We start from the raw sequence: 57,314 nt of genomic DNA, 5'->3' as shown, positions 1-57,314 counted from the left end.
CACCGGCAGGGGAGCCCCCCCCGAGATCCTGGAGGCGGCCGACCTCGTGACGGAGATGCGCGAGATCAAGCATTACTACAAGGCGGGAGTCGACGCGCGCGTCGGCATAGAGAGGTAGGGGAGGAACGACCCATGTACGACAGGAAGAGACTCGCGGATACCGCCTCGAACCGGAAGAAATGGCAGGACGAATGCCTGGCCCCGGCGATCCGCAGGTCCCCGGAACGGCTCGGGCGCTTTTCCACGGTGTCCGACGAGGAGATCGGCGTCCTCTACACCCCCGACGCGCTCTCCAACCTCGATTACGAGGAGGATCTGGGATTCCCGGGCCGCTTCCCGTACACCCGCGGCGTCCAGCCGTCGATGTACCGGGGACGGCTCTGGACCATGCGCCAGTTCGCGGGATACGGTTCCGCGGAGAACACCAACGAGCGGTTCAAATTCCTGCTCTCGCAGGGGCAGACCGGCCTCTCCACCGCGTTCCACTTCCCGACGCTCATGGGGTACGACTCCGACTCTCCCCGGGCGCGGGGGGAGGTGGGGATGTGCGGCGTGGCGGTGGATTCGCTGAAGGACATGGAGATCCTGTTCGACGGGATACCGCTCGACAAGGTCACGACCTCCATGACCATCAACGGCCCCGCCGCGATGGTCTTCGCGATGTACCTGGCGGTCGCCGAGAAGCAGGGAGTCCCGTTCGCGAAGCTCGGCGGAACGATCCAGAACGACATCCTGAAGGAGTACATCGCGCAGCACTCCTGGATCTTCCCCCCCGAGCCGTCCATGCGGATCATCACGGACATCCTCGCCTACTGCGCGGACAACGTGCCCAAGTGGAACACGATCAGCATCAGCGGCTACCACATCCGGGAAGCGGGATCCACCGCGGTCCAGGAGCTCGCGTTCACCATCGCCGACGGGATCGCGTACGTCCAGGCGGGAATCGAGGCCGGAATCCCGGTGGACAAGTTCGCCCCGCGGCTTTCCTACTTCTTCAACGCGCACATGGACTTCTTCGAGGAGATCGCCAAGTACCGCGCGGCGCGGCGGATGTGGGCGCGCATCCTGCGGGACCGGTTCCACGCGAAGGACGAGAACTCCTGGAAGCTGCGGTTCCACACGCAGACGGCCGGCTGCACGCTCACCGCCCAGCAGCCGATGAACAACGTCGTGCGGGTCGCCCTCCAGGCGCTGTCCGGCGTCCTCGGAGGAACCCAGTCGCTGCACACCAACTCGATGGACGAGACACTGGCCCTCCCCACGGAGCAGTCGGTGATGGTCGCCCTGCGGACCCAGCAGATCATCGCCGAGGAGTCCGGCGCGGCGAACACCATCGACCCGCTGGGCGGCTCGTTCTTCGTCGAGCGGCTGACCGACGAGATGGAGGCGAAGGCGATGGAGTACATCCGCCGGATCGACGACATGGGCGGCATGGTGGCGGCGGTCAAGCGGGGATACCCGCAGCGGGAGATCGCGGACGCCGCGTTCCACCACCAACGGCTGGTCGACTCGGGCGAGAAGCGGATCGTCGGGGTCAACGCGTACAAGATCGACGAGGAGCCTCCGATCCCCCTGCTCAAGATCGATCCGGACGTCGAGAGGCGGCAGGTGGCGAGGACACGGGACGTCCGCCGGAAACGGAACCGGAAGCGGGTCGAGTCGCGGCTCTCGGCGCTTTCGGAAGCCTCCCTCGACCCGAAGGTGAACCTGATGCCGCTCCTGGTCGACGCCGCGAGGGAGTACGTGACGCTGGGCGAGATGTGCGATACCCTCCGTGAGACGATGGGGGTCTACACCGACCCCGCGATGTTCTAGGAAGACATTTTCCAGGAGGAAAGGACATGGCGACGGCAAAGGGAAAGTCGGCGAAGGCGGCCCCCCCGCAGGGGAAAAGTTCCCGTAAGGTCCGCATCCTGGTCGGGAAGCCGGGGCTCGACGGCCACGACCGGGGCGCCAAGATCATCGCGCGGGCGCTGCGGGACGCCGGCATCGAGGTCATCTACACCGGGCTGCACCAGACGCCGGAGATGATCGTGAACGCGGCGGCCCAGGAAGACGTCGACGGGATCGGCCTCTCCATCCTCTCCGGTGCGCACAACTACCTCTTCCCGAAGGTGATGGAGCTCCTGAAGGAGAAGAAGATGGGGAACGTGGTCGTCTTCGGAGGCGGGATCATCCCCGACGGGGACATCCCCAAGCTGATGAAGAAGGGAGTGGACCGGGTGTTCACGCCGGGGACCACGATCCAGGAGATCGTCGAATACGTGAACGGCCGGATCCAGCCGCGCCGTTAGGACGGGAAGAGATCACGGGAGGGGATCGGGAATGACGGCTGGCGCGTGCCCGAAAAACGGGGAAGTCGACTTTTCGCTCACGTCCGAGCAGCAGGCGCTGCGGGACATGCTGCGCTCGTTCGTCGCGAAGGAGGTGCGCGCGCACGCGCACGACTGGGACGTCACCGGGAAATTCCCGTCGGAGACGGTCGCGAAGCTCGGAGAGCTCGGGATCCTGGGGGCGATGGTCCCGGAGGAGTACGGCGGCGCCGGGATGGACACGGTGAGCTACGCGATCGCCGTCTCCGAGATCGCCCGGGGGGACGGCTCCCTGGGGCTCACCGTAGCCTCCCACAACTCCCTTTGCACCGCCCACATCCTCGGGTTCGGTTCCGAGGAGATCAAGCGGAGATACCTCCCCGGCCTCACATCCGGTTCGACGCTCGGAGCCTGGGGGCTCACCGAGCCCGGGTCCGGCTCGGATTCCGTCGCGATGCGCACGAGGGCCGAACGGGCGGGCGACCGATGGATCATCAACGGGAACAAGATGTTCATCACGCAGGGGAGCGTCGGCGGGGTGTACGTGATCCTGGCCGTGACGGACAAGGAGAAGGGGAAGGACGGGATCACGGCCTTCGTGGTCCCCGCGGGGACGAAGGGACTCTCGGTCGGCCGGAAGCTCGACAAGCTGGGTATGCGCTCCTCCGACACGGCGGAGCTGGTGTTCGAGGACATGGAGGTCGGGGACGACGCGATCGTGGGAACGGTGAACTCCGGCTTCCGGGACACGATGCGGAACCTCGCCGGGGGAAGGATCTCGATCGCGGCCCTCGCCACGGGGATCGGCATGGGGGCGATGCAGGAGGCGCTGTCGTACGCCCGCGAGAGGACCCAGTTCGGCCAGCCCATCGCGGAGTTCCAGGCGATCCAGTGGATGCTCGCCGACATGGCGACCGAACTCGAGGCCGCGGAGCTCCTGACGTTCCGCGCCGCGTACCTGAAGGACCGGGGGCTCCCGTACGCGCAGGAAGCGGCGATGGCGAAGCTGTTCGCCTCCGAGGCGGCGATGCGGGGGACCATCAAGGCGGTGCAGATCTTCGGCGGGTACGGGTACACGCAGGAGTACCCGGCGGAGCGGTTCATGCGCGACGCCAAGCTCTGCGAGATCGGCGAGGGGACCTCCGAGGTGCAGAGGATCATCATCGCCCGCAAGCTGATCCGGGGGTACTAAGTGCTCCCTTTCATAAATACGCTCACATTCGAGCGCCGCTGCATCCGCCCCGGCTTCGTTACCCTCCCTCGGCGTATTCACGATACGCCTTCGAGGGAGCACTGAATGTCCGTCGCCCCCAGAGAGATCCTCTCAGGGGACGTCCGGGCCGCCGCGCGGCTGATGCGCGACCTGGACGACGAGCTCCCTTCCGCCATCCGGACCCTCAAGACGCTGTACCGCCACACCGGGCGCGCCTACATCGTCGGCATCACCGGGGCTCCGGGCTCCGGGAAATCGACCCTGGTCAACCGGATGACCGCGATGCTGCGGAGCGGCGGCAGGACGGTCGGCATCGTCGCGATCGACCCCACCAGTCCGTTCACCGGCGGCGCCATCCTCGGCGACCGGATCCGGATGCAGTCCCACGCCCTCGACGAGGGGGTCTTCATCAAGAGCCTGGCCACCCGCGGTCACCTCGGGGGGCTGTCCCGCTCCACCATCGACATCGTGAACGTCATGGACGCCATGGGGAAGGACGTCATCCTCATCGAGACGGTGGGAGTGGGGCAGGACGAGGTCGAAATCGTCAAGGTCGCCCACACGAACCTGGTGGTCGTGGTGCCGGGACTGGGCGACGACATCCAGGCGATCAAGGCCGGCATACTGGAGATCGCCGACATCTTCGTCGTGAACAAGTCCGACCGCGACGGGGCGGACAAGACCCGCCGGGAGATCGAGACGATGGTCTCGATGGGGACGTACGCCGACGGGGAGTGGAGACCCCCGGTCGTCTCCACGGTGGCCGCCACCGACACGGGGACCGCCGCCCTGATGGAAGAGGTCGAACGGCACAGCGGGTACGTCCACCAGGACCCGGTCCTGTCGAAATACCTCCGGGAAAAGGCCCGCGTCGAGCTCCTCGAGATCCTGAAGACGCGCCTGATCGAGAAGGCGGTCTCCGATCTCGACCGCCATGGGCTTCTCGAGCCGCTCCTCTCCCGGATGGCGATGAAGCGGACCGACCCGTACACCATCTCGGAAAAGGTCGTGGACCACAGCTTCGCGTTCCACTTCCTGAACGGCAAACCGTCCCCCGCGGGAAGGAAGGCGAAGAAACGGAGCCGGTGACGGACGCCTCCCCCGGGGTATAATGTGGGGTCATGCGGCGCACCGTCTACATCAAGACGTTCGGCTGCCAGATGAACGCGGTGGACTCCGCGAGGATGCTATCGCTCCTGTCCGGAGCCGGCTACGCTCCCGCCTCCTCGCTCGAGGAGGCCGACCTCGTTCTTCTCAACACCTGCAGCATCCGCGACAAGGCCGACCGGAAGATCTACAGCGAGCTCGGCACGCTCCGCCGCTGGAAGAGGGGCCGCTCGGGGCGGCTCGTCGGTGTCGGAGGGTGCCTGGCGCAGCAGGCCGGCGAAACGTTGCGCGGAAAGGCGCCCCACGTCGACCTCGTCTTCGGGACGCACAACATCTCCCGGCTCCCGGAGATGGTTCGGCGGGCGGAGGACCGCCTCCCGTCCGTCATGCTCTCGATGGACGGGGACGTCGGGCATTGGGACGTCTCGCCGTACCTTGCGGACGGCGCCGTTTCCGCCATGGTGGCCATCATGCAGGGGTGCGAAAACTTCTGCGCCTACTGCATCGTCCCGGTCGTCCGCGGTCCGGAAGTCAGCCGCGCCTCCTCCTCCATCCTCTCCGAGATCCGCGCGCTCGCCGAAAAAGGCGTCCGGGAGATCGTTCTTCTCGGGCAGAACGTGAACTCGTACGGAAAGAAGGAAGGGGAGATCCCTTTTTTCGAACTGTTGCGCCGGATCGCGCGGGTGGAGGGGATCCTCCGCGTCCGTTTCATCACTTCCCATCCCCGGGACCTCGACGACCGGACCATCGGGCTCATCGGGGAGACCGAAACCGTCTGCCCGCATATCCACCTTCCGCTCCAGTCGGGGTCCGACCGCATTCTTTCCGCGATGGGACGGGGATACACCCGGGGAGAGTACCTCCGGAAGATCGCCGCGCTGCGCACCGCGCGACCCGGCATGGCGTACTCCTCGGACTTCATCGTCGGATTCCCGGGGGAGACGGAAGCGGATTTCCGGGACACCTTGTCCGTCATGGAGGAGGTCCGGTACGACTCGTCGTTCTCCTTCCGCTTCTCCCCCAGACCCGGCACAAGGGCCGCCGAAATGACGGGAGGGGTGGATCCGTCCGAAAGCGCAGAGAGGCTTCGGATCCTCCAGGCCCTGCAGGACGGGCACACGCGGGACCGCCTCGCGGATGCGGTCGGACGGACGTATCCCGTCCTCGTCGAAGGAGAGAGCGCGAGGGATCCCGGGCGGCTGTGCGGCCGGACCCCGTGCCACAAGATGGTGAATTTCACCCCGGGAACCGGGAACGGTCCGATCCGCGAGGTGTTCGTTTCCGCCTCCGCGGCGCACACCCTTTCCGGAGAGGAGAGGTAGCGGGATGCCGAAGGAGATGACGGTGGCCGGCGTGACGGTCGATCCCGTGACGAAATCGCCCGTCGTCGTATTGCGGGACCGGCAGAACCAGCGGGTCCTTCCGATCTGGATCGGGCTCCTGGAGGCGAATGCGATCGTCCTGGTCCTCGAGGGGGTTGACCTTCCGCGTCCGATGACGCACGACCTCCTCAAGTCGATCCTCGAAAACACGGGCACGAAGCTCCGGAAGGTCGAGATCACCGACATCCGGGACAACACCTACTTCGCGGCCCTCCACCTCGAGAGGGGTGGAGGAGCCTTCGTGCTGGACTCCCGTCCCAGCGACGCGATCGCCCTCGCGCTGCGGTGCGAGGTACCGATCGTCGTCTCGGAAGAGGTGTTCTCGAAGGCGCTGTCGATGGACGAAGGGGAGGCGGCGGAGGGAGAGAAGGACAAGTGGACGGAACTGCTCGAGAAGATGGACCCCGAGCAGTTCAGCAAGTACAAGATGTAGGACGGCGGGACGGATGAAGTCATCCCGGATCCTGGTCCTGCAGGAGGACGCCGCCCCCGATCGGGAGCTCCGCTTTTCCGTTCTCGACCACGAGGTGCGTTTCGAGTACCGTCCCCCGGCGTGGCTGGTCGAAGGGAAGTTCGATCACGCCCCGTACGCGGCGGTCGCCGCGCCGGCCGACGGCGCGCGTCCCGGACGGATCGGGGGGCTGACCGACCCGCGCCTGACCGGCGGTCCGGTCTTCCTGTACCGGGGAGACCCCCCCATCCACGAAATCGCGCGGTGGGTCATCTGGGGATCCCCCTCCCACGAGGGCCCGGAAGGTTCGGTGGCGGACCGTCTGCTTTCCGAGAGCCTCGAATACTACTCGATGGCGTCGATGTACCAGCAATGCCTCCGCATGATGTCTTCCCAGGACGAGGAGAAGCTTCTGGCGCACATCACGGACACCTTCGCGGGGGAGCTCGGCGCGGAGAACTGCGTCATCTGGCTGACCGCCGCCGAGGATCCGGACGAGATGATGATCGCCTCGGTGCGGGGAGTCATCGGGATCGACCGGGAAGGTTCCCGCTTCTTCCTGTCCCAGTCGGAAATCGCCGAATCGGTCTGGAAAGGATCTCCCTTCGTGGTCCAGGTCGGGGCACCCGAAGGGAAGGGAACCGCTTCCGGCCGCGCAGGCTCCCACCTGTACGTGCCGCTCGTCCACCAGGAGAAGCCGATCGGCCTCGTGAAACTGGGGGACCGGAAGGATCGGAGGGAGTACGGCGAGCGGGAGATCCACATGGCGCGGATCATCGCGGATTACGCGGCGGGCGCCCTGAACACCATCGACCGGCTCGAGCGGATGGAGAAGATCTCCCTGCGCGACCCGGAGACGGGCGCGTACTCGGCGGTGTTCCTGGAGGACTACTTCGAGAAGGAGCGGTACAAGGCGAGCCGGTTCCGCCGCCCCCTCTCGGTCGTGTTTCTCGTGGTCGAGAACTACTCCTTCCTCATGGAACAGACCCGGGAGAGCATCGTGGCCGGAGCCTTGTCGGCGATGGTCGAAGCGGTGCGGAAGGCGGTTCGCGACTCCGATCTCGTCGCCCGCCAGGATGCGAACCGCTTTTGCATCGTCCTGCCGGAGACCGATGCGTTCGGCTCGATGCTCGCCGTTCGCCGTCTGCGCAAGGCCGTCCGGGAAAAGAGCCGGATCCATTTTCTCGGAGCGGAGTTCTCCCTCCAGACCTTCTTCATGTCGGCGACCTGTCCGCGGGACGGAAAGGAATTCCACGAGCTGCTGCGGGTCGCGGAGGAGAAGTTCGCCCGCCAGCAGAAGAGCCCGCTGCACCGGATGCGGCTGTCCGACCGCTCCTTCTGGGAGGCGTTCGAAATCCTGGTCGGGAAACCGGAATATTACGAGACGCTCCGGAAAGGAGAGGATGTCCCGTACTTCCTGCGGATGCGCAGGGACCTGGGGCGGAACGCCCACTTCAGCTTCCCGCGGGACAATTTCCTGCGGATCCTCGAATCGGTGGCGCAGGACGCCGCGACCAGCCCGGAGGACCGGGGGATCGTGATCGCCGCCGGTCCCACCCCCGAGATCTACAAGCAGATCTTCCTCTCCTTCGACTCCGCGGGGTCCGCCAGGCGGAACATCTACATCGTCGGCCAGTCGGGGGCCACCCGCTTCGACGCGAAGAATCTCCTGTACGTTTCCGCCGACGACGAACTCCTGAAGAACCGGGAGGTCATCCTGTATCTGAAGGAGGGCGGCGCGTACGGACTTTTCGGAACCGACCGGCGCGGGGAAGTGGAAGGCTTCAACACCGCGGACGAGTGGCTCGTCGAGTCGATGCTGGAAAAGGTGCAGGAAATGTACCTGCTGCAGGGGAATTTCTAGATGACGCTGGCGACCGCCGCCAAGCGGATCCTGATCGCGGACCCTTCCGACAAGTCCCGCCAGGGGCTGGCGCTGTTCCTGCGGGAAAAGGGACTGGAGGTCGTCGAGGCGGCCGACGGCAGCAAGGCGCTGGCGGAAACCCTCCTGCGCAGGCCGGACGTGATCCTGCTGGACCTCGCGGTCCCGATCCTCGCCCCGGACCGCCTCGTGCAGATCCTCCGGAGCAATCCGAACACGAAGAACCTGCCGGTGTTCTTCCTGAGCGACCGCGAGCAGAGCGTTTCGGGGTTCCGCCCCGGAGTGGACGAATTCCTGCGGAAGCCGTACCACGAGGAGGAGATCCTCCTGCGGATCCAGCGCACCCTCTTCCAGGACCCCCTCTCCGAAGCGCTGACCGGGGACTCCGAGATCAGCGGGAACTTGAGCCAGATCTTCATCCCCGACCTGTGGCAGATGCTCTCCTTGAACCGGAAGAGCGGCATCCTGCAGGTGGAGGGAGAACGCCTGGCGGGATCGATCTACATCGAACGGGGGGAAATCGTCTCCGCCGCCACCCAGAACATCATCGGCGAGAAGGCGCTCTTCCGGATGATCCCGCTCCGGGAGGGGAAGTTCCGCTTTCTTCCGGGGAAGGTCGGCGTCCGCCGCTCCATCTACACGCCGAGCCAGCACGCGATCCTCGAGGGGCTCCGCCACGAGGACGAACTGCAGAAGATCCGGCACACGCTTCCGCAGCCGACCGACGCCGTCGCGGTGGTAAAGGACGCGAAGGAGATCGCCGCCGCGGGAGGAGCGGTCCGCGAGGTGCTCCTGCTGTCCGAATTCTGCTCGCGGGTGGAGGACATCGTCAACAATTGCAACTTCCCCGATCTCGCGGTCTACGAGGCGATCCTGTCGCTCAAGAGCCGCGGGGTCCTCCAGGTGGGGGTCTTCGACGCGCTCCCCTCGAAGAGCGAGTTTCTCCCGACGGAGGACCTGGCGCGTCTCCGCGCGAGGCTCGAAGAACGCGGATCGGCCGCGGGAGGAGGGATCGGGAGGGTCGTCTTCTTCCTGCCCGACCCGGGACTGCTCGAATCGCTGGTGATGGCGCTCGGGAAATACCGGGATTTCGAGATCGACAACGTCTTCTTCTCCCTTCGCCGGAAGGAAGGGTTCCCGCTCGGGATCTTCGGGAAACTGAAGGTCGGGGAGAAGTGCCCGGTCCTCCTGTACGCCTTCCCGTACCGGCGCTCCGTATCCCCCCTCTGGTACACGCTGGCCCCCGCGCCGCTCGGGATCGTGGTGTTCCTCAAGGACGAGATGACCGGCTCCCTCGAGAGCCTGATGTCGGTGTCCGACTTCATTCGGGGGACCTCCTCCAAGGTAGCGCTCGCCGTCATGGGGAAGGCGTTTTCCGATTTCGGCCTGGGGGAGAACACGCTGCGCCTGTTCCGGAACCGCGTCGAGCGGCTCGGCTGTTCGCTGAAGGTCCGCGAGATGGAGCAGGTGACCGCCGGAGAGATTCGCGATTCGCTCGCCTCGGTCATCCGGCAATTCCTCGAAGGAGAACCCGCTTGATCGACCTGCACATGCACTCCACGTTCAGCGACGGGGAGCTGATCCCCGCCGAGGTCGTTTCCCGCGCGGTGGCCGCCGGATACCGGTCGCTCGCGATCACGGACCACGCCGACCCGTCCAACCTCGAGCTCATCCTCGAAAACATGGTCCGCGTGTGTCGTGAGCTCCGCGGCGCGACGCGCGCCGCGGCGTACCCGGGCGTCGAGATCACGCACGTACCCCCCCGACTCGTGGCGTCCATGGTGGCCCGCGCGCGGAAGCTGGGCGCGAAGGTGGTGATCGTTCATGGAGAGACGATCGTCGAGCCGGTGCCGAAGGGGACCAACCTCGCCGCCATCGAGGCGAAAGCGGATATCCTCGCGCATCCCGGCCTGCTGACGGAAGAGGAGGCCCGGCTCGCCCGGAAGAACGGCGTGTGCCTCGAGATCACCGCCCGCCGGGGCCACTGTCTGACCAACGGCCACGTCGCAAGGATCGCGGTGAAAACGGGGGCCCGGATGGTATACAATACCGACGCGCACGCTCCCGGCGATTTCACCCGTTGGGATGCGGCGCTTCGGATCATCCGGGGGGCGGGGCTTCCCGAGCCGGAAGCTCTCCGGATGCAGGATAACGCACGAGAAATCCTCGCCCGGTAGCAGGAACCCAAGGAGCGGAAGAACCATGGCGGAGAAGATCCGGTATACCCGAAAGGACCTGAAGGGTCCCGACGAATTCATCAGCACGTTCGGACGTGTGGTCGAGTGGTGCAAGGAGAACCGCGCGAAGGTCACCGCCGCGGTCCTCGGGATCGCGGCGGTCGTGGCGCTCGGACTCGGCACGAAGGCGTACCTCCAGTGGGAGGAGAACAAGTCCAGCCGCGAACTCTGGCCGCACCTGAACCGTGCCCGGGAGTTCCTGCTTTCCCCCGCGGAGGCGGACCCGGAGAAGATGGCGGCGCTGGAGCAGTTCCTGGCGGCGCACGTCAACGTGCACCCTTCCACACGCGCGGCGGTCTACGCGCGGTACTATCTCGGAAGCATCGCATTCCACCGCGGAAATTACGGGCTTGCCGCGTCGCAGTTCCGGGCAGGTTCGGAATCCGGGAAGGACGAGGGGATCATGAAGTACCTCCTGCGGGAGGGAGTCGCGCGCTCCCTCGAAGCGAAAGGCGACTACGCGGCCGCCGCGGCGGCGTATCGCGCCGCGCAAGGATTCGCCGACGCGGAGATGAAGGCGCAATCGCAGGTAGGGGAGGCCCGCACGCTGGCGCTCTCGGGCAGGAAGTCCGACGCGATCGCGCTGTACCGCCAATTGCTGAAGGATTCGCCCGAGACCAGGGTCCGCGACCTGGTCGAGCTCAGGCTGGCGCAATTGGAATAGCCTGCCGCCCGATCGGGGAGGGTGGGGGGCGAGATGAAGCTCAGACTCTGTTTTCTCTGGCACATGCACCAGCCGTACTACAAGGACCCGGAAACCGGGACCTACACCCTCCCATGGGTGCGCCTCCACGCGGTCAAGGATTACGTCTCCCTCCCGCGGATCTTCCGCGAGTTCCGGGGCGTGCGGCACACGTTCAACCTGGTCCCCTCCCTGCTGATCCAGGTCCGGGACTACGTCGAAAACGGAGCGGAAGACATCTTCCTCGCCGTTTCCCGGAAAAACGCCCTGGACCTTTCGAGGGACGAGGAGGAATTCATCCTCCGGAACTTCTTTTCCGCGTTCGCGCCGACGATGATCCTCCCCCAGCCCCGGTACGCGGAGCTGTTCCGTGGACATGAAAACGCGATCCGCTCCCTCCGGGGAAACGGCCGCTCGGGGACCTTCGGCGCTTCGGAGTACACCGACCTCGTCACCCTGTTCAACCTGGCCTGGTACCACCCGCTCCATCTCGAGGAGGACCCAGAGCTATCCCGGCTCTGGCGAAAGGGCGGTCGGTACACGGAGAGAGAGAAGCAGTACGTCCTCGACCGCCAGATCGACGTGATGGGCGCCATGTTCGACGAGTACCGGAAACTCGAGAAGGAGGACGGCGGGGAGCTTTCGTCGTCCCCGATGTACCATCCCATCCTCCCCCTGCTGATCGACAACCGGTCCGCGCAGGACGCGTGGCCGGGCGCGTCGCTCCCCTCGATGCCGTTCTCCTTCCCGCGAGACGCCCGAAGGCAGCTGGAGCGGGGGAGGGACGTCTTCCGCGACCTGTTCGGGGCGAATCCGAAAGGTTTATGGCCGTCGGAAGGGTCCATCAGCCCCGCGACCCTCGATCTCGCCTCCGAGGCGGGTTTTCGCTGGATCGCAACGGACGAGGCGCTCCTTTCCAAGGCGCTCGGCAAACCGATCCATCGGAATTCCGACGGTATTCCCATGGAGCCCCGATGGCTGTACCGGCCGTACTCCGTGAAAACCCCTTCGGGCGATATCCGGATCCTCTTCCGCGACCATCGTCTTTCGGACCTCATCGGCTTCGAGTATTCCCGGTGGAACGCGGACGATGCCGCAAATAATTTTGTACATAATATCAAGTGCATATACGATTCATTATCAAGTAACAATTCAACATATTACGGAGACGATCCGATCGTCCCCGTGATCCTGGACGGCGAAAACGCCTGGGAATATTTTCCGGATTCCGGAGTCTACTTCCTGAGGACGCTCATGTCGAAACTCGAGCAGCTCCGTCCCGTGGTCGAATGCGTGCCCGTTTCCGAGGCGCTTGAACAGACCCGGACGTTCGAGGAGCTGCCGTCGGTTCCTACCGGCTCCTGGATCGACGGGACATTCCATATATGGATCGGGCACCCCGAGGACCACGCCGCCTGGGACATGTTGTCGCGGGTTCGATCCCTCTGGGAATCGAAGGCGGGGAACTTCGAAAAATCGGGAGAGGCGGTGCCGGAAAAACTGAAGGAGGCCGAGGAGTACATATTCGCGGCGGAAGGGTCCGACTGGTGCTGGTGGTACGGGGACGACCATTTCACTCCGCACGGTCCCGAATTCGACCGCCTGTTTCGCCACAACATTAAAGCCGCATATAATTCGATGGGCATTAATCCACCGGATATGCTGGATGTTCCGATCATCAAAGCCGAAAGGATTCCGTCCAGGAAAAACGCCATACCGGCGCCAATGTCCTACATCCATCCGAACATCGACGGGATCGTAACTTCCTATTTCGAATGGAGTTCTGCCTTCCATTACATCCCGAACCCCGAATTCGGCACGATGCACCGGGCCGCTCGCCTTATCCTTTCCTCGTTCTTCTACGGCTTCAGCAAGACCGAACTGTTCTTTCGGTTCGACATCGACCCGGTGGCGACGGAGAACACGACCGAGGTCACCCTGGAGCTTCTTTTCCCCGAAAAGAACCGGAAGATGCGAATCGACCTGAATCTTCCGGAGGGAACATCTTCGTGCACGTTTTCCGGTTTCGGCGGATCCCACCACGCGGACCCGGGTCCATCCGTCCTGGAGGCCGAACACGAATTCGGTGTGCGGATGGCGTATTCGAAAGTCGTGGAGATCGGGTTTCCGTTCGAGCTGATCGACTGCGTGAAGGACGAACGGCTGGAGTTCTTCATCACGATCCAGCCGAAGGGGACGCTTGGGGAGCGGTGGCCCATGTACGGGACGTTTTCCGCTGAACTGCCGGGATCGGACTTCTCGGAGCGGATGTGGGGGGCTTGAATCCCCGGGGATTATCGATTCCTGCTGCGTCTGGTAATGTATATTAACCTTCCGTCCTTAAAGGAGAAAATACTCCTTGACGGGGCGGCGGAATTCGATAGAATACCCCCAAGAACCACAGGGCTGTGTTGATGCTACCGGGCACGGACACAGTCGAACTGAACTTCGTGGTTGTAAGAAACATGCGTATCCGCCGGAAAATCCCTTGTTGGATGATGGGGGCCGGTCGGATATGCTTAGCAACTCTCAAGTCAATTCTGATTTCAAACTCATCGAAGTTCGGCAGCATGGCGACCGCTACCGGATCGTCATGGAAACCGATCAGGTTGCGGTAAAAGAAATTCTCCGTTTTCTCTCTCTCGTTCATCAATTCACACAACCGTTTTTCTATAAGGTCAGGGCGAACGCTGTTTCCGACGAAAAGGAACAGGCGCGCCTTGAATCTCTTGTCCTGTACAAGGAATGGTGCGTCAAAACGGTTCTTCCTGTGTTCCGCTTGCTGGAAGGAACGGACACGGAAAGATTCCGGAAAATGAGGGAGTGGTTGAACAATCGAAAGGAAGCGGCAGAGCATTTGGGGCCACGGGAAAAGGGCTACTTGCGGCAGGAGGTCGAAGCCCTGATTTCTTCTGCTCGGAAGTTCGAACGTGAGCGATGTTGCTGGCGGGGATGCTTCATAAATAAGTGAAAGGGGGCTGCTGGCTTATATCCTGGGGCTTCGGGAATAACGTTAAATTGAATTCCGAGAATCGAGGCCGACGCTCACCAACCGGGAGATAGGGTACATCTGACGTCCGCAAGGAAATATAGCGTACGTCGCCGAGAAGCCGGTCAAGGGGGCATGTGGATGATGCCAGAATGCTCTGGGCTCGCGCCAAGGATAACGGGTGTGCCGTTTTGGACAGGCGGGACACTTTGGCGGAGCTGCTGTCCTGCTGGACTCGGTGACGCTCTAAGGTGTAGATCGTACGGCTTCTCGGTCGAGAGCGAGTCACAGCGTCGCAGGCACACCCGGACTTGATACGTATCGAGGAAGCACGGGGAATTTTTGGAAGATCCCCGGTGCTTGATGGGATCATCATAACCAAATCCAAGAATCACTTTTACGATTGGATACAAGGACGGGCAAAGCCCGGAGGGCTTGGCCGTCCTTCTTCATGGCCACCGCGGGTTGGATTTTCTAGGCGGAACCGGAAGTCCGTTAGAACTAACAGCACCCTGATATTTCGATTCACTTGATGGTGCATTCCGAACAATCATCTTCAAAAAAGATTAATTCTTTCTTCAACTTTTCGCTCCTTCTTGACATAGAAACACAGTTATGCAACCGTGTGTTATCGAAACAGAAGGGTGGATAGGTGGCATTTTTGAAATTCGAGGTTTTATAAACCATAATGATTAACAATATTGCTGATTGGTTATTGATAAATTGGGGGAACATAGCGAGCTTATTTGGTCTTATTTTTACTCTTTATGTTTTGAAAGTGTCTAAGCGGGCAGAGGAAGCCGCAGTTGAGGCAAGAAATCTTATAGAGAGAAAATCTGTCGCTCAAGAGTTAAGGGAATGCGGAGATGATATTAATTTAATTAAAATTAACTCTGAAAATAGTATTTGGCCAGTTGCATCATTTATTTGTAATAGGCTAATTCTTAGGCTAACGTTTATAATAAACAGATGGTCTGATCATTTTTGTGATGATACGAAATCAAATCTTAGTTTGACAATAACTCAATTAGATACATTGAATTCACAATTCAGGAAATTTATAATTAGAACCCCTAATCAATCAGAAATGTCAGGAATACTCTCTGTAGCTGTTAGGCTAAGTACTATTCTGGCAGCAGAATATGGAAAGTACGAATCAACAATCAACAAAAAGTAGAGAGGGGATCATATGGCCGACTTTCCAATAAATGCAGAAGTTATAGCTTTATTCACAAAGATATTTAAAGGTACCTTAAAAGGTGTAATTCAATGGGAAAAAACCGCTGACACAAGCATGCTTGTTGCTCCATTAGAAGGAGAATATGGGCTATCATTAAAAGAGATACCTGATTTGGATGAAAGAGACGCACCTCCCGATCATGCGCTATCATTATCTAAAGGGAGGCAAATCATATTTATTCTTAACCGAAAAGACTTTGAGGGTATTGATTTTCAGAGATTACTTGGGGAGAAATATGAACACGTTTACACTGTATTTAGAGAATTATGGATAAATGCATATTTAAAAGCACATAAAATAACAGAAGAAATTAATATTATAAGTTCAATACTTGATAAAAAATTGAAATAACAATTTTCAAAGATAGATGTTGATTCGTTCCAAATACAGTCCGGACTCAGCCCGTATGTCGCCACAAAGCGCAGCGCGTGTGTAACTATTACCCGCAAAGCAAACCAACCACTTATAGACGAATGCGCCCCGCGAGGTACTTTGTCGCATTGGCGGGGCGCAGCAACAGGCGTCCTGGTACGAAAAAGCGTAGCTCCCGTGGAGCGCGTCGCACCCGCAAGATTATTGTCTGATGTTTTACCCAACAGGCAAACGATAAAGGACCAGGTGAGCGACGCGAAGCGGAGGACCGATTATGAAGGGGAAAAATTGGTCTTGACACCAATTCAGAGAAGGATCAAAATGCGATCCATGGGGCGGTTACGTCTGGTAATGTATATTATGTCAAATAACGTCGAATGGCGGCAACGCTCACTTCCGGGCGATCAGCACCTTCCACCCCATGTAGATCGGCCCGGCCTTCGCTTCCAGCACCGCGCACAGATCCCGGACCATCGGAATGCGTTCCAGGTACGGAACCTTTGGAAACAGTCCCGCCGACTGCGCCGGAATGGACAGGAAATCGAACAGGAACTCCCTTGTCGCCTCGAAACGCAGGTCGACCTTCGTCGTCCGGTATTCGTGTAGCGATTCGAGGCACGCCAGGAGTTCGTGGATGGGAAATGCCCCGTACTGGTACCTCAACTCCGGGAATGTCTTCCGGATGGCATCCTCCCCTTCCGACGTGAATAATCCGGAATAGTAGCTGATGGAAAGAACCCCTCCCGGAAGAAGCAGCCGGCTCGCCTGTCGGATCGAATCGGCGAATCTCGGGAGAAGGAAAACGGAGGCGGTGTAGAAGATCGCGTCGAACGCCTCGTGGAAATACGCCTCCAGATTTTCCGCGTCCCCGCGTACGAAATACACCCCCCTCGCCTTGCGGCATCGCTCCTTCGCCTGGTGGAGCATCGCCTCGCTGATGTCGATCGCGTAAATGTGGGGAGATCGGCCCGCGAGCGACTTGTGGAGCGCAAGGGTCGATATCCCGGTCCCGCATCCCACGTCCAGGATCCGTTCCGGGCGCGACGGCTCGATCAGTTCCAGCTGCTTTTGCGTAAGCGTCTCGAAGAGATGGTGTTTCCCTTCGAACAGGTCGTACGCCTGCGCGCTCTGGTCGAAGTTCCTTTCGACGGCGGCCTTGAACCGGCTGTCGAAAGGCTCGCGTCCATTCGGATCCATCTTATGTGGCCGCCTTCACCACGACCCGGTTCTTCCCCTGCTGCTTTGCGGTGTATGCCGCCTCGTCCGCAAGGGAAACCATCTGGTCTTCCGAGACCCCGCCGTCTTCCGATGAAAATACACCAACGCTTACGGTTAGATGTACCGGTTTGCTCGCGTTCGGGATGAAGTTGTGATATGAGATCTCCGTCTTGATCCTCTCCGCTACCATCAAGGCGCCGACCGGCTGGGATTCCGGCAGGATGAGGGCGAACTCCTCCCCTCCGTATCTCGCGATGATGTCCGTGGTGCGGGCGCATCCGCGTATCAGGTCGGCGATTTTCCTCAGCGCGATGTCCCCTGCGGGGTGGCCGAATCGATCGTTGAACTGCTTGAAGTCGTCCACATCGATCATGAGAAGGGACATGTTGTGCTTGTACCGACGAGCCCGTTCCAGTTCCCGGCGGAGCGCATTGTAGAACTCTCTGTGATTGAAAAGCCCTGTTAAACCATCGGTTATAGCCATTAACTTCATGTTGTCGTAGAGGGATACGACCTCAAGGGCAAGCGTCGCCTCGGACGCAAGGGTGGAGACCGGGACGACGGTTTCCCGAGTGATCCCCTTCCCGTTCGGGACGGTGCGGAGCACAAGAAGCGCCGCCGACGGGAAGACCTCGCACTGAAGGCACCCCTCGAGCGGCACCCGGAACTGCTCCGGGTCGGCGTCGGGAATGAACGATCCGGGGGGGATCCGACGAAGCCAGCACTTCAGGTTCTCGGAAAAGAAATTGATGCAGCTCCGATCGCCGCAATTCCTGATGTCGGCGCACCGCGACTTGAGGTTCCTCGTGACCGGCACGACGTACGAAGCCCCGCCACGCTCCCCCAGGATCGCCTCCTCTTCCGGGAGGTGGGGCGTTTCGAGCGGAGTCGGCAGGAAGGCGCTTGTCCCGCTCCAGAATGTCCTCGCAAGGAGAGAGTTCGGATTCCACAACGGGATCCGCGTCGGAACGCCGGACAGCGGATCCGGCTCCCCGGCGAAAACGACGAAACCGTCCCTGGAAACTTTCCCCAGGAGCGCCCCCCGGAATCCGTACCCCTCGGCGATGCCGTCCAGGAGGGTGTCGAACACCTCGTCGATCCGGCGGGACTGGAGCATCTTCTTCGTCACCTTGTGGTGGGCGACCAGGTCCTTGTGCGCCTGCCCAAGGTCGTTGACCTGCCTCGCGAACTTCTCCTCGAGGGCGATCCGCTCCTCCTCGATCTCCTTCCGGAAGCGGACGAACCGGCTTGTCACCGCGTCGGATATCTGGCGCGGAGGCGCTTGTCGGGGAAGAAGCTCCCCCTGCTCCGACAATGCCCCGGAGATCCTGTCCAGCGCGTCGAGGGGGGGCCGCAGGAACCTTTTCCGGAGAAAAACCAGCGTCGCGGCGTTGAACAGGAAGAACAGCGCAAGGATCGCCTGCGGCAGGATGGGAAGGTGCGGACCGGCGGACATGATGAAAACCTGCGCGGACCACCCGTTGCCGATCCCGCCGGCAAGGATCGGCGCGGTCCCGAGGACCCACGATCCGCCCGGCGCGGCGAAGGCCTCCTTGTCCCCGAAGAGGTGATTTCCTCCCGAGTCGACCAGCCGGCAAAGGATTCCGTGTGCCTTGAGGTCGGTGAAATACCCGGAAAGGTCCGCGAGGGATACGGATCCGAGCACGTACCGATCCGATCCGGTCAATCCGGCGACGTGGGCCGCCAGCGGGAGCACGGATCCTCTCCCGGCTTCCTCCCGAGGCCTTCCAAGGAACAAGGGAAGCAGACCGCCGGTTCCGGAGCGGACCCGTTCGAAGCTTTCGTCCGGCGGCAGTTCCCGAACGAATGTCACGGGACCCACCTCCGAGGGGAACCCGCGGCCCACCGGCATCAAACGCCCGTCGGCGCCCACGGACGACGCAAACAGGACGATCTTTCCCCACAGGTACGAGTTGACCCTGGAGGAGACGAGCGTCCTCTCGTCGTCGATCAGGTCGCGGGTCAGATCCGCGCGCAACCAGAGCAGAAGGAGGATCCCGCACGTGAAATTGGCGACCAGGACCGCCACAAGGAAGAAATCCCCCGATCGGTCCTGCGAACGGATCCTCTCCACCCCCGGCGAACCCCCCGTCCCGACGAATCGTCCCGACTGGTATCCCACAGTAAACTTTACGGCAATTCTGCCGAAAAGTTAAAGGTGATCTCGTGCCGAAGGATGTTCCGCCAATCGCTCGCCGCGGGGGACCCATGAACCGGACAAAGCGACGGACCTACTGGATCGACATCCGCAGCCAGGGACCGTTCCTCCTCAAGGTAGGATCGGTGTGGGCGGGCGGGATCCTCCTTCTGTCCCTGCTCCTCTACTTCCTCGCGGACGAGGAGCTCGGCAGGAGCTTCTACAGCGTCCACCTGCGCCTTCGGCACACATGGCAGGTTCTCCTTCCGGCGGTGATCGTCGCCGGCGGCATCTCGTTCCTCGTGACGATCGGCCTCACCTTACTCCTCGCCCTTCGAGAGTCGCACCGACTCGGGGGGCCGATCCACAAGTTCCGCCTCCTCTTCCAGGAACTGGGTGCGGGAGTGCTCGACCCCGAGTTCCGGTTTCGCAGCGGGGACCTCCTGCTCGATCTCGGCGAGTCGTACCGGGATTCCCTCCGGTCCCACGCGGACCGGATCATCGCCCTGCAGCGGCTCGGGGAGCGGGCGGAGCGGGCACTGTCCGAGGCGAGACTCTCCCTCGGCGGCCACGCCCTTCCGTCCGAGGAGATGCAGCTCGTCGCGGCGGCGGGCGACGCCGTCTCCCGGCTTCGCGACGCCCTGAAGGAATTCCGCGTCGGTCCCGCTTGAAACGAGCCGCCCGCATCCTGGCCGTCCTCCTCGCCGCGTACGGCTTCGCGTACGCGGCCGAGTCGATCCTCTTCAGCCACTCCACCGCCTCGGACCCGCACGCGGCGCTGCGCGACCCGTCCCGGTGCGCGGAATGCCATATCGACGAACGGCCGGAGGCGGGAAGGCCGTATCGCCAGATGAATTTCCGGCGGGACATCTATTCCCTCTGCACCCGATGCCACGCATCCCACGTCACGCACCCGATCGACATCGCGCCGCGGAGGGGCATCTCCGGTTCGCTCCCTCTGGACAGCGACGGCACGATGACGTGCATCACGTGCCACGCGCCCCACGCCGCGCCCATCTCGAGCCGGCGCCACACCGGCAGGCCGCTGCTCGAAAAGATCCGGGACACCGTGTTCCCGCACTTCTCCCCACGGTTCCGGACCTACTTCCTGCGGGTGCCGAATTCCGAAGGCGAACTGTGCGGGCGATGCCACACCCCCGGCGCCATCGCATCGAATCCGTCTCCCGGGCGCACCGATACCGCCTCGTACGCGGGGTCCCGGACCTGTTCGCGCTGCCACCGCAAGGAATACGCCGAGTGGCGGCGCTCCCCGCACGCCCGCATGCTCCGCTCCCCCAAGAATCACCCGGACGCGCTGCTCGCGAAGTTCGACAACAACACGCCGTTCCCCCCTTCGGAGATCGCGTACATCCTCGGAAGCCGGACCGCCCAGCGGTTCATCAGCCGGAAGGGGGACGCGCTCGTGGTCCGCACGCCGATCTGGATCATCCGCGAGGGGAAGTGGAACCTCGGGTACTGGCGGGAGCCCGACTGGAGAAAGTCGTGCGCGGGGTGCCACGTCACCGGGTACGACCCTTCCCTCCCGGCGTTCGTGGAGGAAGGGGTCGGGTGCGAGGCGTGCCACGGGCCGGGCCGTGCGCACGCCGAGAGCGGCGGCACGCCGGCAAAGATCGTGCATCCCGGAAAGCTTTCCCCGAATCGAAGGACCATGATCTGCGAGTCCTGCCACACCACCGGGCACGACATGACCGGCGAATACCGGTTCCCGGTCGGGTATCAGCCCGGCGGGAACCTCGCGAAGCATTTCCAGGGGCTGATCCCGAAGCCGGGGCAGGACGACACCACCTTCCGGGGGGACGGGAGCTACGCCGATCGCCGCTCCCAGTTCGCCTTCTGGGCGTCCCGCATGCTCATCGTCGAGGGGGCGACGTGCGACCTGTGCAAGAACTTCCGCGGGGGGCCCGATCGGATCGACGCCCGCTCCGCTCCGAGGAAGATGAGCGCCCGGGAATTCTGCCTGTCCTGCCACGACGGGCGGGTGCTTCCGCCGCCCCGCCACCACGGCCGCGAGACCGATCGCGCCGGGGAGTGCCTCTCCTGCCATCCGGTCGCGAGGATCCGCGGCGGGTCCCCTTCGGTACACGACCACAAGTATCTGCCGGAAGGGGCGCTCGCCGAAAAAGACTTCCTTCCTCGCGCCGATTTCCGTAGCATCTGCTTTGGCTGCCACCCTTCACCGCCGAAAGGAGCCTGATTCCATGCGCCGTGCCATCTCCGCGATCGTCCTCGCCCTGGCGCTCTGCCTGTCCGTACTCCCGCCGACCCCCGCGTCCGCCCTCACCGTGGAGGTCGGGCAGCCGGTCCCCAAGGTGACCCTGCCCACCATCGAGGGAGCGAGCGTGGATATATCCTCCTACAAGGGGAAGATCGTCCTGATCGCCTTCTGGGCATCGTGGTGTCCGCGCTGCGGGGAGGAATTGACGTTCCTGCAGGGAATCTACAAATCGAGCCCCGACATCGTGGTGCTCGCCGTCAACCAGGAGAGCCAGAACATCTCCCGGGCGCACATCGAGCGGGTGAAGAACACGTTGAAGGAGTGGAAGATCGACTTTCCGGTGCTGCTCGACAGGAACCTCGACGCCTGGCACGCCTTCGGCATCAATGCGCTCCCCACCAGCGTCATCCTCGACCGGAAGGGGATCATCCGGTACGCCGAGGCGAACTACTACTGGGCGACGCAGGAGAGGATCGCGGAGGTCATCCAGCGGATCCGGCAGGAAAAGGAGTAGAGCCTGTGCCGGGAATCGTTCGCAGGCGGATCGGAGCCGTCGTGGTCGCCGCCTCGGTCCTCGCCGCCGCCGCTTCGGGAGTCGGCGCGGAAATGCAGGCCCTGCGGCCCCTGGTCCGATCCGGCGAAAAGGCCCCCGGATTCTCGTTGAAGGACATCGACGGAAAGGATGTTTCGTTCCGGCCCGGGAGCGGGAAACCGACCCTGGTCGTCTTCTGGTCCGTCTTCTGTCCCACGTGCAAGGAACTGGTTCCGGAGATCGACGGATACGGCACCCGGCGCGGTGCGTCCCTGCGCACGGTCGGGGTGAATCTCGACGGGAAACGGTTCTCCAACGCCGTCCGCTCCTTCCGGAAGGAGACGGGGCTGCGGATGCCGGTCGGCCTCGACGATCTCCGGAACGACTTCTTCATCGCGTCGGACCCGTACGGGGTCGAGAAAACGCCGACCGCCGTCCTGGTGGACGGGGCAGGCGTCGTGCGCGGAGCGTGGACGGCGGATCGGATCCGGGAATTCCTTACGAACGCCGACGCGATCGTCGCGGGATTAAAAAAGGGCGACTCCCCGCGAAAGTAGTTCGCGGCCCACGGCGAATCCCTTCCCCAGCCATGCGCGGTAGAGGTGGTGGAGACCGTGGAACCCGGCGCCCGTTCCCGGCGCGACGAGGAACGGAATCCAGAGCGTCAGGAACAGGAGAACCACCGCGCCGGAAAACATCCGCCCGCTGCGCCGGACGTCCGGTTGTCCGTTCAGGAAGCCTTCCGCCGAAAACCACAGGTGCATCGTGAACAGGAACGCCGCGCCGCAGAGGTAGATCCCCTCCGCGTGCTCGTACTTCCCACGGAGCAGCGCGATCGGGACCAGGGCCGCCGCGTTGTAGAGCGGCACCGCGTACGGGGCGAGGTCGATCGCGACGTTGGTCCCGTCCATCACCACCTTTCCCCCCGAGCGGGAAGTGATGTGGAAACCGTGAACCTCCCGGAAGAACATCTTCGCCACGATCAGGTGCGTGAATTCGTGGGCCCAGAGGTACATCCGCTCCGGTTTCCGCACGATGAAATGGAAGAGGAAGTAGATCAACGCCCCTCCGCCGACCTGCCCCCATTGCAGCGGGGAGAATCGTCCAATCGTCCGCGCCGGAAACGAGTAGAGAAGAACGGCGTCTGCGAACAGGATGGGGATCGAAATCAAGGAATAGAGGAAAACCCGCACGTCCGATCGGCTCCTTCGCGTATCTTATTGATAATAAAACGAAAGAAATAATGCATTCACGAAAATACTCCATTTACAACAATATAACGGTATGTTATTTTTGACCCATCGCATCGGGTCCGCCGCTCGGGGGTTCGCTTGATCCTGGAAACCATGCCCAATGTCCTGAAGACGCGCGATCTGGCCATACTGCTCGACCTGAGCCCGGACGCCGTGAACGACATGGCCCGCAGGGGTCTCCTGAAGGGATTCAAGAGCGGCAACCAGTGGCGTTTCCGCCGAAAGGACGTGGAGCGTTTCATCGAGCGGGAGAAGAAGCTGGCCCCCCCCGTGTGACCCGGCTCTCCGGGCCCCGGCCCTTCATCTTCCGTTCAGCACCCCCCGGATCTTCCACGCCAGCGAAGAGGGCGTGTACGGTTTCCAGATGAAGGAGACCCCTTCGTCCAGCACCCCGTGGTGGACGATCGCGTTTTCCGTGTACCCGGACGTGAAGAGCACTTTCATATCCGGGTGCAGGAGGATCAGCTGCGACGCCAGTTCGCTCCCGTTCATCCCCGGCATCACGACGTCGGTCAACAGCAGGTCGATCCCGCCGGAGAACTCCCGGGCCACCGCGACCGCCTCCGCGCCCCCCGACGCCATGAGGACCTTGTACCCCAGACGCTCCAGCACGCGGGCGCCAAGCTCCCGCACCATCTCCTCGTCCTCTACCAGGAGGACCGTCTCCGTCCCCCCGGGAAACTCCTCCGAGGCCGGATCCTCCACTACCCGCGCCTTCTCGCCCTCCACCCGCGGAAGGTAGATCCGGACCGTCGTCCCCTTTCCGACCTCCGACGTCACCGCGATCGAGCCCCCCGCCTGCTTCACCGCGCCGTGCGTCATCGACAGCCCGAGTCCCGTCCCGCTCCCCTTTTCCTTCGTCGTGAAGAACGGCTCGAAGATCTTCGCCTTCACCTCGTCGGTCATTCCGCAGCCCGTGTCCCCCACCGACACCAGGACGTACCGGCCAGGAGAAACGTCCGGGTTCCGCGCGCAGTACGACGCGTCCAGCTCCGCGTTCGACGTCTCGATCGTCAGGCGGCCGCCGTCCGGCATCGCGTCCCGTGCGTTCACCGCCAGGTTCACCAGGATCTGCTCGAACTGCCCCGGGTCGACCTTCACCAATCCCACACCCGCTCCCGGCAGCGGAACCAGAGCGATGTTCTCGCCGATCAGGCGCGACAGCATCGTGTGCAGGTTCATCACCAGCCCGTTCGGGTCCAGGACCTTCGGCTCGATGATCTGCTTCCGCGAGAACGCCAGCAGCTGCTGGGTCAGCCGGGCGGCCCGCTCCGCCGCGCGGTTCGCCTCCCCCAGCATCTCCGCCACCGCGTCGCCGGACGACACCTTCCCCAGCGCAAGCGAGAGGTTCCCGAGGATCACCGTGAGCAGATTGTTGAAATCGTGCGCCACCCCGCCCGCCAGCCGGCCCACCGCCTCCATCTTCATCGCCTGCTGAAGCTGCGACTGCAGGCGGCTGCGCTCCTCTTCCGCGCGCTTCCGATCGGTGATCTCGAAGATGTAATGCACGTACAGGTCGTCGGAGAACGGGACCCAGATCCCCAACCAGTGCTTCCCCATGTATCCGGCTTCGACCTGGCGGGACCCGCTGGTCTCCCATACCTCGGGGGCAAGGCAGAACGGGCAGGGCGTCCCGGGAACCGCGAGGACGTCGTAGCACACCCTGCCGACGACGGCTCCGTACCTCTTCGCCATCTCGTTGCAGGCGACGATCTCCCGGGTTTTCTTCCGCAGGACCAGGGCGACGCACGGGAGATTGTCCAGCAGGACGTTCCGCAGGGAGGTCTCCCTCCGGGCGGTCTCCTCCGACCGTTTCCGGTCCGTGACGACGTCGAACACGGCGACGAAGTGCTCCGGCTCCGGGCTGTAGACGGAGACGGAAAACCACTGGCCCAGCCCCTTGACGTACGTCTCGAACTTTTCCGGCTTGCCGGTGGTCGCGACGCGCCCGTAGATCTCGAACAGCCCGGGATCGGACGCGCGAATCCCCGGTATCACCTCGCTGACCGGTCTCCCCTCGACGTTCTCGAGGCCCGTCAGCTTCTGGAACGCCTTGTTGACCGACAGGTAGGTGAAATCGACCGCATCGCCGTTGACGTACTTCATCCTGCAGTACGCGAATCCCTCCTGCATGTGATCGAAGAGATCGCGATACCTTCGCTCGTCCCGTTCGGTTGCCTCCACGGTCATCGGGCGCATCTCCCGTTCAAGGATGTGGATTCGATGGCGCCCCCGGGGTGACTCGAACACCCGGCCAAAGGTTTAGGAAACCTCTGCTCTGTCCGCCTGAGCTACGGGGGCGCGCTCCCCTCCCCGGGGTCAATCCTCGAATTGCAGCAAAGAATACACCTTCTGCCCCTTGAGGCGCTCACGGCCCTTGAGCGCGGTGAGCTCCGCGAGGAAGGAACATTCTACAACAACCGCCCCGAGCCGGTTCAGGAGCCCGACCACCGCCGAAACCGTCCCGCCGGTCGCCAGCACGTCGTCCGCCACGACGACCCGCATCCCGGGACGGATCGAGTCCTCGTGGATCTCGAGCCGGTCCTTCCCGTACTCGAGGTCGTAGGAAGCGGACACGGTCTTGTGCGGGAGCTTCCCGGGCTTCCGGACGAGGAGCACGCCGGTCCCGAGCTTGTACGCCATCGCCGCGCCCATGACGAATCCGCGCGCCTCGATTCCCACCACCGCGTCGATCCCCTTCGCGAAGTGCCGGTGCGCCATCAGGTCGATCGCCTGCTGGAACGACGCCGGGTCGGAAAGGAGCGTCGTGATGTCCTTGAACTGGATCCCCTTCTTCGGGAAGTCGGGGACGTTCCGGATCCTCTTCTTCAGATCGCTCATCGGCATCGCGTCACCTCAGTCGTGAAGGTAGGGCGCCGGATCCACCGCTTGTCCGTCGAGGCGCAGCTCGAAGTGGAGGTGGTCCGTCGTCGCGTTCCCCGTGCGTCCGACCGTCCCGACGACACCCCCCGCCGGCACGGCATCGCCCGATTTTACACGAATCGTCCCGAGATGTCCGTAGAGCGTGGTCACCCCTCCGCCGTGTTCCAGGATGACGGCGTTCCCGTAGCCGCGAAGTTCGTTCCCCGCGTACAGCGTCACTCCGATGTCGACCGCCCGGACTTCGGTTCCCGGCGAAGCGGGGATGTCCACTCCCGCATGGAGTCTTCCGCTCCTCCCCCCGAATCCGGACGAAACGACGCCGGCGACCGGCGGAGCGAATCTTCTGCCGGCGAGCCGGTCGGCCGGCGAGGGTCTCCCCGCACCGTCCCCCGGGATCCGATCCGGCGAAAGAGACGCGCAACCCGCGAAGAGAGCCGACGCCAGGAAGGCGGCGGCGAAGACCGTCCTCCTCAACTTCGGAACCCGTGCTTCCCGACGAGGGGGACGAACCGGCATCCACCCAGGTATTCGGACACCGGCTTCCCGCCCCGCTTCGTGACGCGCGCGAGCGACTGCTCCATCCGTCCGCCGACCGGGAGCACCATGATGCCGCCCTCCGCAAGCTGTTCGAACCAGGGGGAGGGCATCGCCGGGGACGCGGCCGCGGAAAGGACCCGGTCGAACGGCGCGTTGGACGGGCTCCCGAGCGATCCGTCGCCCACTTCGTAATGGACGTTGCTCACACCGAGGGCCAGCAGTCGCTTCGACGCCTCCTCGCTGAGCGACCGGAGGCGCTCCACCGTGTACACCTCCTGGCAGATCCGGGCCAGGATCGCGGTCTGGTATCCGGACCCGGTGCCGATCTCCAGCACCTTCTCGCCGCCGGACAGTCGAAGCGCCGCCGTCATCTCCGCAACGATGTACGGCTGGGAGATCGTCTGCCCCTCGCCGATCGGGAGCGGATCGTCCGCGTACGCCAGGTGCCGCAGTTCCTCCGGGACGAAGAGGTGCCGGGGGACCGCTTCCATCGCGGCGAGCACCCGTTCGTCCGCAACCCCCCGCCGGCGGATCTGCTCCTCGACCATCCGGCGCCGGAGGAGCTCTTCCTTCACCAGGTCCATTTCCTCAAAGTCCGCAGCGCGGAGTAGTTCGTGAGATCGAGGTGGATGGGGGTGATCGAAACGTGGTTCTCCTCGACCGCCTCGAGGTCGGAGCCCGGCACCTCTTCGCTGCTCAGGTGGTCGCCTCCGATCCAGTAATATTTCCGCCCCCGGGGGTCCCGCTTCTCGACGATCATGTCCCCGTATACCCGCTTCCCCATTCGCGTCATCCGCACCCCGGCGATATCGTCCTTCGCCATGTTGGGGACATTGACGTTCAGAAGGGTGTCGTCCGGCAGCCCGTGCCGCATCACCTTCCGCGCGATCGCCAACGCGTACTCCCCCGCCACGTCGAAACGGAACCTGCTCCTCGTGACGAGCGAAACCGCGATCGAGGGGATGCCGAGCATCGTCCCTTCCATCGCCGCGGAAACGGTTCCGGAGTATGTGATGTCGTCCCCGAGGTTCGCCCCCTTGTTGATTCCGGAAACGAGGAGGTCGACCTTCTTCCCCTTCAGGATCCCGTTCACTCCGAGGTTGACGCAGTCGGTGGGAGTGCCGTCGACCGAGTAGACGCGGGCCCCAAGCTTCTCCACCCGAAGCGGGTGACTCAAGGTCAGGGAGTGGCTGGCCGCACTGCGCTCCCGGTCGGGCGCGACCACGTACACCGTGCCGAGCTCCCTCATCGCATCCGCGAGCGCCTCGATCCCTTCCGAGCGCACGCCGTCGTCGTTCGAGACCAGGATGATGTGTCCGTCCGAGTCCAAGATCGTACCCCCTGGAGGTTCTCATGGAAAAGGGGTTACGAGATCGCGTCTCGTAACCCCTTCGGGTCTGCTGGTCGGGACGACTGGACTTGAACCAGCGGCCCCCTGCACCCCATGCAGGTGCGCTACCAGGCTGCGCTACGTCCCGATCCGTGAAGTACCGATTTTACCGGACGAAGTGGGTGTTGTCATCTCAATTCCGCCGCGCGTTCGCCGTTTCCGCCCTTCCGAAATCGTCCTCGAACCGCTCGATGTCGTCCTCTCCGACGTACTCCCCCATCTGGACCTCGATGATGACGAGGTCCTCCTTCCCGACGCTTTCCACGCGATGCAGGGCGCCCAGCGGGATCACGGCGGTCCCGCCCGGTCCGAGGCGCACGACCTCCGTTCCCAAGGTGACCAGCGCCTCCCCCCGTACCACCTGCCAGTGCTCCGCGCGCATCCTGTGCCGCTGGAGGCTCAAGCGCCTGCCCGGGATCACAACGAACCGCTTCACCTTGTATCCCGCGTCCTCGAAGAGAACGAGGTAATGTCCCCACGGGCGGTCGCCGCGTTCCATGTCAGCCCAACCTCTTGTTGTGAATATGATAACGCAAGTCTTGCATTATCACTACGTTAAGCGGGGTTCATTTAAGTATCGATTGAATCTTGACGAGCTCTTTCCTGAGGGCTCGAAGCTCGATCTTGAAGGGATTTTCCGTAAGCTCCAGTTTCAGCTGTCGCTGCTTCTCCTTCAGCCGCTCCTTCAGTTTCGTGCGCGCGCCGTCGATCGTGAACTTTTCCACGTACAACAGCCGCTTGATCTCCAGGAGGGTGTCCACCTCCTGACGCTTGTAAACCCTGTGCTGCGACCGGTTCTTCGCGGGTGACAGCCGGAATTCGGTCTCCCAGAATCTCAGGACGTAAGGCTTCACACCCAAGATGCGGCTGACTTCCCCGATCTTGAAGTAGAACTTGTCCGGAATCTGGGGTGTTGCCAATATCCCCCCGATTCTTACGCGGGCTTCTCTTCGTTGATGTAGGTTTTGAGGATCTGGCTCGGCCGGAACGTGAGCACCCGGCGCGCCGTGATCTGGATGTCGTCTCCGGTCTGGGGATTGCGGCCTTTTCTCGGGCGCTTGTCGCGGAGGGTGAAGTTGCCGAAGCCCGAGATCTTGATTTTCTCGCCTTCCTTGAGACTTCCCTTCATCGTTTCGAAGATGGCCTCGACGATATCCTGGGACTCCTTTTTCGAGAGCCCCCCGATTTTCTCGTAAACGATCTCGACCAGGTCCGCCTTCGTCATGACGCCTCCTCCCGGCCTTCAAGAGGTCCGGATCTTGCCCCCGAACCGATTCTCCAATAAATTTACGATCTTGGTATGTATACTATTTACGTCGGCGTCCGTCAAGGTTCTGTCTGAAGGTTGCAATTTCACCCGGATCGCCACGCTCTTCTTCCCCTCTCCGATCTTTTCTCCCGTAAACACGTCGAATACGGTCGCGTCCGCGATCTCGGTGCAGACTTCCCGAACCATCGACAGGACGTCCCCCACCGGGACATTGTCCGGAAACACGCACGCAACATCCCGGAAAACGGGGGGGAATTTCGGAAGCGGACGATACGCGCCGGGCGGAGGCGGAGCGGACGTCGCGGCCTCGAGACGGATTTCCCCATAGAATACGGGGCCGGCGATTTCATACTCGGACAGCAGTTCCCGCCGGATCGCCCCGAACCAGCCGACGACCTCGCCGCGGCAAACGATGTCCGCCGCCTTCCCTTCCTCAAGGAAAGGACGTTGCCGGGAGGGAACGACGTGGACCGGTCCCGATCCGAGGAAGTGGAGAAGCGGCTCCGCCACGCCTTTCATATCGAAGAAATCGACCGGGGCGGATCCTCCGGTCCACTCTCCCGGCAGGCGCCTGCCGCAAAGGACGATCCCCAGACGATGCTCCTCGAAGTGTCCGTCGACGAACCGCTTTCCGTAGGCTTTTCCCGTTTCGTAGAGGCGGACATCCTCGATGAAACGCCGAACATTGTCGGATACGTTCTGGAGCAGTCCCGACAGCAGGTGCGGACGCATCAGGGTCGTTTCGTCGGAAATCGGATTCTTCACGCGAACCGCGTCCCCTTCGTCGAATCCGAACAGTTTCCCCATGCGCTCCCATTTCCGACCGGACACGAACGAGAAGTTCACCGCCTGGTGGAACCCGCGCCCCTGAAGGTAATCGCATGCCCGCTCGGAAATATCGACGAACCGGTCGGCGGCGGAAAAATCGGGGGCCTTGGACTCCGGATACGTCGCGGGAATCGCGTCGTATCCCGAAAGCCGCGCGATCTCCTCGATCAGGTCGATCTCCCGCTCGATGTCGAACCGGTAGGACGGGACGGAAACCCGCCACTCCCCGTCTCCCGTGCGGGTCGCCGGAAACCCGAGGCGTGTGAAGATCCCTTCGCACTCCTCGGGGGAATATCCCTTTCCGATGATCCGTTCCGCCCTCGCGTGGCGGAAGCGTACGGTCCGATCGAGCGAGCCCCCGCCTCCGATGTCGATGACTCCCTTCGCCGCGGCCACGTCCGACATACGGGCCAGCAGGGAAACGGCGCGGTCCGCCGCGAACACCGTCCCCGCCGGATCCACGCCCCGTTCGAACCGGTACGACGATTCGCTGGACAGCCCCAGGCGGCGCCCGGTCCGCCGGATCGAGGCGGGGGCGAAGTGGGCGCTTTCGAACAGCACTTTCGTCGTGCCTTCGGTCACCTCGCTGTTTTGGCCGCCCATGATGCCCGCGACCGCGACCGGCCCCTCTCCGTCGCGGATGAGGAGCATCCCGGGATCGATCTTCCGCTCCGTTCCGTCCAGTGTGGTGAACGTCGTCGGCTCCGCCTCCGCCTTCACGTCGATGCGGGCGCCGCGCAGACGTTCGAGGTCGAACGCGTGCATCGGCTGCCCGGTCTCGAGGAGGAGGTAGTTCGTGACGTCGACGACGTTGTTGATCGGCCGGATCCCGCAGAAGGCCAGCCGCCGGCGCATCCAGTCGGGGGACGGTCCCACCTTCACGCCGGTGACGGCGCGCGCGGTGTACCGCGGGCAGAGCCCGGGGTCGGACACGTCGATGGTAACGAGACTTTCGATCGGAGGTCCGTCCTCGCGGACGGATACGTCGGGGATCCGCACCGCCTCGCCGGTGACGGATGCGATCTCCCGCGCGACCCCGAGTACGCTCAGGCAGTCGCCCCGGTTCGGGGTGATCTCCACCTCCAGCAGCCAGTCGGACAGCCCGAGCGCTTCGGCGAGCGGCCGACCCGGAGCCGTGTCCTCCGCGAGGATCAGGATCCCGGCCGACTCCTCCGCGAGTTTCAGCTCCTGCTCGGAGCAGAGCATCCCTTCCGACTGCCGTCCGCGGATCTTCGCCTTCCGGATCTCCACGCCGTTGGGGAGCCTGGCGCCGACCTTCGCAAGCGCCACGGCATCCCCCGCCTTCATGTTCCGCGCGCCGCAGACGATGTCGTACTCCGCCGTCCCGTCTGTGACCCGGCACACCGACAGCCGGTCGGCGTTCGGGTGCTGCCCCATCCCGAGGATCCTCGCCGTGACCACGGAGTCCAGCCCCTCGCCGAGGAAACGGCAGGAGGAGACCTCCACGCCGGCCATTGTCAGCGCCTCCTGCACCTGCGCGGGCGAGAGCCGCGTGTCGATGAACTCCGCGAGCCAGGACCAGAGTATCTTCAAGAGAAGGTGTCTCCCCCTCCCGCCGTGGTCAGAACTGCGAGAGGAACCGGATGTCGTTTTCGAAGAAGAGACGGATGTCCGAGATGCCGTGGCGCAACATCGCGATCCGCTCGATGCCCATGCCGAATGCGAACCCCGTGTACTCCTCGGGGTCGTACCCTACGAAGCCGAACACCGCCGGGTCGACCATGCCGGCCCCGAGGATCTCGAGCCATCCGGTGTCCTTGCAGACGCGGCAGCCGGAGCCGCCGCAGATGACGCACTGGATGTCCATCTCGGCGCCGAACGTCATCCGGCAGAACTCGGTCAGCAGACCTTTGAGGTCCGCCATCGTGATGTCCCGGTCGACCGCCAGCCCCTCCACCTGGTGGAACATCGGGGAGTGGGTGATGTCCGAGTCGGACCGGTACACCGCCCCGGGAGCGATGATCCGGACCGGCGGACGGGTCTTCTCCATCGTGCGGATCTGGATGGGGGAGGTGTGGGTGCGCAGGACCAGGTCCATCGCGTCGGACTCGACGTAGAAGGTGTCCTGCATGTCTCGCGCGGGGTGCTCGGGCGGGAAGTTGAGCGCCTCGAAATTATAGTAGTCCTTCTCCACGTCCGGCCCGGTCCGCACCGAAAAGCCCAGGCGCCGGAAGACGGCGATGGTGTCGGCCATCGTCTGCAGGATGGGATGCCGCCGGCCGGGGAGGAGCGCCCTCCCGGGAAGGGTGACGTCGATCCGCTCCTTCCCCTCCCGGGCGTCCCGTTCCCGTTCGCGGATCTCCTCGAGCCGGGCGTCGAAGACCGATTCGAGCTCGGCGCGGGCGCGGTTCGATTCGGCCCCCAGCGCCTTGCGCTCCTCGATGGAGAGGGAACCGATCCCCTTAAGAATCCCGGAGATCTCCCCCTTCTTGCCGAAGAACCGCCCTTTCGCCTCGAGGAGGTCGCTCTCGCTCCGCGCGGCCGCGAGGGCCGCGAGCCCCTCCTCGAGGAGGCGTCCGATCCGATCGGAGGTGCCGGACAACGGCCCCCCTACGCCAGCGCGGCTCTTGCTTTTTCGGCGAGCGACCGGAAGCCGGAGGCGTCGTTGACCGCGATGTCCGCCAGGATCTTGCGGTCCACCTCGACCCCCGCCTTCTTCAGGCCGAACATGAACTGGCTGTACGAAAGCCCGTTCTCCCGTGCCGCCGCGTTGACGCGGGTGATCCACAGGGCGCGGAACTCCCGCTTCTTCGTCCGGCGGTCGCGGTAGGCGTACCGCAGCGCGCGGGCGACGGCCTCCTTGGCCGACCGGAGCAGGTTCCCGTGGCCTCCGCGGAACCCCTTGGCGAGCTTCAGGATCTTGCGGCGCTTCTTGTGCGAATGTACCGCTCTCTTCACGCGAGGCATGGCATGTCCCTTCGGTTAAATGTACGGCAGCAGGCGCCGGATCGAACGCTCGTTCGTCTTGTCCACGAGGGCGGATTTCCGCAGCCCCCGCTTCCGCTTCCGGTCCTTGCTCGTCAGGATGTGGCTCTTGCCGGACTTGGCGCGCTTGATCCCGCCGCCGCCGGTCGCCCGGAAACGCTTGTTCGCGCCCCGGTTCGATTTCATCTTGGGCATCTCCTATCCCTCCTGTTTCCCGGCCTCCGGGGCCGCGGGCCCCGGTTTCGCGGGTGCTGCCAACGGTTTCTTCTTGTGCGCCGTCGGGGTCACGATGGTCATCATCGTCTTCCCCTCCATCTTCGGCGCGGACTCCACCTTCGCGACGTCCGCGATGGCGTCTACGATGTGCTTCAGCACTTCGAATCCGCTCTGGGAGGCGTAGGCCAGCTCCCGCCCGCGGAACCGGACGGTCACCTTCACCTTGTCCCCCTCCTCCAGGAAGCGGCGGATATGCTTGAGCTTGGTGTTGATGTCGTGCTCCTCGGTCTTGGGACGGACCTTGATCTCCTTGACCTGGATCACCGTCTGCTTCTTCCGGGCCTCCTGCTCCCGCTTGCTCTGGATGTACTTGAACTTGCCGAAATCCATGATCCGGCAGACCGGCGGAACGGCCATCGGCGCCACCTCCACCAGGTCGAGGTCGAGCGCCCGTGCACGCTGGAGCGCCTCCGACGTATTCACCACGCCGAGCTGCTCTCCCTCGGCGCCCACAAGCCGCACCTCCGGCACCTGGATCTGCTCGTTGATTCTGGATTCCTTGGCGATGGCGTCCTCCTTTACTTTTCCGGGTTGACGGTGTCCCCGCGAAGCACTTCGACGAAGGCTTCCACGCCCATGGAGGGAAGCTGCTCCCCTCCGCGCCGCCGCGGGGTGACGAGTTTCTGCGATGCCTCCCGCTCGCCGATGACGAGGGCGTACGGGACCTTCGAGAGCTGCGATTCGCGGACCTTGTACCCGAGCTTCTCGTTCCGGTAATCCCCCTCCGCGCGGAATCCCGCGGAGCGCAGCGCGGCGACGACCTCGCGCGCGTAGTCGTTCTGCCGGTCGGTGACCGGAAGGACGTCGGCCTGCACCGGGGCGAGCCATGCCGGGAACGCGCCCGCGTAATGCTCGACGAGGACGCCGAAGAACCGCTCGAGCGATCCCATCAGCGCCCGGTGGATCATGATGGCTCTCTGCGGGGTCCCGTCCGCCGCGACGTACGTCGCGTCGAACCGCTCCGGGTTGTTGAAATCCACCTGGATCGTGGAGCATTGCCACGACCGGCCGAGCATGTCCTTGATCTTGATGTCGATCTTCGGGCCGTAGAAAACGCCTTCCCCCGGGTCCACCTCGAACGGGAGCCCCTTACGCTCCAGCGCCTTGCGCAGCGCGGCCTCCGCCTGGTCCCAGTTGTCCAGCGTGCCGGCGTACTTCTCCGGGCGCGTGGACAGGTAGACGTCGTACTTTTCGAACCCGAAGGAGCGGAGCACGAACAGGGTGAAATCGAGCAGGGAGAAGATCTCCTCGTCGAGCTGATCGGGGCGAAGGAACAGGTGCGCGTCGTCCTGGGTGAAGCCGCGGACCCGCAGCAGACCGTGGAGCGTCCCCGACGGCTCGTACCGGTAGACGGTGCCGAGCTCGGCGTACCGGACCGGCAGGTCGCGGTACGAACGCATCCGCGACTTGTAGATCTGGATGTGGAACGGGCAGTTCATCGGCTTCAGCTGGTACTCCTGCCCCTCGATGTCGATCGGGGAGAACATCGCCTGGCGGTAGTAGTCGGTGTGTCCGCTCACCCGCCACAGGTCGAGCCGGGCGATGTGCGGGGAGAAGACGAGCTCGTACCCGGCCCGGACGTGCTCGTCCCGCCAGAAATCCTCCATGACCCGCCGGACGACCGCCCCCTTCGGGTGCCAGAGGATCAGCCCCGGCCCGATGTCGTCGGTCACGCTGAACAGGTCGAGTTCCTTTCCGATCTTGCGGTGGTCCCGCTTCCGGATCTCGTCCAGCTCCTTTTTCGAAGCGAACGCCGCGCCGTAGATCCGGGTCAGCATCCGGTTCTTCGAGTCGCCCCGCCAGTACGCCCCCGCGGTGCTCATCAGCTTGAACGCCCCGACCCGCCCGGTGCTCGGGACGTGCGGGCCGCGGCACAGGTCGAGGAAATTCCCCATCCGGTAGAGGGAGACGGTCGCGTCCGGAATGTCCGTCAGCAGCTCTTCCTTGTACGGTTCGCCCGGGAAGAGCGCGCGCGCCTGCTCCTTGGTGGCCTCTTCGCGCGTGAACGGGACGTCGGCCTTCACGATTTCGCGCATCCGCTCCTCGATCCGCTCGAGATCCTCGGGGGTGAACGGGTTCGCGACGTCGAAATCGTAGTAGAAGCCGTTCTCTATCGCGGGGCCGATGGTGATCCGCGCTTCGGGAAACAGCTCCTTCACCGCGGCGGCCATCACGTGCGCAGTGCTGTGGCGCAGGATCTCCGCGCCGTCCGGATCGGTCGGAAGGACCCAGGCGACCGGCTCCCCCTCGGGGGCGACGCGCGCAAGATCGACGACCTGTCCGCCCACGCGGGCGGCCAGCGCGACCTTGGCCTTCCCTTCCTTTTTCGCAAGCTCCAGAAGCGTCATCTCACCGGATCCGTTCGTTTTTCGCCACGTGGGGGGGAGGGGAAATGGTGGGCGATACTGGACTTGAACCAGTGACCCCCTGCATGTCAAGCAGGTACTCTAACCATCTGAGCTAATCGCCCGTCCACTCCGATCAAGACAAGGAAAAATATCAGAGAACGCATGGAAATGTCAACGATATTATGGGTGATTTTCACCGTGGGATGCGTCGAGGAACCCCCGCGGGGTGGGGTCGAACACCCGGACCCGCGCCCCGGTGATCCGGGAGACGTCCGCGGGTGTCAACCCGTCGAGGAACAGGTCCCCCGCATCCCGCAGGGTGACGGAAGGGATGTACAGCGCTCCCCGGACCTTTCCCTCCACCGCGGCGAGGATGTCCCCGCCCCCCAGGAGGCCGGTCACCGTGACGCTATCCCCCATCAGACGGTTCCTGGCCACCGCGGCGGTGAAGCGGACTCCGGCCCGCCGGGAGAACTCCTCGAGAAATTCGCGAACGAACGGGGCGGCCGACGCGCCGGTCACGACGGTCCCGCCCACCGGCCCTCCCGGCCACTCCTTCCGGCGGAAGAGCGCCGCCGACCCGTCCAGGAAGCGGCGAAGCAGCCCCACCCCGTTTCCGATCTGCGCGTAGGAACCGTACGCCCTTCTTCCCGGGACACGCTCTCCCGCGATCAGGTAATATTCGTCCGCCGCGGACGCGAACGGCTCCCCGCCGAGCCTCCCGACGCCTTCCTTCCGCAATCTCCGCAGGAGGGAGAGGGTTCGCCTCGCCTCCTCCCGGGAGACCGCCCGGAGCGGCGGCAGCCCCGCCCGATGGGAAGTGAGTCCGACCGGCACCACCGCCACGGACCGCAGGCCCGGCCGAAGGGCCGAAAGCCCGCGCAGCGTTCGCTCCAGCTCCTCCCCATCGTTCATGCCGGGGCACACCACGATCTGGCCGTGAAGAGCGATGCCGGCGCGTGCCAGACGGCGGAGCAGCGGAAGGATGTCCCGCGCCTCGCGGTTCCCGAGCATCCTCCTTCGAAGGGCGGAGTCCGTGGTGTGGATCGAGACGTAGAGCGGAGAGAGGCGGTACCGGACGATCTTCCGGATCTCCCCGTCGGTCAGGTCGGAAAAGGTGACGTACTGCCCGTGCAGGAAGGAGAGCCGCACGTCCTCGTCCTTCACGTAGAGCGTTCGGCGCAACCCCTTTGGAAGCTGGTGGATGAAGCAGAACACGCACCGGTTCCGGCACCGGCGCACGCGGATCGGCTCGGGGTGGATCCCCAGCGGCGCACCCGCGGGGCGGAAGGATCGCTCGCGCTCCTCCCCCGCGGCGTTCCTCCATCGAATCGTGAAACGGCTTCCGGAGGTCAGGAAGTGCAGGTCGAGGAGGTCCTCGACCGGGGATCCGGAAACGGACACGACCCGGTCGCCCGCCCGGATCCCGGCGAGGTCGGCGGGGGTTCCGCGGGTCACGAGGTCCACGCGGACCCCGCCCCCTGGTTCCGCGCGCGCCAGCGCCGCCGGCAGCCCCTCACGCATCGGACAGCTTGCGGATCCCCAGGTAGAGATACTGCACGCCGGAGAGGACCGTGGTGAGCGCGCAGACCGTCAGCACGACGGACGCGACGACGGTTCCGTCCGAAGCCCCGATGGAATCCGCCGCCTCGGGAAACGCGGCGACCGCGAGGTAGTAGACCACCGTCAGGATCTGCACCCCGGTGTTCAATTTGCTCATCCCCGTCGGCCGGATGTCGGTCGATTCGAGCAGGAGGAGGTAGAGGGAGCTTCCGACCAGGATGAAGAGGTCGCGACTGATCACCAGGACCGTGAGCCACGTGGGGATGATCCGCACGTAGGCGAGCACGATGAAGGCGGTCGCCATGAGCAGCTTGTCGGCGATCGGGTCGAGGAATGCCCCGACCAGCGTCCTCTGCCGGAGCCACCGCGCGAGGAGTCCGTCGAGCCCGTCGCTCACGCCGCACACCCCGAACACGACGAGCGCCTCCCGCTCCCTGCCCGATATCAGCAGGTACGCGAACAGGGGGACCAGGAGCACCCGCATCGCCGTGAGGCCGTTGGCGATGTTGATCAGGCGGGCCTGGTCGAACCGGTCTTTTCCGGATGCCGACGCCATAATTCCCCTTCGACGGCCGACAGCAGCCCGTGGATCCCGTCGCCGGTCTTCGCCGAAACCTTGACCGCTCCCTGCGGCGCCCGCGTGCCGTGCGCGCAGAGGTCCCTCTTGTTCGCCACGAGCACGGTCGGCTTGTCGCGGAACGACAGCTCCGACAGGATCGCATCGACCGACGCGATGTTGCCGTCCATCGCGTCGGCGCTCCCGTCGGCCACGTGCAGGAGCAGGTCGGCCTCGCCGATCCCCTCGAGGGTGGCGAGAAACGCCTGGCGAAGCTCTTCCGGAAGATCGTGGATGAACCCGACCGTGTCCACGAGGATCGCGTCCTTCCCGCCGGGAAGCCGGAACCGCCGCGCCGTGGGATCGAGGGTGGCGAACATCCGGTCCGCGACGAACACGTCGGCCCCCGTGAGCCGGTTGAAGAGGGTCGACTTTCCCGCGTTGGTGTACCCCACCAGGGCGACGACCGGGTACCCGACTTCCCTGCGCCGCAGGTAGTGGAGGGAGCGGGTCCTCCGGACCGTGGTGAGCTCCTTCTCGATCTGCCGGATCTGCGCTCGGATCCTGCGGCGGTCCTCCTCCAGCTTCTTCTCGCCGGGTCCCCGGGTCCCGATCCCGCCGCCGAGTCGGGACAGCTCCGTCCGCCCGCCAGCCAGCCGTCCCAGCCGGAAGGAAAGCTGCGCCAGCTCCACCTGCAGCCTCCCCTCCTTCGTTCGTGCCCGCTGGGCGAAGATGTCGAGGATGATCTCCCGCCGGTCGAGCGTCTTCACTTCCAGCTCCTTCTCGAGCAGCGCCTGCTGCTTCGGCCGCAGGAGGTTCTGGAAGACCACCAGGTTGGCCTCCAGCGCGGCGACCTCTTCCTTGAGCCGCCCGAGCGTCCCCTTTCCCACGATCGTGGCCGGATTCTCCGTCTGCACGGTCTGGACGTGGGAGCCGACGACCCGGGCCCCCGCCGACCGGACGAGTTCCCGAAGCTCGTCCATCACCTCGGACACGTGGAGCACGGCGGCGGGACCCTTCGCCGACTTCCGGTGGGCGAAGACGAGGAGTGCGCGCTCCTGTCCGGCGGCGGGAGGCGTCATCCGTGGAGCCGCAGGACCCCGTACCCGAACCGGTTCTTGAGCTCGCGCGCCAGTTCGAGGGACGGGGAAACGCCCGCGCCCTCCGGCAGCGCGATGATCGCTTCGTACTCCCCCGCACGGAATACGTGGAGGAATCCCTTCTTGTCCCCCGCGTTCCGCGCGATGACCTTCCGGAGCTCGGAGATCTCCGCGGTTCCCACCCGGTCGAGCAGGATGTCGAAGTGGACCGACCGGGCCAGCCGCTCCCGGACGTCCTCGATGAGGAAGAGCTCGTCCATGGTGACCTTCACCCCCTGTTCCCCCTTTTCGATCCGTCCGAGCAGAAAGACCGGGGCGGAGGTCGACAGGATCTCGCGGCACTCCTGGTACGTACGGGGGAACACGGTGACCTCCACCGTCCCTTCGAGGTCCTCGAGGGTCAGGATGGCCATCTTCTCCCCCCTCTTCGTGACCTTCTCCTTCAGGGAAGCGATGATGCCGCCGAGCTTCACCTCCGCGCCGTGGTGGAATCCCGGAAGCTTTCCGGTGGTGGCGTTGGCGTACATCGCGATTTCGGCGGCGCACGAATCGAGAGGGTGCCCGGTGATGTAGAAGCCCAGCGCCTCCTTCTCGTACTGGAGGCGATCGCGTCTCGTCCACGCCGGGGCGGGCGGCGGTCCGCCGCCTTTCCGCTGCGCCGGCTTCTTCTCCTCCGCCTCCCCCCCGAAGAGGGAGAACTGGCCGGACTCCTTCCTGCGCGCTTCCGCCTGCGCCTCCTCGATCAGGGCGGGCAGCCCGTTGAACACCGCCCCGCGATCCGCATCGAGGGAGTCCAGCGCTCCGGACTTGATCAGGCTCTCCACCGCCCGCTTGTTCACCTTCCGCAGGTCCACCCGTGCGAGCAAGTCCCGGATCGATTCGAAGGGACGCTCCTCCCGGGCCTCGAGGATCGACTCGATCGCACCCTCCCCCAATCCCTTGACGGCGCCCAGCCCGAACCGGATCGCGTTGCCCGCGGGGAAGAACGCGAATCGGGACTCGTTCACGTCGGGCGGGAGGATCGGGATCCCCTTCTCCCGGCAGTGCGCGATGTACCGGATGATCTTGTCGGTGTCCCCGGACTCGGAGGTCATCAGGGCGCTGTAATACTCCAGCGGGTAGTGGGTCTTCAGGTACGCCGTCTGGTACGCGATCAGGGCGTACGCGGCGCTGTGCGACTTGTTGAAGCCGTACCCTCCGAACTGCCGGACCAGCTCGAAGATCTCGGAGGCTTTCCGCTCCGGGATCCCGTTCGCCTTCGCCCCCTCGAGGAAGTGCGCTTTCTGCTTCTCCATGAGGGCGTCGTCCTTCTTCCCCATCGCCTTCCGGAGCACGTCGGCCTCTCCCAGCGTGAAGCCGGCCAGCGCCTTGGCGATCTCCATCACCTGCTCCTGGTACACGATGACGCCGTACGTCCCGCTCAGTATCTCCTCGAGCTGCGGCAGGGCGTAGACGACCTTCCGCCGCCCGTGCCGGCGCTCCACGAAGTCGTCCGCCATCCCGCTCTGCAGCGGCCCCGGGCGATACAGCGCCATCAGGTCGATCAGGTGCGTGAACCGGTCGGGCCGGAGCTTCATCGTGAGCTCGGTGAAACCCTTGCTCTCGCTCTGGAACACGCCGGCGGTGTCCCCGCGGGTCAGCGTCTCGTAGGTCGCCGCGTCGGTCAGCGGCAGCGCGGCGAGGTCGATCTCGATCCCCCGCAGCGAGGAAAGGTGCCGGAGGGTGTCGTGGATCGCGGTCAGCGTCCGCAGGCCCAGGAAATCGAACTTCACCAGTCCGACCCGCTCGACCGGGTGCATGGCGTACTGGGTCGTGATCTCTCCGGTGGCCTGCCGGTACAGCGGGCAGTACTCGGTGATCGGCCGGTTGGCGATCACCACCGCCGAGGCGTGCGTGCCCGCGTGGCGGGAGCGTCCCTCGATCTCCCTCGAATACCGGAACAGTTCGGCGACCTTCGGGTTGGAATCGATCAGCTCCTTCAGCTGCGGCTCCGCCTTCGGTGCGTTCTCGAGGGTCATCTTCAGGTCGGCGGGTATCAGCTTGGCGATCCGGTCCACCTCCGCGTACGGCATCTCGAGCACCCGGCCGACGTCCCGTACGGCGGCGCGCGGCTTCCACGTTCCGAACGTGATGAGCTGCGCCACGTTCTCCCGTCCGTACTTTTCCTGGACGTAGGCGATCACCTCGTCCCGGCGATCCTTGCAGAAGTCGCAGTCGATGTCGGGGAGGCTCACCCGTTCGGGGTTAAGGAATCGCTCGAAGAGCAGCTTGTAAGGTATCGGATCCACGTCGGTTATTCGAAGCGCATACGCGACCAGGCTTCCCGCCGCGCTGCCGCGCCCGGGCCCCACCGGGATGCCGCGGTCCTTGGCGTACCCGATGAAGTCCGCGACGATCAGGAAATATCCCGGGAAGCCGGTCTCCTCGATGACGGAGAGCTCGTACGCGAGCCGGTGACGGTACTCCGCTTCCGCATCCTTCGAAAGCGCCCCATCCTTCCGCCGGTGCTCCTCGAGACGGCGCTCCAGGCCCCGGGTTGCCAGCTCCCTCAAGTACTCTCCGGACGACACCCCCGGAGGCAGGGCGAACTCGGGGATCTTGTTCCTGCCCAGCTCGATCTCCACCTGGCACCGCTCGGCGATCCGGAGCGTGTTCTTCAGGGCGTCCATCGCCACGTGCCCGAAGGCGCGCTCGAACTCCTCGTACGTCTTGACGTAGAACTGGTCCGACCCGAACCGCATCCGGGTGGGGTCCCCGATCGTCTTGCCGGTCTGCAGACAGAGCAGGATTTCCTGGAACCGGGCGTCCTCCCGGTTCAGGTAGTGGCAGTCGTTCGTGGCGACCAGCGGGGTCTTCGTCCGCTTCGACAGCGCGATGAGGAGCGGGTTCATCTTCTCCTGCTCCGGTAGCCCGTTGTCCTGGATCTCGAGGAAGAAGCGGCCGTCGTCGTAGATCGACCGGTACTCTTCCAGCACCTCGAGCGCCCGCGCCTCCCCTTCCGTCCCCAGCGCGAACGGGATCTCGCCCTGCAGGCAGGCGGAGGTGGCGATCAGCCCCTCCGAGTAGCGCCGGAGAAGCTCCTTGTCGACCCGCGGCTTGTAGTAGAAACCTTCGGTGTGCGCCAGGGAGGATAGCCGGAGCAGGTTCCGGTACCCCGTGTCGTTCTCCGCCAGCAGGATCAGGTGGTAGGCGTACTCGCCGGTCGGGGCGACCTTCCGCTCCTCGCGGGAGCCGGGTGCGACATAGATCTCGGTCCCGATGATCGGGTTGATGCCGTTTTTCCGGGCCTCCTCGTAGAACTCGATCGTCCCCATCATCCCGCCGTGGTCCGTGACCGCGACGGCGGGCATCCCCAGCTCCTTCACCCGGCGGACCAGGGGACCGAACTGGATCGTCCCGTCGAGCAGGCTGTACTGCGAGTGCAGGTGGAGGTGGACGAAGCGCTTCATTCCCACTCGATGGTGCTCGGCGGCTTCGACGAGATGTCGTACGCGACGCGGTTGATCCCCTTCACCTCGTTGATGATCCGGGAGGAGATCCGCTGGAGGACGTCGTACGGGAGCCGCACCCAGTCGGCGGTCATCCCGTCCTGGCTGTGCACGGCGCGCACCGCCACGACGTTCTCGTACGTCCGGAAGTCGCCCATGACCCCCACGGTCTTCACCGGGAGGAGAACCGCGAACGCCTGCCAGATCGACTCGTACAGCCCGGCCGCCCGGATCTCCTCCATCACGATCGCATCCGCCTCCCGCAGGATCCGCAGGCTCTCCCCGGAGACCGGACCGAGGATCCGGACCGCGAGCCCGGGCCCCGGGAACGGCTGCCGGTCGAGCACGTGGGACGGCACCCCCAGCTCGCGGCCCAGCTCCCGCACCTCGTCCTTGAACAGCTCGCGCAGCGGTTCGATGAGCTTCAGGTGCATCTTTTCGGGAAGGCCGCCGACGTTGTGGTGCGACTTGATGACCGCGGACGGCCCCTTGAAGGAGACGCTCTCGATCACGTCGGGGTAGAGCGTCCCCTGCCCGAGGAAAGCGACGCCGGGGATCTTCCGGGACGCCTCCTCGAACACGCGCACGAACAGCTCCCCGATGATCTTCCGCTTCCGCTCCGGGTCCTCCACGCCGTCCAGCGCGTCGAGGAACGCCTTCTCGGCATCCACGTACTCGAGGTGCAGCCCGATGCTGTCGCGGAACGTGTGGATCACGTCCTCCGCCTCGCCCTTCCGGAGCACCCCGTTGTTCACGAAGATGCAGGTGAGCCGGTCGCCGATCGCCTTGTGGAGGAGCACCGCCGCGACGGAGGAGTCGACGCCGCCCGACAGCCCCAGCACGACGCCCGCGCCGCCCACCGTTTCCCGGATCTTCCGCACGCTGGTCTCCACGAAGGAGTGCATGGTCCAGGTCGGCTCGAGGCCGCAGACGCGGAAGAGGAAGTTCGAGAGGATCTCCTTTCCCTTCGGGGTGTGCACGACCTCCGGGTGGAACTGGACCCCGAAGATCGTCCCCTCGTGGTTGGACATGGCGGCCACGGGCGAGCTGCCGGACCGGGCGATCGAGGAGAACCCCATCGGAAGCTCCTCGATCCGGTCGCCGTGGCTCATCCAGACCGGGATCTCCATGTTGTGCCGGAACTCCTCGATTCCGAGGAACAGCGGGCTGCCCCACTGGCCGCGGATGTTCGCGATCCCGTACTCCCGGTCGTCGGACCGGCCGACCTTCCCCCCCATCAGGTCCGCCACGAGCTGCATCCCGTAGCAGATCCCGAGCACGGGGACGCCGAGATCCAGCACTTCGCGGGAGACGCGGGGGGCGTCGTCGTCGTAGACGCTCGCCGGGCCGCCGGAGAGGACGATCCCCGAAGGCCCGAACGCCCGGATGAAGTCGATTCCGACGTGGAACGGGTGGATCTCGCTGTAGACGCGCAGCTCCCGGACGCGCCGGGCGATCAGCATCGTGTACTGCGAGCCGAAATCGAGGATGAGGATCTTCCCGTCCAATGTCTACTCCACCCGGTAGTTCGGCGCTTCCTTCGTGATGATCACGTCGTGGACGTGGCTCTCGCGCAGCCCCGCCGAGGTGATCTTCATGAAGACCGCGCGCTTCTGCAGGTCCGCGATGTCCCGTGCGCCGACGTACCCCATCCCCGACTTCAATCCGCCGATCAGCTGGAAGATGACGCCCGAGAGGGATCCTCGGTTGGGGACGCGCCCCTCGATCCCCTCGGGGACGAGCTTCGCCTCCGATTCCACGTGGGACTGGAAGTACCGGTCCCGGCTCCCCTTCTTCATCGCCTCGAGCGACCCCATCCCCCGATACACCTTGTACGACCGGCCCTGGAAGAGGATCATCTCCCCCGGGCTCTCCTCGGTCCCCGCGAAGAGGGAGCCGATCATCACGGCGGAAGCCCCGGCGGCGATCGCCTTGGTGATGTCGCCGGAATATTTGATCCCGCCGTCGGCCACCACCGGGATCCCCTTCTTCCTCGCCGCCTGCGCGCACATCATGACCGCCGTGATCTGCGGGACGCCGACCCCGGCCACCACGCGGGTGGTGCAGATCGACCCGGGCCCCACGCCCACCTTCACGGCGTCGACTCCCGCCTTGATGAGCGCCTCGGTCCCTTCCCCGGTCGCCACGTTCCCGCCCATCAGGCGAACGTTCCGGTACGTGGAACGGATCGCCCGGACGGTCCGGAGGACATCGCGGGAGTGGCCGTGCGCCGTGTCGACGCACACCAGGTCCGCGCCGGCCTTGATCAGCTTCTCGAGACGTCCCTCCCACCCGGCGCCCACGCCGATCGCCGCCCCGACCCGGAGCCGGCCCATCGGGTCCTTGCAGGCGTTGGGATACTTCTTGATCTTCAGGATGTCCTTGATGGTGATGAGCCCCTTCAGGCTGTTGCGGCCGTCGACCACGAGCAGCTTCTCGATCCGGTTCCGGTGCAGGATCTCCCGTGCCTGCTCCAGCGTCGTCCCCACCGGGACGGTGACCAGCTCGTCCTTGGTCATCACGTTGCGGATCGGCTGTTCGAAATTCGTCTCGAACCGCAGGTCGCGGTTGGTGAGGATCCCGACGAGCTTCCCCTCCCGGGTGACGGGCAGCCCGGAGATCCGGTACTTCTTCATCACTTCGAGCGCGTCGACGACCCGCTGGTCCGGGTCCACCGTGATCGGGTCCGATATCATCCCGCTCTCGGACTTCTTCACCCGGTCGACCTCGGTCGCCTGGGCATCGGAGGTGTTGTTCCGGTGGATGAAGCCGATCCCGCCCTCCCGCGCGATGGCGATGGCGGTCTCCGCCTCGGTGACCGTGTCCATCGCCGAGGAGAGCATGGGGATGTTCAGGACGATGTCGGGCGTAAGCCGCACCGTGACATCGACGTCCTTCGGGATCACGTCCGATTCCGACGGGACCAGCAGGACGTCGTCGAACGTCAGCCCTTCCATGAATTCGCCCGCGGCGTACCCGGAAACCTTTTTCATCCTCGTCCCCCCATGGTCCTCTCCGTCGCCCGGATCCCCGCCAGGATCCCTTCCAGAAGCCCCGCGTCGCTCACCGTGACGCCATGCACCCCGAACCGCGCGATCGCCGCCAGCGCCAGCGCGATCCCCGGCAGGATGAACCGCTCCCTCCCCTTCTCCATCCCGGGAAGACGGAGCCGCTCCGAATCGGTCATCTTCCACAGCCTCCCGGAAATCCGCAGGACCGCCGCCTCCGAAAGCGTCGCGCCGTTGATCCGGTCCGGTTCGTACCGGGTCATCCGGCGATCGAGCGCGGCCAGCGTCGTGAACGTTCCCGCGGTCCCCACGATCCTCCGGAAACGCCGCCTGCCGAACACGCGCGTGCCGTCGACGACCCTTCGCCCGGCGAAATGCTCCGTCGCCGCGCGCTCCCACGGTCGCGGCGGGTCCGACAGCGGCAGAAGGGAGGACATCGTCACCACGCCCACCGGCACGCTGACCGAATCGTCTTCCCCCGGCCCCGCGGTGAACTCGGTGCTGCCGCCGCCGATGTCCATCGCGATGTCCCCGGCCCTGCCCTCCACGCCACGGCGGATTCCTTCCCAGGAAAGCCGTCCCTCTTCCACGGTGTCGATCACCTCGACGTCGATCCCGGCATCGGCCGCCGCCGCGAGGAAGGCGTCCCGGTTCTCCGCCTCCCGCAGGCACGCGGTGCCGCACGCCCGGTAGGTCTCGACGCCTTGCCGGTCCATCTCCGCACGGAACTTCCTCAACGCCTCGACGGATGCCCGGAACTCGTCGTCCCCGATCCTCCCCGTTCCCCGAAGCGCCCTGCCCAGCCCGGTGATGAACCGCATCCGGGAAAGCGCGCGGTCCCGTCGCGAGGTCCGTTCCGAGACGATCATCCGCACCGTGTTGGTGCCGATGTCGATGGCCGCCAGCCTCCGCGTTACGATTCGACGCCCTCCTTTTCCGGTTTCGGGGTGCGCGCCTCCTCGCGGGTCCGTTCCAGCACCCCGATGACGCTGGCGCCGTACAGGTACGCAGCCGCGAAGAGGTAAGCCACCAGTATAAAGCAAACGATGCTGAACAAGGAACCGTAAAGAAGGTTCAACTGGCTGAATTTCTTGATGTAAAACCGGAACCCGAAATTGATGCCTTCCAGCAGCGCGAGGAAGATGGCGCTCCCCGCGAGGGCATTGCGGAGGAGGACCTTGCCCGGAGACAGGAACCGGTACGACAGGACGCTGCCGAGGAAAAGGATCCCGAGGAGCGCCAACCTCGCGACCAGGTCGAGGAACGCCTTGAACGCCCGGTCCGCATGGGCCGACATCCCCTTCGTCAGGTAGAGCAGACCCTCCCACAGCGGCGGGACGACGATCGCCGCTGCGGTGAGCAGGATCAGGACGATCACGAACGCAACGTGGAACCCGAACGATCGCAGGTGTCGCTTCTTCCGCTTTCGCATCAGCATCACGGACAGCGACGTGTGGACCGCGTCGGTGACGGAGTAGGAGGAAAACAGGAGGAGCAGGGTGCCCACCGCCCCGAAGGCGGAGCCGGCCGCGAACAGCTTCCGCAGGTTCGGCACGAGCACACGGGCGCCGTACGGAAACGTGTTGCGGAGCAGCTCCGCCAGCTGCTCGAAGGGAAGCTCGTTCTTCCCGATCACGGCGGCGGCGGCGGCGAAGGCGAGGAAGAGGACCGGGATGGAGGAGAGGAGAAGGTTGAAGGCGATCGCGGCGCTGTAGACCAGCCCGTGGTTCCGGAAAAAGACCGACGCGCCTTCGCGGACCGCCCGCATCCCCCTCGACGCGCGGGTGATCATCGCTCCCGGTAGACGACGCGGACGGGCGATCCCTCGAACCCGAACCGTTCCCGGATCCTGTTCTGGAGGTAGCGGGTGAAGGAGTCGGGGATCCCCTTGCGCTCCTTGACGAAGACGGCGAAGGACGGGGGCGACACCCCCACCTGGGTCATGTAGAACGCGCGGTTCCTCCCCTGCTGCGACGGGATCGGCACCGAGTAGAGGAACGTCTGGGCCATCCGGTTCAGGATTCCGGTGGGGACGCGCGTGCGGAAGTTCGCGATCGCCTCCTCGATCTTGCGGAACAGCAGGGGGAACCCTTTTCCCGTAGTGGCCACGGTGGGGACCACGGCGGCGAAGGAGGCGTACTCGAGCCCTTCCTGGATCGACCGCATCGCCCTCCTCCGTTCCTCCTCCCCCTCCCACCGGTCCGCCTTGTTCGCCGCCACGACGACCGCCCGTTCCTCGTTCAAAATGTAGCGCAGGATCTGCCGGTCCTGGTGGGAGAGCCCTTCGGGTCCGTCGATCAGCAGCACCGCGAGGTCGCACCGCTTGAGGGAGTCGAGGCTCTTGATGACCGAGAACTTCTCGATCACGTCCTCGGTCTTCCGCTTGGCGCGGATCCCCGCCGTGTCGATCAGCAGGTACCGCTTCCCGTCGCGGGTGACCATCACGTCGATCGCGTCGCGCGTGGTGCCCGGCAGCTCCGAGGCGATGACGCGGTCGAACCCGGCCAGCGTGTTCACCAGGGTCGACTTTCCCACGTTCGGGCGGCCCACGATCGCGATCCGCGGAACATCGTCCGGCTCCCGGGATACCGTTTCCTCCCCGGACCCTTTCGGCGGCATCCGGGCCACCACCTCCTCCAGCAGCTCGGACACTCCGGTGCCGTGCTCGGCGGAGACCGGGTAGATCGCGTCGATCGCCAGGGCGTGGAACTGGGAGATTCCCTCACGGCCCTGCTTCGCGTCGACCTTGTTCGCCGCGAGGAGGAACGGCTTCTCCCGCTCCCGCAGCATGCCGGCGATCTCCTTGTCCAGGGGGAGGAGGCCGTCCCGCGCGTCCACGAGGAATACGACCAGGTTGGATTCGTAGACGGCGCGGAGCACCTGGCCGCGGATCTTCGGCAGGAGGTCGTCGTCGCCTCCCGGGACGTACCCGCCGGTGTCGATCAGCAGGAACCGCCGGCCGTCGCACTCCACCGGCTCCGCCACCAGGTCCCGGGTGATTCCGGGCTGGTCGAAGGTGATGGCGCGCCGCCTCCCGGCGATCCGGTTGAAGAGGGTGGACTTCCCCACGTTCGGGCGCCCCACCAGCGCGACGGTGAACTCACCCCGGCTCATATCCCAGCCGCCTCAGCATGGATTCGTCCCGCGACCACTCCCGCTCCACCTTCACGAACAGCTCCAAGTATACCCGCGTGCCGATCTCTTTCTCCAGCTCGACGCGGGCGGCGGTTCCCGCCTTCTTCAGGTTCGCCCCGCCCTTCCCGATCACGATCCCCTTCTGCGACTCCCGCTCCACGCACACTTCCGCGCGGATCCGCACGAGGTCCTTTTCCGGCTCTTCCTTGTACTCCTCGATCCGGACCGCGACGCTGTACGGGATCTCGTCGTCCAGCTGCCCGAACAGCTTCTCCCGGATCACCTCCTTGGCGATGAACCGCATCGGGAGGTCCGTCAGGTCGTCCTCCGGGTAGTAGGCCGGCCCTTCCGGCAGCCGCGCGAAGAGCGCGGACAGGAGCGCTTCCACACCGGTCCCCTTCGCGGCCGAAACGGCGAACGACGCCGCGTAGAATCCGTCGCGCGTCAATTCCAGCCGAAGCGCCTCGGCGCGCCCAGCGCCCATCCGGTCGGCCTTGTTCACGACGAGGATCCTCGGTACGGCAAGGTTCGACAGGATCCCGCGGACAAGCCCGTCCTCCCCCCCCCTGCCGATGGGGCGGTCGTCGACCAGATGCGCGACGAGGTCGGACTCCTCTCCGATCCGCTGCGCCGTCCGCACCATGTGCGAGTTGAGCGCCCTCGTGGGACGGTGGATCCCGGGGCTGTCCAGAAAGACGATCTGCCCTCGCCCTTCCGTGTGGATCCCGGCGATCCGGTCCCGAGTGGTCTGCGGCTTCGGGGTGACGATGGCGATCTTCCGCCCGAGGATGCGGTTCATGAGCGTGGACTTTCCGACGTTGGGGCGACCGAGGAGGGCGACGAACCCGGACTTTCGCTTCATGCGGTTTCCGCTTCCGGACCGTCGAGGAGGGAGAGCGCTTTGGCGGCCGCCGCCATTTCCGCCTCCTTCTTCGTCCTCCCCTTTCCGCGGGACGGCGCACGCCCGGGAAGCCGCACCTCGACTTCGAACGTCCTTTCGTGATCCGGACCCTCGGTCGAGAGGAGCCTGTATTCCGGCAGCGCCTCGCCGTGCCCCTGGCACCGCTCCTGGAGGCGGGATTTGGCGTCGAAGCCGGAGACGAGCTGACCGAGGAAATCGGGAACCCGGAAGTGCCGCAGCACGAAGTCGCGCGCCGCGTCGAAGCCCGCGTCCACGAAGATCGCCCCGACGATCGCCTCGACCGCGTCCGCCGTCATCTTCCGCGTCACGCCGCCCCCTTTTTTCCGGACGGACGGGTCGGTCGCCAGCAGTGCGGGGACGCCGATCCGCTCCCCCACCTTCAACAGGTTCCGGTTGTTGATGACGGCGGCGCGCGCCCTGGTCAGGACCCCCTCCCCCGCCACCGGCAGCGTCCGGTACATCTCCTCGGCGACGCAAAGGTTCAGCACGGCGTCCCCCAGGAACTCCAGCCGCTCGTACGAACGCTTCTCCTCCCCTTTCACGTGGGCGGATCCGTGCCGCAGCGCCTCCTCGAGCAGCTCCGGGGAACCGAACCGGTATCCGCCGATATCGTCAGCGCGGCCCAAGTTCCGTCACCACCTTCCCGAAAAGGGTGAATCCGTGGACGGACTCCACGGAAACCGGGACCAGGTCGCCCGTTCTCACGGCTTCCCCCCGGAACGACACCTCGGCGTAATTCTCCGATGTCCCGCGGAACTCCCCCGGGGCCGTCCCTCGCGTCTCGGCGATCACCCGAACGGTCCTCCCCAACTGCGTCTCCAGGTACTTTTTTCGCATCGTCGAATCGATCTCCCGGAGCCGGGCGGTCCGCCGCTTCTTCTCCGATGGCGGTACGTCGTCCGCCCACCCCGCGCTCTCGGTGCCGGCGCGGGAGGAGTAGCTGAACGCGTGGAGGTAGCTCAGGGGAGAGCCGCGGAGCAGCTCCACCGTTTCCCCGAAATCGACGTCCGTCTCGCCCGGGAATCCCGCGATCACGTCGGCCCCGAGTCGCAAACCCGGAACGGCCGACGAGAGCATGTGCAGTCTCTCACGATATCGGCCGGCGGTATACGGCCGGCGCATCCGCCGGAGCACGCGGTCGGAACCGCTCTGCAGCGGAACGTGCAGGTGGGGACAGATCCGGCCGCCTTCCGCCAGCAGCCCGGCCAGGGTCGACGTCGCCTCCTCCGGCTCCACCGATCCCAGCCGGAACCGGCACGCCGTCGTCGCCGAAAGCAGCGCCCGGAGCAGCCCCGCAAGCCCTTCCCGCTCTCCCCGGTCGTGGCCGTACCGTCCGACGTGGATCCCGGTCAGCACCAGCTCCCGCGCACCCTCCGACTCGGCGCGGACCGCGCGCTCCACGATATCCTTCAACGGGACCGACTGGCTTCTCCCGCGGGCCGCCGGAACCACGCAGTAGGCGCAGTGCGCGTCGCACCCGTCCTGGACCTTCAGGAACGTCCGGGTCCGCCCCAGCAGCTTCCCCGCCGCGTGCTCGGTCGGTTCCTCGCCGACCGGAGCCTGCACGCCCGCGATCGAACGGAGGATTCCGGAGAGCGCCTCGGGGTCGCCGATCCCGATCCAGTGATCGACCTCCGGGAGGGAGCCCCGGGCCGCGGGGGAGACTTCGGCGTAGCATCCGGTCATGACGAGTACGGCGCCCGGATTCTCGCGCCGGAGCCGCCGCGCCAGCGCGCGCGAATCGCGGTCCGCCTTGTGGGTGACGGTGCAGCTGTTGACGACCAGGACGTCGGCCGGCTCCCCTTGGGGGACGACGTGGAACCCGGCGCGGGCGGCTCGCGCCACGATTCCCGCGGAGTCGGCGAAATTCGCCTTGCAGCCGACGGTTACGACCGCGAGGCGTCCGCGCATTCGATCCAGCCGCCTCCCAGCACCTCGTTTCCCTCGTAGAGGACCAGCGCCTGGCCCGGGGTCACGCTGCGTTGCGGGACGTCGAACCGCACCTCGACGCGATCCCCGGCGACGCGGACCGCGCACGGCGCCCCGGGGTGACGGTACCGGATCTTCGCCGTCGCGCGGAACTCCGCCGAAGGGGGCGCTCCCGCCACGAACGTGGGGCACGCGACCGTGGCCCCGACGGAAAACGTGTCGTTCTCCGTACCCAGGACCACCTCGTTGCGCTCCGCGTCGATCGCGACCACGAAGAGCGGCTCCCGGGCGGCGATCCCGAGCCCCTTGCGCTGGCCCACCGTGTAGTGGAGCACCCCCTTGTGGTTCCCCAGGAAGTTCCCCTCCCGGTCCACGAACCGCCCCTGATCCTCCCGGATCCCCTTGGTCTCGAGGAACTTCGCGTACGAGTCGTCGGTGACGAAGCAGATGTCCTGGCTCTCCCGTTTCTCGTAGACCGGGAGGCCTGCGCCGCGGGCGAGCCGGCGGACGTCCTCCTTCGGCATCTCGCCGACCGGGAACCGGATCCTCCCCAGCCGCGCGCTGTCGAGGGAGAAGAGGAAGTACGACTGGTCCTTCGACGCGTCCGGGGCCGCGAACAGGCGGCCGCGACCGTCCGCCTCCCGGCGGATCACGGCGTAGTGCCCCGTGGCCACCCCTTCCGCGCCCAGCTCGTCCGCCTTCCGCAGGAGCGCGCGGAATTTCAGATGCTCGTTGCAGAGGATGCACGGGTTGGGGGTCCGCCCGGCGGAGTATTCGTGGACGAACGGGTCGATCACTTCCCGCCGGAACTCCTCCCGGAGGTTCAGGACGTAATACGGAATTCCGAGGATGTCGCACACCCGCCGCGCGTCGTAGAGGTCGTCGAGCGAGCAGCACGACCCCTCCCGGTCCCGTGTGACCGCCGAATAGTCGTAGAGGTCCATCGACACCCCGACGACCTCCCACCCTTCCCGTTGCAGGAGCAGCGCCGCCACCGAGGAGTCGACCCCCCCGCTCAGCGCCGCGAGGATCCGCCGCTTGCTCATCGCGCCCTCGCTTCGCGGGGGTGGTACAGCGGGGACATCGCCCGCAATTTGCCGACCACCTGTTCGATGGCGTCCACCGCGTACGCCACGTCGTCGTCCGTGTTCCCCCGGCCGAGCGAGAAGCGCAGCGCGCCCTGCGCGTCGGTCGGGTCGGCTCCCATCGCCATCAGGATGGGGGACGCCTCCAGCGACCCGGAAGTGCACGCGGAGCCGGAGGAGCAGGCGATTCCCAGCATGTCGAGGTTCAGCAGCAGCGCCTCCCCTTCCACGAACCGGAACGACAGGTTGACGGTGTTGGGAAGCCGCAGCGTGGGGTGACCGTTCAGCACAAGGTCCGGGATCCGGGCGAAGAGCTCCGCCTCGAACGTGTCGCGCAGGCGGCGCACCTCCGCCGCTTCCGCGTCCATCTCCCTCCGCAGGATGGAGAACGCCTTCCCCATCGCCACGGTCCCGACCACGTTCTCGGTCCCCCCGCGGCGCCCGCGTTCCTGGTGCCCGCCGTGGATCGCGGCGGCGATTTCCACTCCCTTGCGGACGATCAGCCCCCCCGCCCCCTTGATCCCGTTGATCTTGTGTCCCGAGAAGGTGAGGAGGTCCACCGGGAGGTCGTCCCAGGAGAGCGGGACCTTGCCGGTGGCCTGCACCGCGTCGGTGTGCATCAGGACGCCCGCCTCCCGCGCGATCCTTCCGATCTCCCGGATCGGCATCAGGCACCCGGTCTCGTTGTTGGCCGTCATGATCGACACGAGGATCGTGTCCTTCGCGATCGCGGCGCGCACCGCGTCGGGCTCCACGATCCCCTGCCGGTTCACGGGCACGTACGTCACGCGGTACCCCCGGGTCTCGAGGAATCGGCACGTGTTCATGATGGCGGGATGCTCCACCGCCGACGTGACGATGTGCTTCCCCCCGTTCCCCTCGCGGTACGCCACGCCCTTGACCGCCAGGTTATCGGACTCGGTCCCGGAGCTGGTGAGGACGATCTCCAGCGGACGGCAGCCGTAGAACGCGGCGATCTCCGCCCGGGCGTCCTCCACCGCCTTGCGGACGTCCCTCCCCGCCCAATGGATGCTCGACGGGTTCCCGAACAGCTCTCCGAGGAACGGCTGGACCGCATCGGCGACTTCCGGGTGGACCGGGGTGGTCGCATTGTGGTCGAAGTAGCCCTTCCTCACGCCCCCACCCCCTGGCGCGGTTCTCCCCTGCCTTCGAACAAATCCTCCACCGACATCGAGTCGAGGAACTCCTCGATCCTCCCCTCGAGCGCGTCCCACATCCCCTGGGTGCGGCACTTCTCGATCATGTCGCACCGGCGCCCGGGCTGTCGGCACCCGACCCGGGCCGGCTTCCCCTCCGCCGTCCGGATGATCTCCCCCACCGTAATCTCGGACGGGTGCCTCGCGAGGATGAAGCCGCCGCCGGGGCCGCGAACGCTTTTCACGATGTTCTTCTTCCGCAGGCGCAGGAATAACTGCTGCAGGTAAGGCTCCGGGATCGCCTCCCGCTTCGCGATCGCCTGGATCGGAACCGGGTTCCCGCGGGACGCCGACGCCAGCGACACCAGCGCCATCACCGCGTACCTTCCCCGCGAGGTGATCTTCACGACGCCGACCTCTCCGCCGTTCGTTCCTTCGCCTCCCCCCGCTCCTTCGAAAGTTCCTCCACCTTCTTCTCCAGCGCCTGGATCTGCTCGGTCAGGCACTGGATCGCCTTTCCCTCCGGATCGGGCGTCCCGGCCACGCCGGTGGGATCGTTGTAGACGTTCCCTTCCCGGTAGACGATCCGGCCCGGAATCCCCACGACGGTGGAATTCGGCGGGACCTCCCGGTTCACCACCGACCCCGACCCGATCTTCGAATTCTCCCCGATGCGGATGTTCCCCAGGATGGAGGCGCCCGCGCCGACGATCACGTTGTCGCCGATGGTCGGGTGCCGCTTCCCCTTGTTCCAGCTCGTTCCCCCCAGGGTCACCCCGTGGTAGAGGGTCACGTTCCTGCCGATCTCGGAGGTCTCCCCGATCACCACCCCCATCCCGTGGTCGATGAAGAACCCTTCCCCGATGGTCGCTCCCGGGTGGATCTCGATCCCGGTCACGGAACGGCCGATGTGGGAAACGAAGCGGGCGAGGACCTTCACGTCCTTCTTCCAGAGCCAGTGGGCCAGCGTGTGGAAGCGCACGGCGTGGAACCCCGGATAGCAGAGGAAGATCTCCAGCACGCTGCGCGCCGCCGGGTCCCGCTCGAAGATGACCTTGATGTCGTTTCGGATCCGCTCGAACATCCTTGCCCCCTTCTTATGGAACGATTATAAGACAATACCGGTCAATTATTCGGCAATCCGGTCAGAAATGGAAGGATTTTCTTCAGCCGTTTCTCCTTGATTCCACGGACCGCCAGCAGCTCCTCGGGGGACCGGAACCTCCCGATCCGCCTCCTTTCCTCCACCAGCTCCCTGGCTGCGACGTCGGAGATCCCCGGCAACTCCGAAATCTCCTCAATAGTCGCCACGTTTATATCTATCCGTTTTCCTAAGAGATATTTTTGACGCAAGGAGAGAGGGCCCAATCGGGCGCTGACGTTGTCGGATGCGGGGAGCAGAGACACATTCCCGCCGGAAATGCCTCCGATCGCATACGGCGAGGACGAATTGAGGAATGGAGCGGAACTCCAGAGCTGCCGGGCGGAGGACCCGACATTCCAGACCAGCAGAATCGTGGAAATCAGCAGCCAGCTACGACCCGGATTCCCCCGGTTGGCCACGCCGCGTCCTCCAGAGCTTGAACCGGATGCTGTCGACCAGGGCTTGCCACGACGCCTCGATGATGTTGTGCGAGACGCCGACGGTCCCCCAGTTCGACTCCTTGTCCCCGGACTGTATCAAGACGCGTACCGAGGAGCCGGTCCCGGTCTGCTGGATGACGCGGACCTTGTAGTCCAGAAGCCGGACTTCGGAAACTTCCGGATAGAACTTCTCGAGCGCCTTCCGCAGGGCGTTGTCCATGGCGTTCACGGGGCCGTTCCCCAGCGCCGCGGTGTGCTCGACCTTCCCGTCGACCGCGATCATGATCGTGGCCTCGGCGATCGGGGCCTCCCCCTCGGACCGCTTTTCGTCGATCACCCGGAACCCTTTCAGTTCGAAAAACGGTTCGTGCTCGCCGAGCGCCCTTCGCGCGAGGAGCTCGAAGGAGGCGTCGGCCCCCTCGAACTGGTATCCCTTGTGCTCGAGCTCCTTGATCTCGTCCAGGATCTTTTCCGTGTTGGGGTCCTTCGTGTTGAATTTGAGACCCCGCTCCTGGATCTTGGAGAGGATGTTGCTGCGCCCCGCCAGGTCGGAGATCAGCACATGGCGCCGGTTTCCCACGACTTCCGGCTCGAGGTGCTCGTACGTCTTCGGATGCCTGCGGATCGCGGACACGTGCATCCCGCCCTTGTGGGCGAACGCGGCGTCCCCCACGTACGGCTGGTGCAGCCAGTGCTTCATGTTGGCCGCCTCGGCGACGAACCGGGAAAGGGTGTAGAGCTTCTTCATCTGCCCCTTGGGGAGCACCTCCTGGCCCATCTTGAGCTGGAGCGCCGGGATGATCGAGCAAAGGTTCGCGTTCCCGCACCGCTCGCCGTACCCGTTGATCGTCCCCTGCACCTGGGTGGCCCCCTGCTCCACCGCCGCCAGGGTGTTGGCGACCGCCATCTCGCCGTCGTTGTGCGTGTGGATACCGATCGGGATCCGGGTCGCCTTGCGCACCTCCCGGACGATCTGCGCCACCTCCGAAGGCATCGATCCGCCGTTGGTGTCGCACAGCACCAGGCAGTCGGCGCCCGCGTCGGCCGCCGCCGACAGCACCTTCATCGTGTATTTCGGGTTGTTCTTGTACCCGTCGAAGAAGTGCTCCGCGTCGAAGAACACCGTCCCCGCGTGGCGCTTCAGGTACGCGATCGTCTCCTTCACCGCGTGGAGGTTCTCGTCGAGCGTCGTGCGGAGCGCCTCGATCACGTGGAAGTCCCACGATTTTCCCACCACCGTGACCACCGGGGTGCCGGCGGCGAGGATCACCCGGATCATCGAATCCTCTTCCACCTTCTTGCCGACCCGCCGGGTCATCCCGAACGCGCACATGACCGAGTTCTTCCACCGGATCTTCCGGGCAAGCTCGAAGAACTCCTTGTCCTTGGGATTGCTGCCGGGGTACCCGCCCTCGATGTAGTGGATGCCGAACTCGTCGAGCTTCTCGGCGACCTTCAGCTTGTCGAGGACCGACAGGGACACCTCCTGCGACTGCGTCCCGTCCCGTAGCGTCGTGTCGTACAGCTGCACCTTTTTCATTTGGCTCCCCGGTGGCTTTCCGTTTCCCTTTATAGATGCGGCGCTTTCAGGCCGGTTTCCCCAGCTCGAACGCTCCGTGGAGCACGCGGACCGCGAGCTCCGTGTACTTCTCCTCGATCAGAACGGAGATCTTGATCTCGGAAGTGGTGATCCCGAGGATGTTGATCCCGTCGCCCGCCAGCGTCTCGAACACCTTGGTGGCGACTCCCGAATGGGAACGCATCGCCATCCCGACGATGGACACCTTGGCGATCTTGTCGTCGCCGACGACCTTTTCCGCACCGACCTCCCGGGCCACCTTTTCCGTGATCTTCATCGCCTTCTTGTAGTCGGTGCGGCCGACCGTGAAGGTCAGGTCGGTGAACCCGGTGACCGACACGTTCTGGACGATGACGTCGACCACGACGTTCGCCTCGGACAGCGGCTTGAAGATCTTCGCGGCGATCCCAGGCTTGTCGGGGACCTTCACTACCGTGATCTTCGCCTCGCTCTTGCTGTACGCCAC

General features: G+C 64.8%; 56 protein-coding genes and 3 tRNA genes (1 of these 59 running past the window's edge). 20 read left to right on the top strand and 39 right to left on the bottom strand.

Annotated elements, in window-relative coordinates; translation table 11 throughout:
• From cobO to HZB86_02540, 15 genes are all read left to right on the top strand, one after another.
• Positions 1-118, top strand: the end of a protein-coding gene (gene cobO / locus HZB86_02610) for a cob(I)yrinic acid a,c-diamide adenosyltransferase (protein ID MBI5904432.1). Its footprint begins 422 nt before the window's first position; only the last 118 of its 540 coding nucleotides appear in the window; its start codon lies beyond the left edge, outside the window; its stop codon occupies positions 116-118.
• A gap of 14 nt (positions 119-132) precedes the next feature.
• A complete protein-coding gene (locus HZB86_02605; GenBank protein MBI5904431.1) occupies positions 133-1,815 on the top strand; it encodes a methylmalonyl-CoA mutase family protein in 1,683 nt (560 codons plus the stop codon).
• A 26-nt stretch (positions 1,816-1,841) separates the two neighbouring features.
• Positions 1,842-2,294 (top strand): cobalamin B12-binding domain-containing protein, encoded by a 453-nt coding sequence (locus tag HZB86_02600; GenBank protein MBI5904430.1) that lies wholly within the window; start codon positions 1,842-1,844, stop codon positions 2,292-2,294.
• A gap of 31 nt (positions 2,295-2,325) precedes the next feature.
• Positions 2,326-3,504: an acyl-CoA dehydrogenase family protein gene (locus HZB86_02595; GenBank protein MBI5904429.1), complete on the top strand. Its 1,179-nt coding sequence runs from the start codon at positions 2,326-2,328 to the stop codon at positions 3,502-3,504.
• A 105-nt stretch (positions 3,505-3,609) separates the two neighbouring features.
• On the top strand, positions 3,610-4,614 hold the full coding sequence (gene meaB, locus HZB86_02590; GenBank protein ID MBI5904428.1) for a methylmalonyl Co-A mutase-associated GTPase MeaB: 1,005 nt from the start codon (positions 3,610-3,612) through the stop codon (positions 4,612-4,614).
• A 32-nt stretch (positions 4,615-4,646) separates the two neighbouring features.
• On the top strand, positions 4,647-5,954 hold the full coding sequence (gene miaB, locus HZB86_02585; protein MBI5904427.1) for a tRNA (N6-isopentenyl adenosine(37)-C2)-methylthiotransferase MiaB: 1,308 nt from the start codon (positions 4,647-4,649) through the stop codon (positions 5,952-5,954).
• Between the two features lie 4 nt (positions 5,955-5,958).
• Entirely contained in the window at positions 5,959-6,447 is a 489-nt protein-coding gene (locus tag HZB86_02580; protein MBI5904426.1) for a bifunctional nuclease family protein, read from the top strand.
• A 13-nt stretch (positions 6,448-6,460) separates the two neighbouring features.
• A complete protein-coding gene (locus HZB86_02575) occupies positions 6,461-8,329 on the top strand; it encodes a diguanylate cyclase (protein MBI5904425.1) in 1,869 nt (622 codons plus the stop codon).
• On the top strand, positions 8,330-9,886 hold the full coding sequence (locus HZB86_02570) for a DUF4388 domain-containing protein (protein MBI5904424.1): 1,557 nt from the start codon (positions 8,330-8,332) through the stop codon (positions 9,884-9,886). It begins immediately after the preceding gene.
• Positions 9,883-10,524, top strand: a complete 642-nt coding sequence (locus HZB86_02565; GenBank protein ID MBI5904423.1) for a histidinol phosphate phosphatase domain-containing protein — start codon at positions 9,883-9,885, stop codon at positions 10,522-10,524. The genes HZB86_02570 and HZB86_02565 overlap by 4 nt, the downstream gene beginning before the upstream one ends.
• 25 nt (positions 10,525-10,549) lie before the next feature.
• A complete protein-coding gene (locus tag HZB86_02560; protein ID MBI5904422.1) occupies positions 10,550-11,248 on the top strand; it encodes a tetratricopeptide repeat protein in 699 nt (232 codons plus the stop codon).
• 33 nt (positions 11,249-11,281) lie between these two features.
• Positions 11,282-13,549, top strand: a complete 2,268-nt coding sequence (locus HZB86_02555) for a glycoside hydrolase (GenBank protein MBI5904421.1) — start codon at positions 11,282-11,284, stop codon at positions 13,547-13,549.
• 76 nt (positions 13,550-13,625) lie between these two features.
• Positions 13,626-14,237 carry a hypothetical protein gene (locus HZB86_02550; protein MBI5904420.1) on the top strand — a complete coding sequence of 204 codons (612 nt, stop codon included), beginning with the start codon at positions 13,626-13,628 and terminating at the stop codon, positions 14,235-14,237.
• Between the two features lie 796 nt (positions 14,238-15,033).
• Entirely contained in the window at positions 15,034-15,432 is a 399-nt protein-coding gene (locus HZB86_02545) for a hypothetical protein (protein ID MBI5904419.1), read from the top strand.
• A 12-nt stretch (positions 15,433-15,444) separates the two neighbouring features.
• Positions 15,445-15,846: a hypothetical protein gene (locus HZB86_02540; protein ID MBI5904418.1), complete on the top strand. Its 402-nt coding sequence runs from the start codon at positions 15,445-15,447 to the stop codon at positions 15,844-15,846.
• Positions 15,847-16,257: 411 nt separating this feature from the next.
• Here the strand turns inward: HZB86_02540 and HZB86_02535 are convergent, their stop codons facing one another.
• Both HZB86_02535 and HZB86_02530 read right to left on the bottom strand, forming a co-directional pair.
• Positions 16,258-17,064, bottom strand: coding sequence for a methyltransferase domain-containing protein (locus HZB86_02535; protein MBI5904417.1), 807 nt, complete (start codon positions 17,062-17,064; stop codon positions 16,258-16,260).
• A gap of 1 nt (position 17,065) precedes the next feature.
• Positions 17,066-19,180: a GGDEF domain-containing protein gene (locus HZB86_02530; GenBank protein MBI5904416.1), complete on the bottom strand. Its 2,115-nt coding sequence runs from the start codon at positions 19,178-19,180 to the stop codon at positions 17,066-17,068.
• A 134-nt stretch (positions 19,181-19,314) separates the two neighbouring features.
• Between HZB86_02530 and HZB86_02525 the strand changes: the two genes are divergently transcribed.
• The 4 genes from HZB86_02525 to HZB86_02510 are packed head-to-tail and all read left to right on the top strand — an operon-like array spanning position 19,315 to position 22,568.
• Positions 19,315-19,914 carry a hypothetical protein gene (locus HZB86_02525; GenBank protein MBI5904415.1) on the top strand — a complete coding sequence of 200 codons (600 nt, stop codon included), beginning with the start codon at positions 19,315-19,317 and terminating at the stop codon, positions 19,912-19,914.
• Positions 19,911-21,458, top strand: coding sequence for a hypothetical protein (locus tag HZB86_02520; protein MBI5904414.1), 1,548 nt, complete (start codon positions 19,911-19,913; stop codon positions 21,456-21,458). The genes HZB86_02525 and HZB86_02520 overlap by 4 nt, the downstream gene beginning before the upstream one ends.
• A 4-nt stretch (positions 21,459-21,462) precedes the next feature.
• Complete coding sequence (locus HZB86_02515) at positions 21,463-21,993, top strand: TlpA family protein disulfide reductase (protein MBI5904413.1); 531 nt, start codon at positions 21,463-21,465, stop codon at positions 21,991-21,993.
• A 5-nt stretch (positions 21,994-21,998) separates the two neighbouring features.
• The gene (locus HZB86_02510) at positions 21,999-22,568 is read left to right on the top strand and encodes a TlpA family protein disulfide reductase (GenBank protein MBI5904412.1); all 570 of its coding nucleotides are present in this window, start codon (positions 21,999-22,001) and stop codon (positions 22,566-22,568) included.
• Here HZB86_02510 and HZB86_02505 read toward each other — a convergent pair.
• Positions 22,539-23,204 carry a M50 family metallopeptidase gene (locus HZB86_02505; protein ID MBI5904411.1) on the bottom strand — a complete coding sequence of 222 codons (666 nt, stop codon included), beginning with the start codon at positions 23,202-23,204 and terminating at the stop codon, positions 22,539-22,541. The genes HZB86_02510 and HZB86_02505 overlap by 30 nt on opposite strands.
• A gap of 138 nt (positions 23,205-23,342) precedes the next feature.
• On the opposite strand from HZB86_02505, the gene HZB86_02500 reads away from it, so the two are divergent.
• A complete protein-coding gene (locus HZB86_02500) occupies positions 23,343-23,540 on the top strand; it encodes a helix-turn-helix domain-containing protein (GenBank protein MBI5904410.1) in 198 nt (65 codons plus the stop codon).
• A 24-nt stretch (positions 23,541-23,564) separates the two neighbouring features.
• Here the strand turns inward: HZB86_02500 and HZB86_02495 are convergent, their stop codons facing one another.
• The 36 genes from HZB86_02495 to HZB86_02320 form a co-directional block, all read right to left on the bottom strand.
• Positions 23,565-25,454 carry a response regulator gene (locus HZB86_02495; GenBank protein MBI5904409.1) on the bottom strand — a complete coding sequence of 630 codons (1,890 nt, stop codon included), beginning with the start codon at positions 25,452-25,454 and terminating at the stop codon, positions 23,565-23,567.
• 34 nt (positions 25,455-25,488) lie between these two features.
• Positions 25,489-25,565, bottom strand: a tRNA-Arg gene (locus HZB86_02490).
• A gap of 18 nt (positions 25,566-25,583) precedes the next feature.
• Positions 25,584-26,105 (bottom strand): adenine phosphoribosyltransferase, encoded by a 522-nt coding sequence (locus HZB86_02485; GenBank protein MBI5904408.1) that lies wholly within the window; start codon positions 26,103-26,105, stop codon positions 25,584-25,586.
• A 15-nt stretch (positions 26,106-26,120) separates the two neighbouring features.
• The gene (locus HZB86_02480) at positions 26,121-26,663 is read right to left on the bottom strand and encodes a M23 family metallopeptidase (protein ID MBI5904407.1); all 543 of its coding nucleotides are present in this window, start codon (positions 26,661-26,663) and stop codon (positions 26,121-26,123) included.
• Entirely contained in the window at positions 26,618-27,268 is a 651-nt protein-coding gene (locus HZB86_02475; protein ID MBI5904406.1) for a protein-L-isoaspartate(D-aspartate) O-methyltransferase, read from the bottom strand. Before HZB86_02475 ends, HZB86_02480 begins: the two co-directional genes overlap by 46 nt.
• Positions 27,256-27,996 (bottom strand): 5'/3'-nucleotidase SurE, encoded by a 741-nt coding sequence (surE, locus tag HZB86_02470; protein ID MBI5904405.1) that lies wholly within the window; start codon positions 27,994-27,996, stop codon positions 27,256-27,258. The genes HZB86_02475 and surE overlap by 13 nt, the downstream gene beginning before the upstream one ends.
• 89 nt (positions 27,997-28,085) lie before the next feature.
• Positions 28,086-28,162 (bottom strand) — tRNA-Pro (locus HZB86_02465).
• 45 nt (positions 28,163-28,207) lie between these two features.
• On the bottom strand, positions 28,208-28,573 hold the full coding sequence (locus HZB86_02460; GenBank protein ID MBI5904404.1) for a phosphomannose isomerase type II C-terminal cupin domain: 366 nt from the start codon (positions 28,571-28,573) through the stop codon (positions 28,208-28,210).
• A gap of 67 nt (positions 28,574-28,640) precedes the next feature.
• Positions 28,641-28,994 (bottom strand): MerR family transcriptional regulator, encoded by a 354-nt coding sequence (locus HZB86_02455; protein ID MBI5904403.1) that lies wholly within the window; start codon positions 28,992-28,994, stop codon positions 28,641-28,643.
• Between the two features lie 14 nt (positions 28,995-29,008).
• A complete protein-coding gene (locus HZB86_02450; protein MBI5904402.1) occupies positions 29,009-29,299 on the bottom strand; it encodes an integration host factor subunit alpha in 291 nt (96 codons plus the stop codon).
• Positions 29,300-29,317: 18 nt separating this feature from the next.
• On the bottom strand, positions 29,318-31,726 hold the full coding sequence (locus tag HZB86_02445; protein MBI5904401.1) for a phenylalanine--tRNA ligase subunit beta: 2,409 nt from the start codon (positions 31,724-31,726) through the stop codon (positions 29,318-29,320).
• Between the two features lie 28 nt (positions 31,727-31,754).
• Positions 31,755-32,735, bottom strand: coding sequence for a phenylalanine--tRNA ligase subunit alpha (gene pheS / locus HZB86_02440; GenBank protein MBI5904400.1), 981 nt, complete (start codon positions 32,733-32,735; stop codon positions 31,755-31,757).
• Between the two features lie 8 nt (positions 32,736-32,743).
• A complete protein-coding gene (gene rplT / locus HZB86_02435; GenBank protein MBI5904399.1) occupies positions 32,744-33,100 on the bottom strand; it encodes a 50S ribosomal protein L20 in 357 nt (118 codons plus the stop codon).
• 15 nt (positions 33,101-33,115) lie between these two features.
• Complete coding sequence (gene rpmI, locus HZB86_02430; protein MBI5904398.1) at positions 33,116-33,313, bottom strand: 50S ribosomal protein L35; 198 nt, start codon at positions 33,311-33,313, stop codon at positions 33,116-33,118.
• A gap of 3 nt (positions 33,314-33,316) precedes the next feature.
• Positions 33,317-33,865 (bottom strand): translation initiation factor IF-3, encoded by a 549-nt coding sequence (locus tag HZB86_02425; protein MBI5904397.1) that lies wholly within the window; start codon positions 33,863-33,865, stop codon positions 33,317-33,319.
• Positions 33,866-33,912: 47 nt separating this feature from the next.
• Positions 33,913-35,742, bottom strand: coding sequence for a threonine--tRNA ligase (gene thrS / locus HZB86_02420; protein MBI5904396.1), 1,830 nt, complete (start codon positions 35,740-35,742; stop codon positions 33,913-33,915).
• Between the two features lie 45 nt (positions 35,743-35,787).
• Positions 35,788-35,864 (bottom strand) — tRNA-Val (locus HZB86_02415).
• Between the two features lie 58 nt (positions 35,865-35,922).
• Complete coding sequence (locus HZB86_02410; GenBank protein MBI5904395.1) at positions 35,923-37,266, bottom strand: DUF512 domain-containing protein; 1,344 nt, start codon at positions 37,264-37,266, stop codon at positions 35,923-35,925.
• The gene (locus HZB86_02405; GenBank protein MBI5904394.1) at positions 37,259-37,861 is read right to left on the bottom strand and encodes a CDP-alcohol phosphatidyltransferase family protein; all 603 of its coding nucleotides are present in this window, start codon (positions 37,859-37,861) and stop codon (positions 37,259-37,261) included. Before HZB86_02405 ends, HZB86_02410 begins: the two co-directional genes overlap by 8 nt.
• Positions 37,816-38,943 carry a GTPase HflX gene (gene hflX / locus HZB86_02400; protein MBI5904393.1) on the bottom strand — a complete coding sequence of 376 codons (1,128 nt, stop codon included), beginning with the start codon at positions 38,941-38,943 and terminating at the stop codon, positions 37,816-37,818. The genes HZB86_02405 and hflX overlap by 46 nt, the downstream gene beginning before the upstream one ends.
• Positions 38,940-42,410: a DNA polymerase III subunit alpha gene (gene dnaE / locus HZB86_02395; GenBank protein MBI5904392.1), complete on the bottom strand. Its 3,471-nt coding sequence runs from the start codon at positions 42,408-42,410 to the stop codon at positions 38,940-38,942. The genes hflX and dnaE overlap by 4 nt, the downstream gene beginning before the upstream one ends.
• Positions 42,407-43,957 carry a glutamine-hydrolyzing GMP synthase gene (gene guaA / locus HZB86_02390; protein ID MBI5904391.1) on the bottom strand — a complete coding sequence of 517 codons (1,551 nt, stop codon included), beginning with the start codon at positions 43,955-43,957 and terminating at the stop codon, positions 42,407-42,409. Before guaA ends, dnaE begins: the two co-directional genes overlap by 4 nt.
• Positions 43,958-43,960: 3 nt before the next feature.
• Positions 43,961-45,406 carry an IMP dehydrogenase gene (guaB, locus tag HZB86_02385; protein ID MBI5904390.1) on the bottom strand — a complete coding sequence of 482 codons (1,446 nt, stop codon included), beginning with the start codon at positions 45,404-45,406 and terminating at the stop codon, positions 43,961-43,963.
• 32 nt (positions 45,407-45,438) lie between these two features.
• Positions 45,439-46,326, bottom strand: coding sequence for a hypothetical protein (locus tag HZB86_02380; GenBank protein MBI5904389.1), 888 nt, complete (start codon positions 46,324-46,326; stop codon positions 45,439-45,441).
• A gap of 44 nt (positions 46,327-46,370) precedes the next feature.
• Positions 46,371-47,249: a YihY/virulence factor BrkB family protein gene (locus HZB86_02375; protein MBI5904388.1), complete on the bottom strand. Its 879-nt coding sequence runs from the start codon at positions 47,247-47,249 to the stop codon at positions 46,371-46,373.
• A complete protein-coding gene (gene der, locus HZB86_02370; GenBank protein MBI5904387.1) occupies positions 47,246-48,571 on the bottom strand; it encodes a ribosome biogenesis GTPase Der in 1,326 nt (441 codons plus the stop codon). Before der ends, HZB86_02375 begins: the two co-directional genes overlap by 4 nt.
• Positions 48,558-49,454: a GTPase Era gene (era, locus tag HZB86_02365; GenBank protein MBI5904386.1), complete on the bottom strand. Its 897-nt coding sequence runs from the start codon at positions 49,452-49,454 to the stop codon at positions 48,558-48,560. The genes der and era overlap by 14 nt, the downstream gene beginning before the upstream one ends.
• Positions 49,451-50,140, bottom strand: a complete 690-nt coding sequence (rnc, locus tag HZB86_02360) for a ribonuclease III (protein MBI5904385.1) — start codon at positions 50,138-50,140, stop codon at positions 49,451-49,453. The genes era and rnc overlap by 4 nt, the downstream gene beginning before the upstream one ends.
• Positions 50,127-51,425: a tRNA (N(6)-L-threonylcarbamoyladenosine(37)-C(2))-methylthiotransferase MtaB gene (mtaB, locus tag HZB86_02355; GenBank protein ID MBI5904384.1), complete on the bottom strand. Its 1,299-nt coding sequence runs from the start codon at positions 51,423-51,425 to the stop codon at positions 50,127-50,129. The genes rnc and mtaB overlap by 14 nt, the downstream gene beginning before the upstream one ends.
• Entirely contained in the window at positions 51,401-52,489 is a 1,089-nt protein-coding gene (mnmA, locus tag HZB86_02350) for a tRNA 2-thiouridine(34) synthase MnmA (protein ID MBI5904383.1), read from the bottom strand. The genes mtaB and mnmA overlap by 25 nt, the downstream gene beginning before the upstream one ends.
• A complete protein-coding gene (locus tag HZB86_02345) occupies positions 52,486-53,664 on the bottom strand; it encodes a cysteine desulfurase (protein ID MBI5904382.1) in 1,179 nt (392 codons plus the stop codon). The genes mnmA and HZB86_02345 overlap by 4 nt, the downstream gene beginning before the upstream one ends.
• Positions 53,661-54,092 (bottom strand): Rrf2 family transcriptional regulator, encoded by a 432-nt coding sequence (locus tag HZB86_02340; GenBank protein ID MBI5904381.1) that lies wholly within the window; start codon positions 54,090-54,092, stop codon positions 53,661-53,663. The genes HZB86_02345 and HZB86_02340 overlap by 4 nt, the downstream gene beginning before the upstream one ends.
• The gene (cysE, locus tag HZB86_02335; protein MBI5904380.1) at positions 54,089-54,769 is read right to left on the bottom strand and encodes a serine O-acetyltransferase; all 681 of its coding nucleotides are present in this window, start codon (positions 54,767-54,769) and stop codon (positions 54,089-54,091) included. The genes HZB86_02340 and cysE overlap by 4 nt, the downstream gene beginning before the upstream one ends.
• A gap of 41 nt (positions 54,770-54,810) precedes the next feature.
• Entirely contained in the window at positions 54,811-55,092 is a 282-nt protein-coding gene (locus tag HZB86_02330) for a helix-hairpin-helix domain-containing protein (GenBank protein ID MBI5904379.1), read from the bottom strand.
• Positions 55,093-55,219: 127 nt separating this feature from the next.
• Positions 55,220-56,809 (bottom strand): citramalate synthase, encoded by a 1,590-nt coding sequence (locus HZB86_02325; GenBank protein MBI5904378.1) that lies wholly within the window; start codon positions 56,807-56,809, stop codon positions 55,220-55,222.
• 46 nt (positions 56,810-56,855) lie between these two features.
• On the bottom strand, positions 56,856-57,314 hold a 459-nt coding region (locus HZB86_02320; GenBank protein ID MBI5904377.1), incomplete at its 5' end, for an ACT domain-containing protein.

Source organism: Deltaproteobacteria bacterium (assembly GCA_016234845.1).
Lineage (GTDB): Bacteria > Desulfobacterota > Deferrimicrobia > Deferrimicrobiales > Deferrimicrobiaceae > JACRNP01.
The sequence above is the reverse complement of the archived record's forward strand: the minus strand, read 5'-3'. Positions and strand labels throughout refer to the sequence as shown.

Excerpts from the sequence above, each read along its gene's own strand:
- HZB86_02525 (MBI5904415.1), top strand. The coding sequence starts at position 19,315 with ATGAACCGGACAAAGCGACGGACCTACTGGATCGACATCCGCAGCCAG.
- HZB86_02515 (MBI5904413.1), top strand. The coding sequence starts at position 21,463 with ATGCGCCGTGCCATCTCCGCGATCGTCCTCGCCCTGGCGCTCTGCCTG.
- mtaB (MBI5904384.1), bottom strand. The coding sequence starts at position 51,425 with ATGCGCGGACGCCTCGCGGTCGTAACCGTCGGCTGCAAGGCGAATTTC.
- HZB86_02600 (MBI5904430.1), top strand. The coding sequence starts at position 1,842 with ATGGCGACGGCAAAGGGAAAGTCGGCGAAGGCGGCCCCCCCGCAGGGG.
- HZB86_02575 (MBI5904425.1), top strand. The coding sequence starts at position 6,461 with ATGAAGTCATCCCGGATCCTGGTCCTGCAGGAGGACGCCGCCCCCGAT.
- rplT (MBI5904399.1), bottom strand. The coding sequence starts at position 33,100 with ATGCCTCGCGTGAAGAGAGCGGTACATTCGCACAAGAAGCGCCGCAAG.
- HZB86_02580 (MBI5904426.1), top strand. The coding sequence starts at position 5,959 with ATGCCGAAGGAGATGACGGTGGCCGGCGTGACGGTCGATCCCGTGACG.
- HZB86_02495 (MBI5904409.1), bottom strand. The coding sequence starts at position 25,454 with ATGACCGTGGAGGCAACCGAACGGGACGAGCGAAGGTATCGCGATCTC.
- guaB (MBI5904390.1), bottom strand. The coding sequence starts at position 45,406 with ATGGAAGGGCTGACGTTCGACGACGTCCTGCTGGTCCCGTCGGAATCG.
- HZB86_02595 (MBI5904429.1), top strand. The coding sequence starts at position 2,326 with ATGACGGCTGGCGCGTGCCCGAAAAACGGGGAAGTCGACTTTTCGCTC.
- cysE (MBI5904380.1), bottom strand. The coding sequence starts at position 54,769 with ATGTTCGAGCGGATCCGAAACGACATCAAGGTCATCTTCGAGCGGGAC.
- HZB86_02460 (MBI5904404.1), bottom strand. The coding sequence starts at position 28,573 with ATGGAACGCGGCGACCGCCCGTGGGGACATTACCTCGTTCTCTTCGAG.
- HZB86_02375 (MBI5904388.1), bottom strand. The coding sequence starts at position 47,249 with ATGATCACCCGCGCGTCGAGGGGGATGCGGGCGGTCCGCGAAGGCGCG.
- meaB (MBI5904428.1), top strand. The coding sequence starts at position 3,610 with ATGTCCGTCGCCCCCAGAGAGATCCTCTCAGGGGACGTCCGGGCCGCC.
- der (MBI5904387.1), bottom strand. The coding sequence starts at position 48,571 with ATGAGCCGGGGTGAGTTCACCGTCGCGCTGGTGGGGCGCCCGAACGTG.
- HZB86_02605 (MBI5904431.1), top strand. The coding sequence starts at position 133 with ATGTACGACAGGAAGAGACTCGCGGATACCGCCTCGAACCGGAAGAAA.
- HZB86_02560 (MBI5904422.1), top strand. The coding sequence starts at position 10,550 with ATGGCGGAGAAGATCCGGTATACCCGAAAGGACCTGAAGGGTCCCGAC.
- HZB86_02450 (MBI5904402.1), bottom strand. The coding sequence starts at position 29,299 with ATGACGAAGGCGGACCTGGTCGAGATCGTTTACGAGAAAATCGGGGGG.
- era (MBI5904386.1), bottom strand. The coding sequence starts at position 49,454 with ATGAAGCGAAAGTCCGGGTTCGTCGCCCTCCTCGGTCGCCCCAACGTC.
- HZB86_02405 (MBI5904394.1), bottom strand. The coding sequence starts at position 37,861 with ATGGCGTCGGCATCCGGAAAAGACCGGTTCGACCAGGCCCGCCTGATC.
- thrS (MBI5904396.1), bottom strand. The coding sequence starts at position 35,742 with ATGACGCTTCTGGAGCTTGCGAAAAAGGAAGGGAAGGCCAAGGTCGCG.
- HZB86_02475 (MBI5904406.1), bottom strand. The coding sequence starts at position 27,268 with ATGGACCTGGTGAAGGAAGAGCTCCTCCGGCGCCGGATGGTCGAGGAG.
- HZB86_02540 (MBI5904418.1), top strand. The coding sequence starts at position 15,445 with ATGGCCGACTTTCCAATAAATGCAGAAGTTATAGCTTTATTCACAAAG.
- HZB86_02555 (MBI5904421.1), top strand. The coding sequence starts at position 11,282 with ATGAAGCTCAGACTCTGTTTTCTCTGGCACATGCACCAGCCGTACTAC.
- mnmA (MBI5904383.1), bottom strand. The coding sequence starts at position 52,489 with ATGAGCAAGCGGCGGATCCTCGCGGCGCTGAGCGGGGGGGTCGACTCC.
- HZB86_02380 (MBI5904389.1), bottom strand. The coding sequence starts at position 46,326 with ATGATCGTCTCGGAACGGACCTCGCGACGGGACCGCGCGCTTTCCCGG.
- HZB86_02480 (MBI5904407.1), bottom strand. The coding sequence starts at position 26,663 with ATGCCGGTTCGTCCCCCTCGTCGGGAAGCACGGGTTCCGAAGTTGAGG.
- miaB (MBI5904427.1), top strand. The coding sequence starts at position 4,647 with ATGCGGCGCACCGTCTACATCAAGACGTTCGGCTGCCAGATGAACGCG.
- hflX (MBI5904393.1), bottom strand. The coding sequence starts at position 38,943 with ATGACGCCTCCCGCCGCCGGACAGGAGCGCGCACTCCTCGTCTTCGCC.
- HZB86_02485 (MBI5904408.1), bottom strand. The coding sequence starts at position 26,105 with ATGAGCGATCTGAAGAAGAGGATCCGGAACGTCCCCGACTTCCCGAAG.
- HZB86_02410 (MBI5904395.1), bottom strand. The coding sequence starts at position 37,266 with ATGCGTGAGGGGCTGCCGGCGGCGCTGGCGCGCGCGGAACCAGGGGGC.
- rpmI (MBI5904398.1), bottom strand. The coding sequence starts at position 33,313 with ATGCCCAAGATGAAATCGAACCGGGGCGCGAACAAGCGTTTCCGGGCG.
- HZB86_02570 (MBI5904424.1), top strand. The coding sequence starts at position 8,330 with ATGACGCTGGCGACCGCCGCCAAGCGGATCCTGATCGCGGACCCTTCC.
- HZB86_02325 (MBI5904378.1), bottom strand. The coding sequence starts at position 56,809 with ATGAAAAAGGTGCAGCTGTACGACACGACGCTACGGGACGGGACGCAG.
- HZB86_02535 (MBI5904417.1), bottom strand. The coding sequence starts at position 17,064 with ATGGATCCGAATGGACGCGAGCCTTTCGACAGCCGGTTCAAGGCCGCC.
- dnaE (MBI5904392.1), bottom strand. The coding sequence starts at position 42,410 with ATGAAGCGCTTCGTCCACCTCCACCTGCACTCGCAGTACAGCCTGCTC.